Source organism: Bdellovibrio bacteriovorus, from assembly GCF_041888015.1.
Taxonomy (GTDB): Bacteria; Bdellovibrionota; Bdellovibrionia; order Bdellovibrionales; family Bdellovibrionaceae; genus Bdellovibrio.
On sequence record NZ_CP168968.1, the window covers coordinates 3548809 to 3605137 of the forward strand.

Consider the following 56329-nt stretch of genomic DNA (forward strand, 5'->3'; position numbering starts at 1 on the left):
CCAACTTGCGTTTTACCGATATCGCCGGAGGCTATGACCATACCTGCGCAATCCAGACTGATGGGCAAGCCCTGTGCTTCGGTGTATCCAACAATCCCGCTTGCGGAACAGGTGATAGTCCTAATGACTGCGAAACACCAACTCTGGTTCAGGGGGGTCATCTTTTTAGTGAGATCGATGCGGGCTCACAAACCAATTGCGCCATTGAGCAGGGTACAAATCTTCTTTATTGCTGGGGTAATAACAACAACAATATCGCTTCTCAAACCGCAGTTACCACAATCGAAGTTCCGACACTTTACGATGCGGGAATTCAATTTAAGAAAATCAAGGTGGGCGACAAACACGCCTGTGGAATTGATTCCAATAATAAAATACTTTGCTGGGGAGCCAATACCTATGGCCAATTGGGCACCGGCAACACGACGGCCCAAAATACGCCAAACTATGTAGTCCCAGGAATCAGCTTCAAAGAAATTGCCAGCGGATCTGACTTTACCTGCGCCATTTCCAATGACAATGAACTTTATTGCTGGGGTCTTTACTTCCATGAAAACCCCTCTGATGCAACGGATGCGAACTTACAAAGCACCTCGGCCGTGCAAATTCACGCTGGAACTTCTTATGACAAGATTTTTGCTGGCAAGAACCATTTCTGCGCCCGCAATCTCAACGATCAGGCATTGTATTGTATGGGGGACAACTCTTTTGCGGAGCTCGGTACTGGAAGTGGTGTCTATCACTTTACGCCAACTAAAATGCTTGGAGACCATCAATTCACAAAATATGATTTTGGTATCGGTCACGGATGCGGAGTCAATGCCGCACAAGAGCTTTTGTGCTCTGGAAATTTCGCCAACGGTCAAACCGGGCAAGCAAGGTCCGGGGATCAGATTTTAATTACGCCGAATATCCTTTTACCAACTCTTAAGAAGGTCACTGTCGGCGGATTCTCAAGCTGTGCTATTGATAGCAATGACAATGCTCTTTGCTCTGGCCCCAACGACCGAGGCCGAATCGGAACCGGATCTCAACACTGGCGTCCCACGTTCTTCCCGATTGTTTCACCATTAAAGTTCAAGGATCTTACCAGCGGGGAATCCTTCCATTGTGGACTTTCTGTCGACGGGACCGCTTACTGTTGGGGACGCAATCTAGAAGGTCAGGTCGGCGACGGCACCAAAGATGTACGACTGATTCCCACCGCCGCCGTAACCTCTGAGAAGTTTACGTCCATCGTTGCAAATAGGCGCAGTGTTTGCGCACTCTCGACAAATCAGGATGTCTATTGTTGGGGTTCAAATGCCTGGGGACAGCTCGGCACCGGGGACTTTACAGAGAAACTGCTTCCCACAAAAGTCAGCGGCAGCGATAAGTTTAAATTCCTGACGGCTTCCTATTCAGCCACTTGTGGCATCAAGACTGACGATACTATTCGCTGCTGGGGGAATAACTCCGGAGCCCTGGGGTTGGGGGCTGATACTACAAACAAAGCTGTTCCTACTGCTCCCGGCTGGGCCACACAATATGATCAAGTTGCTATTGCAAACAGTAACAGTTGTGCGATCCGCAAATCTGATAAGCGTATCGAGTGCTGGGGGCTAAATACCCAATACGAACACGGCAATGGCTCGACTACGGCCAGCACCACTCCCACCGCTATCAACAGCAGCGAAACCTTTGCAAAGATCTATGGTGGAACTAGTAACTTCTGCGCACTGACCACGAGCCAAAGACTGTTCTGCTGGGGATACAGTTACTATCACGATATCGGCAAAGGTGTTTTAGATTCAGGATCCACTTTTTCCAGCTATCAAACAAACCCGACCGAGCTCTTGCCAGCGGAGCGCTTTGTGGATGCGTCTGTCCAAAAAGGACATACCTGTGCGGTCACCACGTCGGGCAATTTGAAATGCTGGGGAGGAAACGTCTATTCACAAATGGGCGATGGCTACTTCCAAGCTTCAGCCAGAGCGCCCGTCTACATCCTGCGTGATGACTAGTGTTGGCCGTCGGCTGCGTGCATTTTCTTAAGAACCATCGCCAAAGTCTCGGAGTCCACCCCGGCTCGCTTCATCAGGGATTTGGCACAATCAAAATCATCGGAATCAATGGCTTCAAAAAAAGCATCCAGCTTGTTGATTTCGGCTAGCTTCTCTAAAACCAGTGTTCCTTCAAAATCGCTTTCATCCATGGTCGCATCCTTTCTATCGTGACACTTTCCCACTGGGGGCTTTGTTAGCTTCTTGGATAGACGTCAATTCTTCTTCGGACAAATTATACTGTGAAATAACTTTCAGAATAAACTGAGTTTTTCCTTCAACATAATCATCAATTGATTCTGGATATTCCGCCGCAAGCTTCTTTTTCAGTGCCGAATATTCACTTCTGGCAGATTCGGAGCTTCTTAAATGATCTCGCAGAGCGAGGTGATTTCGTAAAGCCATACAGTCATTTATGCATACGTACAGATTATGCTTGTAAGCATGTCCTGGCGAACGAAATGCTTCTCGGCCCTCAATACCAAGATTCCCCCGGTGTACATAGCCAAGTTTGCTTAAAGCCTGAATCACAAAGGGCAACTTTTCGGGGGATTCAACAATGATATCCATGTCGATGATCGGCTTTGCCGCCAAACCGGCAACGGAGGTGCTGCCGACATGCTCTACCGACAAGGCATGCTCTTTCACCGATGGCCAAATCTCGGAATGAATTTGCTGAAACCAAAAGGGCCATTGGGAGTTGTAGTCTTCAACACGAATCATTCCTATACAATGCTACCGGAACCCGTGTGAATCAACTGCTCGCTCGAAAATAAACGAGGGATTTTCTGGTTATCAGCATTCAGACCCCAGTCCAAAGTGTTATTAAAACTAAGTGTTATCAGTAGGTTATATCCAGCTATGGAAAATAAATTGACCAATTACGTAACTGGTTACATAATTTGCTTATTACTAATACCTATCCACAAAGTAGGTGCCCTTTGATCGAATATAAACTCAGCCCCCGCTTCAATGATACAGACTGTCTCGGACATATTAACAACGCCTCCATCGCGACTTGGTTTGAAGAAGGCCGCAAAGAAATCTTCAAATTCTTCGTTCCGGATCTTTCTCCGAAAGAATGGAATTTGATTGTTGCCCGCACGGAAATTGACTATCTGGCTCAAGGCCATTACCAGCATGATGTTGTCATAAAATCAGCTATTGAGAAAATCGGGAATTCATCTTTCACGGTCGCTCAGGAGTGCCATCAAAACGGAACCATAGTCGCCAAAGGCAAAGCCATCCTTGTGTATTTTGACTATGGCCTGAATAAAGCAAATCCCATCCCGACGGAAGTCAAGGATAAGTTAGCAAAACATCTTTTATCAGATGGAGCCGCCCTATGAGCAAAGGAATCAGCTTTTATAATGAAATCGGAAAACTGGCTATCGGCACACGAGTTCGATTGCTGGGCGAAATCATCACTCGGGATGCCGCGATCATTTATAAAACCTATGACACCAATCTTCATCCCAAGTGGTTCCCCGTCTTTTATGTTCTGTCAGAAAGAACCGAAGACACTGTCACATCAATCGCTGATTGCATTGGCCATTCTCATGTCTCGGTAAGCAAGATTGTCGCCGAGATGGCAAAAGCAGGACTTGTCTCGGATAAAAAAGACGCCACAGATCGCAGAAGATCCAAGATTAAGCTAACCAAAAAAGGTCAAGAGATCGCCAACAGAATCAAACTGCAATACGACGACGTCACATCCGCCATTGACGAAATTTCATCACAGACAAAAAACAATCTTTGGGCTGCGCTGGATGAGTGGGAATATCTTCTGTCTCAAAAGCCTCTTTTGGATCGCGTGATCGAAAGACGCAAGCAGAGAGAATCCATGGCTGTAAAGGTCGTCCCCTACCAAGACAAATACAAAGACGCTTTCTATAAGCTTAATGAAGAGTGGATCACCAAGTATTTTAAGATGGAAAAGCCGGACCGCGATGCTCTTGATAATCCGAAAGGCTATATCCTTGATAAAGGTGGTTTTATTTTTGTCGCCACCCTCAACGATGACGCCGTCGGGGTCTGCGCCCTTATCAAGCGCGAAGATCTAGGCTGTTATGAACTTGCCAAGATGGCGGTGTCCCCTAAAGCGCAAGGAAAAAACATTGGCTATCTGCTGGGCAAGGCAGTCATAGAAAAAGCCATCGAGCTTAAGGCATCACGAGTATTCCTGGAGAGCAATACAACACTTAAGCCCGCGATAAGACTTTATGAAAAATTAGGCTTCAAAAAGGTGGCTGGATATGCCACGCCTTATGAACGCGCTAATATTCAAATGGAATTAGAACTGACGAAATAAAGTTCGGCAACTATTTGAGTCCGGTGTCCGAATCAACATTCAAAGAAACTTTTCCCAAAGAGACGATCTGCCCCTGTTGATCAAGAATAGGGAAGATCGTTGAAAGATGTCTTACCGCCACACCCCGGTTTACAAGAACTTCTTCAAAGGTCAGGGGTTTTAGAGAGCTTTGGACTGCCTGCTCTTTTTCCAGAACAGAAGAGATGGATTCCGGTGCGATAAAGTTTCTTTCATTTTGCCCCACCAACAGATCTCGTCGAACCCCGACAGAGCTGGCAAAAGCGGAGTTGCAGTTAGTAATGGTGCCGTTGTTATCCTTGACCACCAGCAAAAACGGAGACGAATCCAAGATCTGCTGCATGCGATTTCTGAAATTGCGTTCATCCGTCACATCACGTGCAGAAGCGAATCGCACACCGAGCTCGGCATCAGCGGCGGCGCTCCAGCTTAAGGTTCGATAAGTGCCATCGGCTGCACGGTAGCGGTTCTCAAACCCCACCGAGCGCACACCCAGATTCAGGGTTTTAATATTCTCACGCGTCGACTCTTTATCGTCAGGATGGATAAATTCAAAGAAAGGCGTGCTTAGCAAAGCCGCTTCACTGTATCCCAAGGTGTTCACCAGGGATTTACTGACTTTCTTTAAGTGACCATCTTTTCCCGCCACGGCCATCAAGTCGCTGGAGATAGAGAAAAAACGATCTAAAGTAATTTGAGAATCTTCTGTTTCTGATAGACGTGACAAGAGTCTTTCGTATTCTCGTTGGGCTTTGACAACTTCAAGATTGGACAAGTGAGAAGCGGCAATCCCAAAACAGGCCAAGGCCGGGATCATAACGATAAAGGCGACAATTTGAAGAGTGCTGATATTTGGAAGCGCAACACTTCCAATGACAAAAAGAGCCGACAAAAGAAGAATGGCAATTAAAGAGATCAGAGTAATTTTATTCTGCAGCTTCCAGAAACTAAAATACTCGATTGTTTTTTTCTTTTCATTCAGATCCAAACAGAGCCTCACAACCGATATGTCGGATCATACCCAACCTGGATGGATCATTCAAGTTACTCATCTCTCATGCATGCTAGTCTGGTCTGGAACAGTCTGAGATGGATGAACTGATCATCAGCTCCGGTGATATACATATAATCCACATCGGCGGTCCGAACGATTTCGATTTTCCCCAAGGCCTCTTGAGCTTCCTTGTCCACACAAAGCGCTGTCACACTTTCGGGCCTGAGCCAAGCCCTTCTAGGGGCTATTCAAATATAAGTAATTTCGTATATTTATGAAAGGTCCCCAAACGCATCGCCTGCCGAAGCAATTTACAGCAAGCTCGAATTGGGCGCCTGGTTTAGGTGCTTATGGCATTATCTCAGCCACTTTTCTCCGAACTTTTCCATCGAATCAAAGACGACGGAAAGGCCTTTTCCTTTTTCTGTCAGAGAATATTCAACTCGGGGCGGGACCTCGGCATACACCTTCCTGTTGATAAGTCCGTGCCCTTCGAGATCCGTCAAACGCTCGGTCAAAGTTTTCGGGCTGATAGATCCCAGCGATCTGCGAAGTTCATTGAACCGCACGACCTTTTTTGCAAGTAGGTCTCTAAAAATGAGAATGGTCCACTTACCATCCAGAATCATCGCCGTTCTATACACGGGGCAGGCTTCCAATGATTTACTTTTTGCCATTAGTTCACTCCAGGTAACTAGTTTCAGAAATAACCCTACTTTACTAAATATACTATCTGACCCAGAATAGCATAAGGAGCCATAAAGAATGAGAAAAAGATTCGTTGTCCTGGCTGGCATCAGTGCCCTTCTTGTCTTGGCTTTGTTTCACTTTGCGATTTTAGGAGACAGCTCTATGAATTCAAAACTTTCCGAAATACAGGTAAGGCCTTATTCCCAGTTACCGGAAATGAACTTGGGCTGGCTGTCTTTGAAAGATCACTTTATCGCGACGGTGGGACCTTATTCCGGCCGCGGAGAACAACTGAAGAATCTGCTGGTTCTGGCGGATGCGAAAATCCAACCCAAATCCCGCTTCCCCGATCATCCCCATAATGACATGGAGATCCTGACGTGGGTGGTTCACGGCAAGCTTCAGCATTTGGATAATAAAGGGACCAACCAGGAAGTTCCGGCAGAGCATCTGCAACTGATGAGTGCGCGTGATGGGATCTTTCATGCGGAAGGCAATCTAAGCAATGAGCCTTTGCGTCTGCTTCAGATCTGGATCCATCCCAATGCGAAGTCCGGAACGCCGGTGGTACAGCAAGCTGGATTAAATCAACAAGGCTTCAACTTACTGGCGGGACCTAGTGCTGCGCCACTGATTATCAGGCAAGATGTTTGGTTGTATGCTGCGAAGATCGAAAGTGATGAACAGGTCTTTGAAATTCCTGAAGACAAATTTGCCTATGCGGTTTCCATTGGAAATCTTAGCTGGAACGGCAAAGAGCTGAAAGATGGCGACGGCCTTCTCGCCCAAAGCGGAAAGCTTGCCATCAAAGGCACCGGGCAAGTCATCGTGATTTTGCAGAACAGATAGTAACCCGCATCTTACAGGGCTTATTTCTTTCTTACGAACCTGAGCCGGCGGAATACCAGCATGCGATTATTCGCTGGCATTTCGTAGTCTTTTAAGAACTCAAATCCGTTCTTAAACATCGCCGCCAGCACATCTTCAAAATTGCGGATGCCACTTTGAGGATCTCTTTCACGCAAAGACTTGTCGAACTCTTCATTGCTGGGGGTTGTGAACTTGCCGTTGTAATTAAATGGCCCGTAGATCAGAACCTTCCCGCCTTCTTCCAAGCGACCCGCGATCAGTTTGATGAAGGTCTTACACTCTTTCCAAGACATGATGTGGAAAGTATTGATCGTCAGAATCACGTCGAAAGTGCGAATCGGAAAATCATCCTCCCCAACAACCATACGGAATGGGGTTTTGATATTAGGAATCCCGCTTTGTTGGATACGCTCACGAAGCATTGGCAGATTTTCTGCCACTTCGGTCGGAGTCCATTCCATCTTGGGGAAGAAGGGCGCAAGATAAACCGCGTGTTGTCCCGTGCCCGCGCCAACCTCGAGCAGGTTGTGGTCTTCGTGACGGATAACTTTCTTAAGAACTTCCAGAATGGGTTCTTTGTTACGATCGGCAGCGGCAGAGAATGGTAGTTCCATGGTTTTCCTTTGGAAAGTTCAGCCTAATTGAGGTTGCTGAAAAGAGTCTGTTTAAAACAATAAAAAACCCCCACAAGGGAGGTTCTCTATTTTTCTAAATTGGTGGAGGCGGGGGGAATTGAACCCCCGTCCGCAAATGATCCACGATAAGGCGCTACATACTTAGTCAGTGTTTTAGATTGGTCCTCGGGCTTCCACAGACAAAATCCCTAAGACCTCTCCCCCAGTAAATTTAAGCATGTCTGCTGGAGAAAACCCAACTCACCGAGGTCCCTAAATGACGATCAATCCAAGAGCGGAACCACCTCAAGGTTGATCGTGCGGCTAATTAAGCTGCAAGTGCGTAATCGTTGCCAATTACAAAATGCACGTTTTTAACGAGGTCCTCATCCGCCCCGGTATGCTCCTTATGCTTCAGCACCCACGTCGAAGCCAGTACGCCCCCATAGTGTGTGAACACATCGTCTTCATTGTCCCTTAGTTTTGAACAAATGAAAACCGGTTATCCTTCCCATTTGCACCCCTGTTTTCAACGATTAAATTTTTCGTGACGCAGGACTTTTGTCTTGCTTAGGTGGTGTCATCCTAACGAGATCCTAACGTTAGCAGGGGACAATTTACGCCAAATGGTTGAGATATCCACCATTTATGGGGCTATTCCACAGAGTTATCCACATTGCTGCCCAAAAAATGGGGCAAAACTGACACCGAAATTTAAGATTCTTAAATTTATACGAGGGACCGTCACGTTAGATGACGGTCCTTAGATTATCCAGAATTAACGGAAAAGGTCGGCAGCGGACGCTGCTGTTGCGGCCAAAGAGCTTACATTCGAACGTTCATTTTTCTGATCTTTAGGCGCTGCCGGAGTCACCGGAGCGGCTGCAACCGGAACAGCAGGGACTTGCTCAGCCACTACCGCCACAGGAGTCTCTACAATCGGCGTCTCGGTCACGATATCCAAAGCGGACTTCACTACCGGGGCTTTCACCGCAGATTCCACCGCGTTGGTCACAGGGAACAATTGGATATTGAGCTGATAGACTCTTTCCCCTTTGTCCTTCATGCGCGCAATCGAGTTGTCCTTGTGCAGGGCTTTTCTCATCTGACGAAGCTTGAATTTGATTTCTTCAAACTCTGTTTTGGTCAAAGACAAAGTCAAAGTGCCGAACTCACGCTCAGTCGGTTGATCCTGGTACAGGGATTCAAGGCCCAAGTACATCAACTGGGACTGAAGCTTACGAACCAGCGCCACCGGGATTTCTTCCGGAGACTCTGTCAGGCTGCGAGCTTTCTTAAGTTCCCCCGTCCCCTCATCACGGCGAAGATCGCCAGAGTTGATCAAAGTGGACAATGCATTGTCGATTTCATCTTCAGAAGCTTTGCCACGCAGAAGGTTCTTCAAAGTCGCCGTGTCGAAGGAAACACCGTCCTGATCGATCATCGCATAGATAATCCAAGCCACCCAGTTAGGAACCTTTTCCCAGGTCTTGCGATCAATTTCACCGGACTTCAGCTTCCCAGCCACACGGTGTTCACTCAATTTTTTGAGGTACATGTTGCGTTCTGCAGGGTCCATGGCTTGAGTGAATTGCACCAGAAGACGGAATTCTTCTGTTTGGTCTTTCATGAAGCCCAGGGCTTTACCGAACTTGCCGATCATATCGTCGGAAAGATTTCTTTTCCCTTCGATGATCATTTTCAGGTAATTCGGAGACTTGATATTGGCCGCTGCAGAGAAAACTGCATACGTATAAGCACGCAAAGAACCCTTGGAGGCTTTACGTTTATACAGATAAAAATCACCCAAGAACTGGCGATAGTTCATATAATCAGATAATACGGGCGGAACGAGCGAACCCTTTGAAATTTCTTTGCCTTTGCTAAACTCTGGCTGGTGGTTTTGCATAGAAACGGTTCTCCTTTGCACCCAACTAGTTCACCTGATTTGAATCCCCAAAACAAGCGGATTTGTGCACGAAGATCGTTACGTTATCGCAAAGCATAAAAAAAGCCCTCGAAACCGAGGGCCTTTCTAAGTCGATTGAGTTTTGAAAACAAAAATCCTAGCGACGAGTCAGCTTCAAAGTCACCGCGCGCACATCCAAGTCTCCGCGAGTGTAAAGAACGATGCTGGAAGCTGTCTGACCAATCACAGCATTTTGTGGGAATACAGACTGGCGACGTCCGTAGCGATCCACCTGCAGTGTTTGACCTTGGTTGAATCCGTTGATCAAAAGATCCATCATAGCCACGTTGTAAACCGCGTTGGCTTCGATTTCGACCGCCTGGATTCTGTAACCACGATAGCGGTTCATATCCAAGTACATGCCCAGATCCAAACGATCATTGCCGTACAAACGACGGTTTACATACAACGGAACGTCGATAGTGCGGCCCGGATTTGTCGGAGGCTGGTAAGAGCGCTCACGCAAATTCACAGTCACAGATTCAAGCTGGGCATTTCCACGAATTTCCAGTTGCAACGTGCGGATGTCTTCACCCAAAACAGCACGGTACTGAGGACGAAGCAACACCGCCCCTTGTGGAGAATAAACAGATTCGTTCATACGTCCGTCAGTCAACAAAGCCACTTCCGTATTGTAACCGCTGCTGCGGAACTGAGCTTCGACGGATTCCACTTCATAACCACGATAGTTTTCACCGATACCTGCCAACTGACGAAGCTGCAAAGTTTCGTTGTTCACACGACGGTTCAAATAGATAACCTTACGCTCCTGACGACCATAGCCGCCGCCGTTACCGAAATCATCCTGACCAGGATAACCAGGACCGAAATCGCCACCTGGGCCGAAATCACCTGGGAAGCCCGGGCCGACATCTGGAGTTGGGTATGGAGCATCGGGACGAGGCGCCCCTGGTACAATATAAGCCTCTGCTGCGGCTGCAAACAGAGTGATAGCTGCAAATGAAAGTAAAAGGCTGCGTTTTAGAGTCATTATGTCCCCCAAGTGGTTAAGAAGTTCCCCCACCTCCACATAAAGCAACCAGCGTACCAACTATTAAAGAGACAAAATGACCCCGAAAAAACGAAAAAAGGCCACTGATCTTGGAGGAAATCAGTGACCTAACATAAGAAACATACCCACCAAAGGGTCTTTTAGGGCTATTTCAAGTTTTCGTCGTTGATCTCAACCAGAGGTTTGATCTTACGCATGAACGTCACAGCAAACTGATCTTGAGCATAAGAAGCACGCTTTCTCATTTTCAAAGCGATGCGGATTTGGCCCAAACCGTTGTTGGCTACCAAGCGAGCCTCACCGATCCAGTTTGCATAAGTCAGTTTAGAGTTGCTCAAAGAAACCAGATCCAAAGAGTCTTCCTGATCTTTCGCAATACGAGAAAGAGGAATGTTCACACCCGTACCCGCTTCAGGAGCCAGCAAAGGACCCGCGAAAGCCAGAAGTTCGTTGTTCGCACCTTTGGTCACAACCGTGAAGCCAGAACGACCGTTCACAACTTCAAAGGAAGACAAGCCCACGGACTTGATTCTATCCACGGTGTTTTCTTTTCTGATCGTGTTTTTAACGTAATCACGCAGGATCAGATACTCTGGATTGTCAGAGAACTGCTCTGGAAGATTGAAGTACAAATCAGCAGAAGAATTTCTGAACACCACATTGATGATTGCAGAAGAAGGGCTGGAACCGATTTTCAAACGTGCAAACACGTTTTCACAACCGCCATCCAGATCCAGACACTTCACAGAGCCTTCCAAAGCGCGCGTGCCCGTTGTTCTTTCGCCGTTACCAGCGCGAACAGATCTGACTGGAGAAGCAGCACCTTCACCTTGAGATCCAGCAACGTTATAAACTTTGATATCGTTACCTTCTCTGACTTTCAAAGTGATGATCACATCACCGGACATGCTGTCCACTGAAAGCTTTGCCGACTGAACAGAAGCTGCTGCTTCCAGGTTCAAGCGACGAGTGTCATGACTGACCTTTTCGTTACGAGCTCTCAGGAAATTCAAAAGATCATCAGTGCCAGAAGAAGTGTAAACCAAGCCATCAGCCGTCACACCACCCGTCATACGCTTCGTCAAATTATCACGAGTCACGTTGGCAGGATCGTTGTAGCGATAGTCACCCGGAAGCACATGCGTGCCCGGAGCTGGAGCCGGACGAGTGTCCACAACTGGTGGAGGTGTCGTCGGATTCACAGGGTTTTGTGGAGCCTGCGGATGAGTCGGAGTTGGAGGAGGTGGTGGCGGAGGAGTGGATGGTTTCCCCTGACCTTGACCTTTGTTTGGAATCGGAGAAGGTTGAGTCGTGTCCTTACCATTACTGCCCGGAGCCGGAAGACCGCCGCCGATTTCGCCGTTGGTATTATCTGTCTGACTAGAGTCCGTCGGCTTAGCTTGTTTAGTGGGCTCTGAGAAAACGTCTTTTTTCTTACCGCAAGCAGTAAGGGACAACGACGCCAACAAGGCCGCCGTGATCAGGGTATGCTTTTGAAGCATTGGCAACATGAGAAACCTCCAAGGATTCTTTATTCGAAGGGACCTTTAGCAAGGGCCGGGCCAGATTTCGTCACCCCTCAGCAGGCCTTGTATTTCAATACAGATAGGTTTTAGACTGAGCTTTGGAAGGAATTACATGCCTGTACAACAATTCGGCGAGCTCTTGAGCGACCCTAAAAAACTGACCCAACATCTATTTAAAGTTATTCTTGTCAGCTTCGTGCTGGCGCTGCTGGCGATGTACTTCGTGGATCAGCAAGCATCCCTGTATTTCGCGGAAAAAGAAGTCACCGCGATGTGGAGAAAACCCGCACGCATTCTGACCGACGTGGCTTTGTCTGAATACTATTTTGCCGCGGCTTTGATCATTTGGTCATTCTGCAAATGGGCAGCCCCGCACATCGGTGCGTTGAAGTCCCATCTATCCCGCGTGGATTATTATCGCCGCTGGGGTTTGAATCTTCTGGTGTCTTTGCTGGTGGCCGGAGCCATCACGCATATTATCAAATTCACCGCCGGACGTCAGAGGCCTCACAAAACGCCGGATTTTGATCCGCACATCTTCACACCGTTTACGACTCACTGGCATTGGCATTCGTTTTCTTCAGGCCATTCTCAGGTGATCTTCACTGTTGCCACAATGATGAGTGTCGCCTTCCCGCGCTTTCGCTGGTTCTGGATTCCGTTTGCGATGCTGGTGTGCCTGACCCGCGTGGTGGTGCATGATCACTTTGTCAGCGATATTATCTTTGGCGCTTGTGTGGGCTATGTAGGCACCTTGCTGGCATTGCAGTTGATGCGCAAAAAGACTCAAAACGGCCTTTATTAGGATTTTTCAGAGAGGAATTCCACCAGATACTGGGATTCCCTCATGGTTCTAACGATGTCCTTGTAATTTGCGACATATGTTTCGACCAATCCCCAGAAACGATCTGAATGGTTCATGTGCTGCAAATGCGCCAGCTCATGAACGATCACATAATCAATCACCTCTTCAGCAAAGACGATCAGACGCCAGTTCAGATTGATGATCTTTTTCGACGAACAACTGCCCCAGCGGGTCTTTTGTTCGCGGAATTTGACTTGTGACGGGCGCAGATGCATCTGCTCAGACCAATAGGCCACACGCTGACTTAAAAAATCCACGGCTTCGCGCTTATAGAAATGACGAATTTCCTTCAGGGCCGTTGGATGCTCTTCGATCAGGGAATCCGCACTCCAGTCGTTGCGTGGGATATGCAAAAGCAGATGTTCATCCGTGACAGAGACAAAGGTTTTTTTATGTAAAGTGATGACCACTTTGAGCTTTCGCTCCACGCCCTTAAACGGAAAATTCTCGTAAGCTTTGATGCGCTTTTCCGGAAACTTTTCGGTGATCTCGGAAAATTTCACGAAAGTTTTTTCGATCCAGTCCTTTTTGGCCATCAAAAAATCGACGATGACTTTCTGACTGGTGCTTTTCGCCGCCACGACCTTGATGGGCTTGTTCGGGTACAGATAAATAGAAACCGAGCGACGAAAATTCCGTCGATGCACCTCTACAGGCCATTTTGCGAAGAGAAAGGTTTCTTTGCCGCTCATCAGTCAGAGAATGACTTAAGCCTTAAAAACTGGCAAGATCAGATAATGGATAAAAGCTCTTCTTTCTATAGTTTAGACCCTGAAAAAGTGCTTCTGGCGACAGAACACGCCGGCCTTTATCCGACGGGCGAGTTTACGCAGCTGAATTCCTATGAAAACCGCGTTTTTGATATCAAGCTGGAAGAACCCTGCATGCCCGGGGCTTTGAATAAAAACGTCATCGCCAAGTTCTATCGCCCCAACCGCTGGAGCAAAGAAGCCATCCTGGAAGAGCATGAGTTTTTGCTGTCACTGAAGGCCGAAGGCATTCCCGCCGTCGCCCCCTTGCTGCAAGGCCATGATTCGACTTTGTTAGAGGTGGACGGCATGTACGTCGCCTTCTTCCCGAAAGTTCTGGGCCGCATGCCGCAAGAGTTCCTGCAAGGCGAGCTTCATAAAGTAGGCCGCTTGATGGCGCAAGTTCACAATGTGGGCGCGAAGAAAACCGCCCCGCACCGCCCTGTTCTGGATACCAGTTATTATGGCGGCTGGGATACCTTGGATTTCCTGCAAGACTGGATCACACCGGAATTGCGCGAACGCTACAATATCGCTGCCGAAGATATTCTGTATGCCATTGATGACCACTTTGATCCTTCTGAATTCATCCGCATTCATGGCGACTGCCATAAAGGCAATTTACTGAACAACGGCCAAGAGTTCTTCCTGGTGGATTTTGATGATTTCGTCAATGGACCGGTTATACAAGACTTCTGGATGCTGCTTTCCGGGGACGAAGACAGTTTGGATGATGAAAAGATGCAGATCATTCAAGGCTACGAAGAGCTGCGTGAATTCCCTGATCATCAATGGTCGTGGATTCCGATGCTGCGAGGCCTGAGAATCGTGTCCTATGCCGGCTGGATCGCCAAACGCTGGGAGGACCCGAGCTTCCCCCGCCTGTTCCCGGAGTTTAACAAATACACCTATTGGGCCGAAGAAGTTGAGGCCTTGGAAAAAATCGCCTGGAAGATTGGATAAAGAAAGACCCGCTGACAAACAAGCGGGTCTTTTTGTTTTAGCGTATTCTTGAAGAAGGATTCACCTGGCTTGATGATCCACTTTCCCTGCGCTGCCTTTCCCGGAACTGCGCTGAACTCTTTTTGCCGCCCCGACGGGACAGTCGCATTTTCGGCTGCGACGTCAGAGTGTGAGAAACCTCTTCGGTCTTTGATTCTGGCAAATCCGGATATTTTGGCTGCCGCTTCATCTTGGTCGATGTGTGCGAGGCAGACACTCGACGACTGCCGCTATTTATAGGATGGGATTTTTTACTACTTGCAGAAAGTCTTTTCGTTGTTCCGGTGCGGCTGGACTTCATTGAAGAACTGCCTGATTTCATTTTTGCACTTGTCGATCTTTTAGCCTTTATCGAACGCGTTTCCAAAGTTCTTTTTCGTGGGGCCGTTGCCTTCGCCCGGCGAGCCGGAGCTGCGGAGGTTTTAAGCTCAGCTTTGAACTTTCGCAGACTTATATTCAGGTGATTCATGCGATAGCGAATCAGACGGCCGCTGCTTAACTTCGTGGACCCACGCCACACATGTTCCCGACTTTCTTTATCGCGCAACCGAGTTTTATAGCTGGCTATCAGGCGCTCGCAGCGGGCAATGTGTTCATTCAATCGATTTTTCGAAAGATGATGAAGGGTTTCTGGAAAGCTGTCTTTCACAAGTTGGTATTCAGCCCGCGGGAAGTTTCGGCGAGCGGTTTGCAATTCGTCTCTCATACCTGGCTCCTTTTGTTGAGGGTCTGTTGAATCAGCTTCATTTTAGAGAAGTCTGACTTGATGACCTTCAATTTCATGAGCTACCTGTTACAAAACAAGGGCCACTTTCGCGGCCCCTGTGGAATTCTGCCTGATTACTTAAGACTTACTGGCCCAAAGTCACCGTACTGAGTTCCATGGTTTTTACTTTTCCAGAATCACCATCGGTCTTCATCACTTTTACAAGACCGAATGGAACATCACCCCACCACATGGTCACAGAGTCTCCATCGTGATGACCGCCCTTATCCCAGGTCTTCATCATCTTGCAAGTGTTGTAGGTTCCCGCTGGGACTGTGATTTCTTCCATGACACCGCCATGAACCACACAGTTCGTCATGATCATTTGCCACTTCTCTGAGCTGTACAGATTCGTCTTTTCTTTGGTTTCGCAGCGTTCCCATTTTCCCATCTGCATCCACGATTTCACCAGCCACTTCATGGTGGTTGGGTCCTGACTGAGCACTTCTTTGGAGCCTTTTATTTCGGCGCTGCTTCCATCCGTGCCGACAACAGTTCCTGTCCACTCGACCTTATCCCCCACCATTGGATATGCCATCGCATAGGTGGATGCAAAGAAGACGATACCTGCAAATAATTTTGCTGCTTTCACAAAGACCTCCTAGTCTTGTTGGTTTGGTTTAATTTTGGAAGCCTAGGTTGGACTGAAGATTTTTTTTCGTCTGCGATTTTTTACGGGACCTGCAACCTTACACCTGACTGATAAAAGTGGCTGAAAGAAAACAAAAAACCGAAGGGGTTTCCTTCGGTTCCGTGTGAAATAAATGTGTTGAATCTATTTAGGGGTGCTTTAAAAACCATTCTGTAATCAGCTCTGGAGCTTCTTCCAGCCATTCGTGTCGCGCCCAGGGACTGACAAATGCCGTTGTCTCAATGCCCAGCGCCTGCAGACTTTCATAATAAGGATACATCGTGCGCACAGGAACCACAGGATCTAAGCGACCATGCAGGAAAATTGTCGGTGGATGATTGTCGGCAATTGTTTCAGGCACAAAACACATCGGGCCACCGCAAGTGGCGTAGGACGCCGAATTTACCGCGAGGGCTTTAAACACCCCCGGGAAGGCCACTGCCATACGGCTGGAATGATATCCACCGCTGGAGATCCCTGTGGCATACAGACGATCCATGTTCAACTTCCCGAACTCCCCATTCCCCATGGCTTTTAAAAGCTCTTCAACGAAGAAGAAGTCTTCAGAAGTGTTGTAGTCAACACCTACAATGTTCGTCATCCATGCAATGCCCTCGATGGCCGGTGGTGCAATTACCGCAAAACCGTGATCCAACAAAGACTGAATCAAGCGGATCTCATTGTATCCGCCCGCGATCATCAGACTGCTTCTGGAAAATTCCACCGGAAACAGACTTCCCTGATACAAAACAACCGTAGGCCAACCCGCTTTGGGAGTACGCCCTTTCGGCAAGGTGTACTTTACCTGACGAGTGAGGTGAGGCCCCGCAACATCCTTAACCAAATAAGGACAAGTCAGACGATCCACAAATCCGCTGACCTCACAGATTGAGCGCGCCTGTGCCGACATTCCCAGGGACAGGACACTCAAAATTCCAAGAGCCAGCGTTTTCATCGGATCTCCTTCAGCGGACCTCAGGTCCGGGGACAATATAATCGCAAACAAAGCGTTTTGTCCCCTGGAACAGTTGACGGTTTTCCGAAGCTTTTGTCAAAAAAACCGTTTAAGCCGCGACTCTGAAGCCCCAAAATACCACTTTTGCAGGGGAATAGCTCGATCCGTCTGTTACTGGCAGTACCAATCAGTGCCGTTTCCGGTCACATACAAATCCTGCACCTGCATAGCCTGCAGTTTCATGGGAATTCGAGCTTTCAATCCGGTGGGAATAGGGTGATTCAGGACCATCAAGAACTCCAGACCATCAGTGCCTGCCAAGCTGGCGACCAGTTGGTGATCATTGTAGTTTTTCACACTGCCAGTCTTACCGGCCTCTTCACTGGATCCTTCATAGGTGTATTCAACATCAGCGCCGCAGTTTCGGCTTGGGCACTTGCCTGGCACCCAGGCTGAATAACTGTATTGGACCTTGCCATGATCATCATATTTCAGCTTCAGGATTTTTTGCCCGATACCTCTTACGGGATCAGCATTGAGAGAACATGTAATCTCTTGAGGAAAGTGGCACTGATAAGAGCTGGCGCGATCCAGGAAACAATCTGCCTGAGCTGCCGCCGCCGAAAGAATCAAACCCGAAAGAACAATCAAAGAATTTATTTTCATTACAACCTCCTACGTTGTTGGAGGCGAAATTATTTCCAAAGAAAGTATTTGTATAATTCATATATATCACTTTATTATCATTTTTAATGAGTTTACTAAGCCCTTCCCTTGAAGCTTTCTGGGCCGTTGTTCAAAAAGGCACGGTCCTGGAAGCTGCTAAAATAGTAAATCTCACCCAGACAGGGGTGACCCAACGTATCCGGAGCTTGGAAAAGCAACTGGGTGTGACGTTGTTCACCCGCTCCCGTAAAGGCATGCGTCTTACCCAGGAAGGGGAATCCCTTCTGCGCTATGTCCAGGCGGCCCGCGATCTCGAAGGGGACACCCTGTCTAAAATTTCCGGAAAAAAAGAATCGGCCTTCTTTGAGGTCTGCCTCAGTGGCACATCCACCCTGATGCGCTCGCGAATCATTCCCAAAGTCAGCACGGTTGTTAAAAAGAATCCGAAGCTGCGCGTGCGCTTTGATATCACAGACACAGACAGCGTTTTGGGAAAACTAAAAACAGGCTTTGCTCAAATCGGGGCCCTTCCTGCAAATCAAGTGGGCTTGGAGCTGGATTCCAAGGTGATGGCGCCGGAACGATATTACCTAGTCGGCCCCACGGCATGGAAAAAACGAAAGCTCGAAGATATTCTTTCCAATGAACCCATTATTGATTTCGACCCGCAAGACACTGTCACTCTGGATTTGCTGAAAAAATATAAACTGGCGGGAAAAGCACAGAAGCTGCGCCACTATGCCAACAACATCGATGCCCTCACCTATATGCTGCAACAAGGGTTGGGCTATTCATCACTGACAGAAGAATTTGCCCGTCCGTTTATCAAAGATGGCAGCCTTTGTTATCTCGCCAGTGAATTGCATTTGGATTATTCCGTCGCATTGGCATGGTATCCCCGCTCTGAAATGCCTGCGTACTTCAAGCAGCTCGTCGAAGTTCTGACAAAAAAGAATTAAATTTCCTCTAGCAAAAAATGAAGGTTCCATCTTGGAACTGGCCGCCACAAAGGATTTCAAAAAAATCAGTTTACTTTTTTTGAACTATCCTCGATATTGGATTTATCTCTAATGAAAGGAGGCCATCATGATTATTATGATGATTCAAAATACAAATATTTGCGGATCTACAAACGTGGACGTGGCCTCTGGAATTCAATCGTAGGTCACAACCCAATCCCGCGACAATTGAAACGAACTGCATCTCTGGACACGTAAAGTGTTTGTCACTTTTCGTCTTTAGATCTTAACCCAAAATTTAATTTTAGCTCTGGCGACGCTTTGGTCTCATTTTACAGAAATGAGGTCCCCAACACCTGTGTTCTGTATTTAGATTCCGAAGTGGTGTCATAGCTGAACTTTCAAACAACCCTTGCGCATTTATCTGTCAAAACGGCCTTTTGAACAGAACTGTCGCAAGCATTATCAATCCTGAGGAGGAAGCTATGAACGCATTAATGCGTAGAAAAAAACAATGGGAATTCCAAAACGAGCGATACTTATTGAAACTCGTTGAAACCTCAACTGATGTGTCTATTGAAAGCGTAAAAAAGGCCGGTCAACTCACAAGCTTCCTTCTGTATCTTACTTATAAGAGTACAAGGATCATGCTTGCGTTAGCGTCTGCTACATTAAGAGGACCGAAACTGGTACGCTATTCAACTCCAGAGCAAAATCACGAAGTTCTGGAAGTACAGCTTCAGCAGTTGGAAGCCCGCCTGCAAAATCCAACAATTTTGCAAAGATAATCGCAAGGGGAGCATCACGCTCCCCTTTTTCCTAACTCATGAACTTTTTTGAGGTAGGATTCAATCACATCCTTGGAACGATCTTTGATCTGATCCAATTGTGTGACCTTGACAGGTTTGATCCCGCAAAATTCCAAAACTGAACTTTTCATCATACGAATCACCGGATCTCGCAGAATAAACTTATTCCACCATGAAGGCGCATCCGTGGTCACAATCAACCTTCCCGTGCGGCCTTTCAATAAGCGAGCCCACCAGGGGTTGCCTTTGTGATACTTAAAAGCAAAGCCCGGCAAAAGAACCCGATCTAAGAATCCCTTTAGCAAAGCCGGAACAGAGCCCCACCAGATTGGATGAACAATGACTATATGTTCGGCCCATAGCAGGTCCTTCTGCGCCTGAACTAGATCAGGCTCAAGTTCCTGAATTTTCAAGTAGCCCTTATGCAAGATGGGATCAAACTTCAGATCCGACAAGTGCACCAAACGCGTGTCAAATCCCGCCGTCTTCGCACCGGCAACATATTCTTGCGCCAAAGCGGCACACAAGGACTGATCATTGGGATGCCCGTTGATCACCAGGATCTTTTTCATAAAATAGCCCCCCTAATGTTTACAATGTTAACATTAATGTGACCGTTGTAAACATAGATTGACCATGCTAGACTTTTTTACATGGCAAAGATGTATCATCACGGCGATCTTAAACAAGCCGCAATCAAACGAACTGTTGAAATCATTCAGAAAAAGGGCGAGGCCGACTTTACCCTGCGTGAAATTGCCCAAAGCCTCAAAGTGAGCCACACGGCCGTCTATCGTCATTTCAAATCCAAGCAGGATCTTCTGTCTCATATCGCGGAAGAAGGCTTCAATAAACTCTGCCAGGACTTTGTCGAAGAGCTACAAAAACATCGCACCCCCCGTCAACGCCTGCACACAATCGGGAAGGTCTATATAGAATTCGCCCTAAAACATGCCGGACATTATCGCAGTATGTTTCATCAGGAGCTTCGCTGTGCCGAGTACCAGCGCCCAGAATTAGAGGCTGCGGGCTATCAGGCCTTCAACATCCTGGTGGATTGCCTGAACGAGGGCATGAAAACGCAGGTTTTCCGCAAAACCGACCCCACTACTACTGGGCGATTTATCTGGTCAGGCATCCATGGTTTTTCCATCCTGCTGATCGACGGGCAATTTCAAAGCGTGCAAAGCAAGGCGGCTATCGAAGACGCCATTGAGACCCACCTGTCCTTCTTAGAGCGGGCCCTTCTGAAGTAAGCGAAGAGATCTCACAGCTCAACCCGTGAGTTTAAAGTATCTGCCCTATTTTCAATACCTTGCGTTATCATAAAAGGCCGATCTGTTTTTCCGCAGAACGAGCCCTCCCTTGGTTTTGATGCCCTGTTTTCCTTTGTCATCGCGGCGGCGCCATTCTATATTTTCAGGGCGCTTTTACAATCCATCACAAAGGACACGACTTATGAAAAAAATCAAAGTTGCAAATCCCGTCGTTGAGCTCGACGGCGACGAAATGACAAGAATCATCTGGAAATTCATCAAAGAAAAATTGATTCTTCCTTACCTAGAAATCGACATTAAGTACTTCGACTTGGGCATGGAGCATCGTGATGCTACCAACGACCAAGTGACTGTTGACGCTGCGGAAGCGATCAAAAAGTACAATGTGGGTATCAAATGCGCGACAATCACTCCTGACGAAGCTCGCGTAACTGAATTCAACCTAAAACAAATGTGGAAGTCCCCGAACGGCACTATCCGTAACATTTTGGATGGCACTGTATTCCGTGAACCGATCATCTGCAAAAACGTTCCTCGCTTGGTTCCTAACTGGACAGCACCAATCTGCATCGGTCGTCACGCTTTCGGTGACCAATACCGTGCAACTGATTTCGTGACTAAAGGCAAAGGCAAGCTGACTGTGACTTTCCAACCTGAAAACGGTGGCGAAACGATCACTCACGAAGTTTACAACTTCAAAGGCGATGGCGTTGCTTTAACTATGTACAACACTGACGAATCCATCACTGGTTTCGCACGTTCTTGCTTCAACCAGGCGTTGACTAAGAAATGGCCTTTGTACCTTTCTACTAAGAACACAATCTTGAAAAAATACGATGGTCGCTTCAAAGACATCTTCGAAGAGATCTATCAAAAAGAATTCAAAGCGAAGTTCGATGCTGCTGGCATCACTTACGAACACCGTTTGATTGACGACATGGTTGCGTCTGCTTTGAAATGGAATGGTAACTTCGTATGGGCTTGTAAGAACTACGACGGCGACGTTCAGTCTGATACTGTAGCTCAAGGTTTCGGTTCTTTGGGTCTTATGACTTCAGTTCTTGTAACTCCAGACGGAAAGACAATGGAATCTGAAGCGGCTCACGGAACAGTGACTCGTCACTACCGTCAGCACCAACAAGGCAAACCGACTTCAACAAATCCAATCGCTTCTATCTTTGCATGGACTCGTGGTCTTGAGCACCGTGGAAACTTGGATGGCAACACAGATCTTGTGAAGTTCGCTCAAACTTTGGAAAAAGTTTGTGTTGAAACAGTTGAAGCTGGCTTCATGACAAAAGATCTTGCAGTTTGCATCTATGGCGACAAAGTTCCAGCTGACAAGTACATGAACACTGAGCCGTTCCTGGCGAAGCTGGATGAGAACTTGAAAAAAGCTCTTTCCATGTAATTGATTTGTCCTAAAAGACGAAATGAAAGAGGAGCCCGCGAAGGCTCCTCTTTTTTTTCCAATACGTGCCTTAATTTAAAATCTAAGACCCACAGCTTTTACCCCAGGTATTCGCCGTTTTATCCCCCACACCGATATGCAAAGAGGCGCTGCCATAGTGACCGATGGCTCTTAGGCGCTTGGCCTTACGCATTTTGCAGAGTTCTTTAAAGGCACGGTCCGCTTCGCTGTTGCTCGCAAATCTGACGTCGATGGATGTTCCATAAGGATGTCGACCAGCGGCCCCGCCCACGTTTTTATTATAAGGTTCAGGTCTCCACCAGTTATAGATCTGACTGATCTTGATCCCCTTGGCAGAAAGATCCTGCAAGATACGCACTCCTTCAATCGGATACTTCCACGTGCCTTGATCCGGATGAATCAGATTGTGCGCCTGACTGGAACCATAGGTACAGCGGAAGGTATTCACACTGCGAGGATTCGGGCGAACCACTTGGTCACACCAGAACGAACCATTGGTTTCCTTGGAACACTTCTGCAGGAACTCTTCTTTTTTAGACAACCCCAAATTGACCTGATTTTTTTGTGAGGACGACGCCTTCATACACCCCAGTGCCTGAATCTCTTCGGAAATGCCAAAGTCATCATGAACGTGATCGGCAATATCCTCGCCATCGGTAGCAGCTGTGTCTGTCGTATCAGTGATATTTTGATTTTCATTTTGCATGGAAGCGTGTTCAACGAAATCGTCGGCTCCCCCTTGGCATCCCAGCAAACCCATACCCAGAGCAAGAACCAAAGTAGCAGTATTCTGTTTCAATGTCATCTGCGAACCCTTTCACTGCCTATTGGCAGGTGGGTGTCAGACTACATTGCTTACATTTTTTTCATCTACAAGACCGGACAAGATCAGGAACAAAGGACAGCACAAAACGAGGGATCTTTTGGTAAACCTCACGACTCAAGGTACATTAGTCAGGGAAAATAAGTTTAAACTCAGGAAAAGGCGGGACCAATGGCAAAGCTGAGTGTTTTCAATCTGATTACTCTGGATGGCTACTTCAAGGGGCCGAACAACGATATTAGCTGGCACAACTTCGGTGAAGATGAATTGGCTTTATCCATCGAGGCCGCCAACAGCGGAAACACGCTGCTTTTTGGAAGAGTCACCTATGACATGATGAAGAGCTATTGGACCTCCGATGATGCCAAGAATGAAGATCCCAAAACCACTCAAGGCATGAACAGCTCAAAGAAGATCGTGTTTTCCAAAACCCTGAACGAAGCCACGTGGGAAAACACCCGTCTGATCAAGGGCGATCTGATAAGTGAAATCAAAAAACTAAAAGCTGAAGAGAAAGCAAATATAACTATCCTGGGTAGTGGCCAAATCGTCGCACAACTGGCCGAGGCAAATCTGATTGATGACTATTCAATTCTATTAAATCCCTTGGCACTGGGCGATGGAACAACCATGTTCAAAGGGTTGTCCCATCCACTAAAACTGAATCTTGTGTCCGTAAAATCCATGAAAAGCGGGAATGTCCTGCTGAAATATACAGGGACAGGTTCCGAATAAGCTCTTCATTCGCCGACAAATAATCTGTCGGCTCCTGCTGAATGATATCATGTCCTAATGTCCGAAGGACTTCCTGGGCAATTAAGTTCGCAAAACGCGAAACCTGAGTGGCATCTTGCGGCCAAAGGTTCTTGCCGACATAGGATCTGGCATAGGCTAATTTGGCGTGATCTTCATAAAGAAGATGTTCCCATTGCACACTGACTTCCGAATCAAAATCCCGCATGCGCACATACTGATACTGAAAGTCCGTCATCGCACCATAGTAAAGAGCTTTGAACATCGCACTTTTATCATTGAAGTAAAACACAGTCACCGTATCGGCATAAAACTCAGCATAGGCCGTTAAGTGACGCATGAAACTCTGGTAGGATTCATTTTCCATCAACTCTGAATAGCGAGCCCGAAGAGATTCCACACTCTGTTCCGCGCGCCACTTTAGGTCCGAAATCTCAGCCAGCCCCGCAAACAAATCTTTATACTGAGGAAAATGACGCCGTACCTTTTCATGAAAGATCGCATGCCCATATTCGTGAGCGGCTGCTGCATAAAGGCTGGCAGCAGGCACAGAATGCTCCCGGCCGTATGTTCCGGAAAAGACCAACTGCACCGGCACCTGAACAACAGACCCATTGTCAAAACTGGCATTGTCCGAAGACACCCCAACCAACAAACGCACAGACGGCGCTTCACCAAACCGTTGAGCCATGCCATTGAAGATCTCCGAAAGCTCACGAGCCAGATCACAGTTGAGATCAGCCTGAAAACGAACTTCTGTGACAACACCACCCACTCCGCTACAAGCAGAGGTCGGAGCCGCAAAGGCCGGTGCTAGAATCAGGGCAAAAAGAAAGCTCAACATGCCTTAGAGTTATAGACAGGTTGAGCTTATTTCGAAATAGGTTGGAAATTTTTACTACTTAATGCGCGTCTTAATCTTCACTTTACTTTGAGAACGGCAAGTGGACTCCATAGAAACTGTGGCGCAGACCATCTTCCCACAGTTCAAGGTCAGAACCTGATTTTCTTTGTTCAGCTCTTTGGTTTCAGTCTTCCACTCGGCACAAGCTTTTTTCCAGTTCACACGGGCATCTTTCAAAAGCGGAGCCGCATCCCCTTCGATTTCATCTTCGCTAGTGACAACTTCATATTCATTCTTAGCTTTGGAGCCTTTTTAAATTTCAATCGTCGTCTCGCCATCCGCGGGATTGTCTTTCACCCCCATCGTCTGAGCAAAAGCAAAAGAACCCATCAAACAAAAAGCCAATACCATTTTCAACATACGAATCACCTCACATTCCCAAATGCTCCCCCACCCCCACCTAAACAGCAAGCAACGACCCACCCTCCCAAAAACTCTCCCCACCTGCCCCAGCGGCGCCCCAAAGGGGCCAGCCTGCCAAAAAACACCACCGCCCCCAAATTCCACGCTTAAACCAGAGATAACGTCGGCATAGAAGTAAATCTGGGTGCTAGCTCTCCGGAAAGCGACCTCTGGCGGGGCCCGGACGGCCCGAACCGGGGCTTGCCCCGGCGCCAGCAGAGCCCGGATGGCGTGTCGCCTGGAGAGGGAGCTAGCACCCAGATTTACTTCAATGCCGCACCCAGTTATCGAATGTAATCCCCCTCCCAATGGGATACATCCAGCGGTGGCCGGGTCCCATACAATAGCTCTCTTGACGAATCCCGCTAGGTCCGGAAGGAAGCAACGGCACTCGAGGGACTATGTGATATGGGGTGCTCGGCCACTTTTTTATCTTTCGCACGAACCGAGAAAACGAACTAGTAGGGGTGGGTTTTGTCTTATCAGGTGATTGCACGCAAATGGCGTCCCCAATCATTTACCGACGTTGTCGGACAAAATCATATTACCCAAACACTTTCCAATGCGTTGAAAAACGGTCGTCTTCCGCATGCCCTGCTTTTCACAGGACCTCGTGGAACCGGTAAAACTTCTTCTGCTCGTATTCTTGCCAAAGCTCTTCGCTGCCCCAATGCTCAAAATTTTGTCCCGTGTAACGAATGTGATTCCTGCAAAGAAATCGCAGGCGGTTCCAGCATTGACGTGATCGAGATTGACGGTGCCTCCAACAACGGTGTGGATGCGATCCGTGAGCTGCGCGACACTGTGGCTTTCATGCCTTCCAGTGGTAAATACAAAATCTATATCATCGACGAAGTTCACATGCTTTCCACAAGTGCCTTCAACGCTTTGTTGAAGACTTTGGAAGAGCCGCCTTCACACGTTGTTTTCATTATGGCGACAACCGAGGTCCACAAGATCCCCCAAACGATCTTGTCCCGTTGTCAGCGTTTTGATTTCCGTCGTATCTCCACCCGTTCTATCACTGAACGCCTGCAGTTGATCTGTGATCGCGAAGGCGTGACCGCAGACGATGAAGCGCTGTGGGTGATTGCTCGTCAGGGTGACGGATCCATGCGTGACTCGCAAAGTTTGCTGGATCAGGTGATCACCTTTGCCAATGGTCCATTGACTCGCGCCAGTGTTGTGGAAATTCTGGGTCTGACAGACCGTGCGCTGCTGTTTGAAACTTTGAATGCTTTGATTGATCGCAATTCTCAGGCGATTTTGAAAGTTATTGAAAAGATCGCGGCCGCGGGCTTTGAGCCCCATTTGTTCTCGCAAGATCTTCTGGAAATGATTCGCAACCTGCTTTTGATCAAAGTGTCCGAAGCACAAGCGTCTCAGATTCTGGAAATGCCCGATTCTGAACTTCAAGCGTTGAGCGAGATGGCTGGACGTCTTCCTGAAGAAGACATCCACATGCTCTTCGACATGGCATTGAAGGGTGGCAATGATATCCCTCGCGCCCAAGATCCTCGTATTGTTCTGGAAGTGACTTTGCTTCGTATGGCTTCAGCTCCCAAACTTGTGGACCTGAAGACGTTGTTGCAAGGCGGAGCTATCACCCCTCAAAGCGCAGGTGGGGCCCGGCCCTACGTTCCGCCGGTAGCACCTGCCGTTAAAGGTCACGATCGCATTGAAGAATCCCAAAAAGTTTTAGATGGCCCCACAGGCCTTGAAGCCATGAAGGCGGCTTTGAATAAAGCCAAACCTGCGGCTTCTGCTGCCAGTACTACTCCTGCGGCGACAGCGGCGGCCCCCGCTCCTCAAGCTGCTCCTGCACCTGTTCCGGAAAAACCGAAACTGGCCACAGGGTCTTCTTCCAAAGAGCGCTGGGTGAACTTTGTGGAGCTGCTTCGCCAGGACGATGCCTTGTTTGCTGCCAAAGTGGAAAATCTTCTTTTTGTAAAAGAAGAAGGAAAGCTGATCAGCCTGGGTGTTCCCATGAAGTTGGCCTTCCTGAAAGACCAAATGGCCGACGCCCAAGTGCGCAAAAAACTACAGGGATTTATTGATTCATACTGGGGTGCTGGGTATTCTTTTGAGGTATTAATGAGTCGTGATCAGGTCGGAGAATCCGCCCAGGCCATTCAGCAGAAAAAAGTGCAGTTGGCCGAGGAAGAGCTTCGCAACAAGATCAACGAAAACCCCATGGTCAAGGCTGCACAGACCGTGTTCAAGGGACAGATCAAGTCCATCGTTGAACTAAATAAACGCGGCCACTAAAAAGGAGATTTCTATGAAGGGTATGCCCGGCGGAATGGCTCAGTTGATGAAACAAGCCAACCAAATGCAAATGAAGATGAAAAAAGCCCAGGATGATCTTGCCTTGGCTGAGTACGAAGCAACTTCTGGCGGTGGCGCTGTAAAAGTAAAAGTGAACGGCGACCACATGATCACTGCTTTGGCCATCGACGCTGAAGTTTTGAAAGCGGGCGACGTTGAAATGCTTCAGGACATGATCTTGTCTGCAGTGAACGAAGCCGTAAAAACAGCTCGTGATACTTCCGCAAAAGAAATGGAAAAAATCACTGGCGGCTTGAATATCCCAGGAATGTTCTAAGGCCTGTGGCCACAGTGCTGAGGGCGCCGACAGGTGTCCGAAGCTGGAGTAGTTAGTGTTACATATTTCTGCCCTTGAAAAATTAGTCCACGAGTTGAGCCGTCTGCCTGGTATCGGGCCGAAGACTGCTCAACGTCTGGCTTATTTCATCTTGCGCACTGGGAACGAATATCCAGAGCGTTTAAGTGAGGCGCTTTTGCGTGTTAAGGCCGAAGTGCATGATTGCCCTCGCTGCTTTAATTACACGGACACGGACATTTGCCGTTATTGCGAAGATGCTCATCGTGCGGATGAATCCATCTGCGTGGTGGAAGAACCCGCAGACATCATGCGCATTGAATCTTCTGGCGCCTTCCGTGGCCGTTACCATGTCTTGCACGGGGCGATTTCCCCGCTGGAAGGCATCGGTCCTAAAGAATTGAAAATCAAAGAGCTGATCGACCGTGTTGATGACGGCCTGAACGGCACCGGCCCGGTTATCAAGGAAATCATCCTCGCATTGGATGCCGACCTTGAGGGCGACACCACGATTTTATACCTGGCGAAGCAGCTTCAAGGCAAAGGTTTGAAACTTTCTCGCATTGCCCATGGAGTTCCTATTGGCAGCGACATCGATTTCATAGATGATAGAACTATGGGTCGTGCCCTGCAAAATAGAGTGGAGCTGTAATGTCCTTTATTAACTACAATGCCAAAGAGATTCACTGCAAAGTCGTGTATTACGGTCCTTCCTTGGGCGGTAAAACAACGAACATTCAGTGGGTTTATCAAAAAACGGCGGAGGATCAAAAATCCAAGCTCGTGGCATTGAATACGGACATTGAGCGCACTCTGTTCTTTGACTTCCTGCCTTTGAACGTCGGCGACATCCGTGGCTTTAAGACCCGCTTCCACCTTTACACCGTTCCTGGTCAGGTGGTTTACGATGCTTCCCGCAAACTGATCCTAAAAGGTTTGGATGGCGTGATCTTCGTAGCGGACTCTCAAATCGAACGTATGGATGAAAACCTGGAATCCCTGCGCAATCTTGAGAGAAACTTGGAACAACAAGGCTACGACATCCGCGAAATCCCTTTGATCATGCAATACAACAAGCGTGATTTGCCGAATGTGGCTTCCTTGGCCGAGCTAAGAAGCGCACTGAACCCTTATAATGCTCCTGAAATCGAAGGCTGCGCCTCTGAAGGCCGTGGCGTCTTTGAATCCCTGAAAACCGTTTCCAAATCCATTATCAACGTATTAAAAGGTGGAACGACTCTGTAAGGTTGGCCATCATGGCTGGGCCTTTGTGGGGTTGCTTTTTGCGCTTATCGTGCTATATGAGCTTTTTCTGGGTTCATCTGGGTTACAATAAGGCCCGAGGTTGATTATGGCTTATGATATTGCTGCTGATATTCAGCGACTTAAAAAAGAGAAAAACGCGGTCATTCTGGCTCACTACTATGAAGATGGTGATATTCAGGATATCGCGGACTATGTCGGTGACAGCTTCTATCTGGCCAAGATGGGCCAACAGGTTCAACAAGACACCATCTTGCTTGCGGGTGTGGTCTTCATGGCTGAAAGCGTGAAGATTCTAAATCCGACTAAAACAGTTCTGGTTCCGGATATGGAAGCCAGCTGTTCGTTGGTGAAAGGCGCGCCTTACGACAAGTATCTGGCTTGGCGTCGTCAGCATCCTGACGGTATTGCAGTGACTTACATCAACTCCAGCGCGGAAGTTAAATCCATCTCTGATGTAATCATCACTTCTTCCAACGCTCAACAGATCGTCGAATCCATTCCCAAAGATCGCAAGATCCTGTTTGGGCCAGATCAACATTTGGGCCGTTGGCTTTCTAAAAAACTCAATCGTGAATTCGTGTTGTGGCCAGGCGCTTGCGAAGTGCACGTTCTGTTTAACGCAAAGAAATTGTATGAGCTGATTGCCCAGCATCCCGATGCTGTGGTGATTGCGCATCCTGAATGCGACGAATCCGTATTGCAATATGCTTCTGTGATCGGCTCCACGTCCCGCTTGCTGGAAGAAGTTCAGAAAAATCCGGCAAAGAAATTCATCGTCGCAACGGAAACTGGGATCTTCCACCAGATGCAAAAGCTGCGTCCTGATGTGGAACTGATCCAAGCGCCGGTTTTGGATTCGGGTTGTTCTTGCAACAACTGTCCTTACATGAAGATGAATTCCATGGAGAAAATCAAATACGCGCTTGAGACCGCAAAACCTCAAGTGGGTCTTGATGAATCCCTGCGCCTGAAGGCCAAAGTGTCTTTGGATCGCATGATGGACATCACCAGCGGCAAGCCAGTGACTTGGCCTTCGGAATTCACTGTTTAATTTTCACCCCAAGGACTCAATGCCGATGATATTCTCTGACAGCACCCTTGAGTCCTTCCGCAAGATTCTTCACTCTCCCAGTTTACAGATATTCGCACATCCCGACTGGGGTAGCCACAATCCCGCTCATCGCGAACTATTGCGCGCGGAAATTCAGAAACACACTGAAGGCAAAAATCTTTATCATTCCGTATCTCACACCCAGGACTTGGGCATGTTTGCTCTTTGTGAGTCCCCGATTGGCGTGGATTTGGAGATCATTTCCCGCGTGCAGGACAAGGTCGTGGCACGTGTGTCTTCTAATGAAGAGCTGAGTGTAGCCCCAAGTGCTTTCGCCTTGTGGTGCGCGAAGGAAGCGTGTTTTAAGGCGCTCAAAACCTTCGAGCAACCGTCGGTGGTTTCTAAAATTTCTATAGGGGACTGGCAAAATATTGATTCTCAGACTGAGACATTCACCCTTTTGAACTCCACAGAGTTCAAATCCTCCTCTGAGGGACGGGGAATTGTCAGGCAAATTTCACAGTGGAGCTTCTGCTTTTTTGTAATTCCCTCTTAACTTTGGTCGAGTCCTGCCGAAGAGTCTTATAACCGACACTAATGTAGTTTGTTTTAAGGTAGGTAACAGATGGGAAGTACAAAATACAATCGCAGAGTGGCTCCAAGGACCGAAGTCTCTCCCATTCATATTTCATATCTCACTTCACTGGATGACTTTGCAAAGATCGCAAAGAACAGTGAGATCATCGAGGCGTCCTCGACAGGGCTTTTGCTCCTGATTAAACGGGAAGATCTGATTCCCTCAGCGCTTCGCAAAAATCTGAATTTGGATTGCCTGATTGGTGACCGTGTCTTTATGCACTTGGAAGAAATGAACCTGGAGATCTCCGGCGTGATCACACGCACGCAGCTTCTGGGGAAAAAAGGTTTCCATGTCGCGATTGACTACTCGGAGGAAGCGCCGGAGTACTGGCGCGAATGCCTGATGGACCTTCTGCCTCGTCCGGGTGAACTGGATTAGAGCTTTATAGCTGCAAAACCACTTGTCGCGGGGTCTTTCGATCCCGCGATTTTTATTTTTGATTTCTGTTTTTACAAATCCGTGAATTCCGGAAGGCCGATTTCAGAAACCAGCACCACAGAATAGTGTGGAGGCAGGAACCAGCTCAAAGCCTCTGCAATACCCTGATGTTCTTTGGTTGGAGGATTCCCCAAAGACTCCAAAGAAAATGCCAGATCATAGTGCTTGCGATCCTGACTCATCACCAGAATGCGCGGGCGAAGAACGCCCTGATCACGGAAGAATTCTTTTAAGATATTGCGAACATACTGCGGAAGATATTGTGGGGACGGCGGTCCTGCATGCAGGCCCTGACCTTTTTCCATTTCCACACTGCCCACCGGAGACTGCGCAGCCTCTTGATAGAAACGGCCGGTTTCTTTGAAGTTCCAAAGCATGCCGTAAGTGAATACATAATCTGGATAAGACTTGCGTGGATTCACAACCAGGCCCACGCCCTTCATAGCCGCCCATTGCATGACTTTGTTGGCAGGCTCTGTCGCGTCTTCACCTGTTTCCACCAAAATATATGGCCAACCATCCGGACCCTGCTGAGGAGCTTCCACCAAAAGCTTGATGTTGCCCTGAGTGACGGACATGAAGAAATCAATCTCCCACTGGTGGTCGCGTTTTTCATCAGGCACGTTCACTATTTCAATCAGGTTCATGGAAGTCTCCTAAAAACAAAAAGGCCGGGATAACCCAGCCTTTTTATGTCCGTTTAAGGGGCAGGTCAAGCCACGCTCCCCTGTGGCGCAATACTAGTATTCCTCAACAATAACGATTGTTTCGTAACCTTGCGCATAGCGAACTTTGCCGTACTCATCATACTTGGGCTGACCTGTGCGAGTATCCAATACCGGAACAGAACCCTTGCCCGCCGCAGTGACCGCACGGTGAATCGTTTGGATTTGACCCTTGTGAACACGAACGCAACCCGAGGAAGCGCGCTGACCCAACATCGCCTCGCCCGCCGCCTCGCCGCCGGAAAGATCTGGTGGCACCTGGTGAACAGCCAAACCACGAGTTTCATTGAAGAACATCGCAAATGGCATCTGGAACTTGGATTCGCCAGAACGGTAGGTGTGATCGTGAACGCGCTTGATCGTGTAGAAGCCACGAGTTGTGTGTCTCCAGTGGGAAGATGTGGTTCCTTTGAAGATCTTATTTACCACACCACGCATTTTGCTGATGTATTCTACGTCCTCACGACCTGTGGAAACATAAGTGGAAAGCTGAAGCTGACGGTTTGTATAAAGACGCAAGGTCTGAGCTTGAGGCCCTTTCGCCGCTTTATTGATAACGATCACATTAGTGTACTGGCTCAGGTAAGTTTCGCCGCGCAGATAAGCTTGCTCATTAAACAGACGACCACGAGGAGCTTCGTAAGAGTCCTCAACCATCAGTTTACGCTCAAGAGCAGAAGATTGAGCAAAGGCATTGAAGGACACCAAAGTGGCAACCAAAAGCAGGCCGAAGATAGCCATCATACGATTCATGAGATCTCCCCATTTGAAAATATTGCCGTTAGCGAGGCAAAATTCGTCTTTTTAAAGATGGGTCTATCTAGCAGAAAGATTACACAGATCGAATCTATATTGTGCGTTGTGTAACATTTGTGCATTTTGGAAAATTCTACATACAGCCACTACTCCCGTTGATTCGTCTCAAACTCGAACATCAACCCCCTGGGACTGTAAAGGACTGCGGGCGATAGGACTCACACACTGACCGTAAGACGTTAATATTATTGTGAAAGTTTTCATCTGAACTCTCTTTATACAATGTAAATAAAGACTACGCCCATCTTCATCAGATTGCTCATAAGGTGGCATCCCGGTTGCTTTGAAGACATTGCGGGGGGAACGATGTCATTTAGAAGTGGTGTTCTTATTTTAGGCTCAGTCACTCTTGTAACGACTTTTCAGAACTGCGCACCACAACAGGTTCAGTTTGCCGACCTGGCTTCCATGGAGTCTGCAGGAATCCCCGAGGCTCCCGTTTGTCGTGAGATGATCACAGAAGAGGTCAAGCCGGTCCTTGATTATGCCTGGGTTCCTGAATCCAGCGTGCTTCCCGAATACAAACAAGTGATGGCGGCTCCTGTAGTTGGTGACCTGGACAATGACGGCATTCCTGAAATCTTATTTGTGACATTTAAAAATCACGCTTATGAAAGCGACGGCATCTTGCGTGTTATCAATGGCCGCACGGGCGAAACCAAGTGGAGCGCTTCTGAAGACAGCATTCGTCCTTATGGTTCAACGTCGCCTTTGCTATTAGATATTGATCGCGATGGCCGTCCGGAGATCTTCTATCTTCAACAGAAGAAAAATGCAGTCGTTGCTCTTAATAATGATGGATCCCTTCGCTGGACGCTGACACTTCCAACTTCCTTGGGTGGATGTAAGGGTGGCTTCGCTGGGGCTCAACTGTTGAATCAGACGGGATCTTCCATTTTGGCTGGGAACTATGTCATCAATGAAAATGCCTCTAAAAAACCATCCATCGCATTTCAGCTGGACGAACAAACCACGTCCTGTGACACCTACGCCACCAGCTTAAGTACACTCAAAGGCAGTGCTTCTCATATCGTCAGCACATCTGGTGTTTATAATGAAACCGGAGCCAAGCTGTGGTCTTTCAAGCGCACAGGCACGCCGGCTTCTGCTGACCTGATTCCAGAAACCGCAGAGCTTGAGATCGTCGTTACAGGTGGTGGTTACCTGACTATCTACAACGGCCTTACTGGCGAAGTTATTGCCGATAAAACTTTGGCCGAGCACTCGGATCTGATCTGTAAACTAGATGCTCAGAAACGCCCGGTGGTGGGCGGTGGTCAAGCGTCCATTGGTGACTTTGATGGCAAGGCCGACACTTTGGAAATCGCCATTGCCACCGGCAAATCCCTGACTATCTTTGATAGCCACGGGAATAAAATTGCAGGCAGCGTGACTCAGGATTGCAGTTCCTTGGTGACAGGCATTACGTCTTTCGATTTCAACGGCGATGGCAAACCTGAAATCATCTATGGTGACGAACAATTCCTGCGCATCTATGAGATGGATAAATCCGGCGAGCTGAAAATTGTCTGGTCCACTATCAACCCCTCAGGCACATTGCGTGAATATCCAGTGGTGGCCGACGTCAATGGTGATGGATATGCAGAGCTGGTGGTTGTCGCCAATAACTATGCGGTCAGTGGCCTTTATAAAGTTGAGGCGGACAAAGCAGTTGCACAGAACATCACGGGTCTTCGTGTATTCAAACCCAGCACCGCAGGTTCATGGATGCCAAGCCGTAAAGTTTGGAATCAGCACGCGTACTTCAGTTCCCATATCAACGACGACCTGACTGCCAACGCCTCAACAATGTTGAACTCGGTCAGCGGCAAGTCGTTCAAAGTAAATCTGCAAGGCCGCAGTACTACGATCTCTTGTCGGGAACAGTAACCATTGAATAAGTAGAGAATTGGATTTTGCTGTCAGCAGAAACAAAAAAACCGCCTGAGGGGCGGTTGTTTTTCGATAGAGCCAATTTTCTGGTGAAAATTGGTAGGGAGTACAGGATTCGAACCTGCGACATCCACCTTGTAAGGGTGGCGCTCTACCAACTGAGCTAACTCCCTATTGGCTTAAGAGAGACCATTTCTAGCAATGGTCTGTTCCTTAAGCAATATCTTTTTTAATAAAAGTCTATTTTTTTATGTCTTCCATGCAGATTCGTTGGCTCAATGTCGCTGAAATCTTCACAGTTTGCATATGAACCATTTCATCTGTCCCGCCACGCTCCAAAGTACCGATAGAAAGGACCATAACCTCGTCCATTGGCATCCCTTGAAGTGGTGGTACCGGAGAATCCTTCTGGCTGATCGCCGTCATCTGGACACGGTAAATAGCCCCACCCTTGCTGGTCATCTGAGCCAACACTTTTAAGTGGTTCTCATGACCTACGCCCGTTGCCAGGACTTTGCAGGTTTCGCCGTCAAACTGCTTCACCTGAAGCTGACGAACGCCCGTGGATTTTTGACGAACCACTTTCAATGCAAAGTAGGAAACGTACTCCCCTTGCTCGACTTTCCAGATACCCTGGATGTCTTGCCATGGGAATGGCTGCGCCAAGTGGAATGGCCATGGAACCCAACGGTCATCACTGGCTGGCATTATATGTTCTTCGACCTTAGCATGAGCCCCTACAGAGTATGCCATGCTGGATAAAGTCACCAAAGTTGCGATTAAAATTTTGCTCAACATGAATCCCCCCTAGTGCTCGAAAGAAACTCGAGCCGCTTTATTCATGTAATATCCATTTTTGGCTCTAAAGATATACTTAGGCTTCTCATAATCCGGTTCAATCAGTTTACGCAGACGTTTGATCGTCACGTAAATCTTATTGTCGTGGATGGCAGGATCATACGGCTGCTTCCACACATTCTCAACCAAGAATTCCTTGGAATAGATCTGACCCTGATTTTGTACAAACAAACGCAGCAGATCCAAAAGGATAAACTGATTTTTGAAGTCAATGCGACCCAGTTTCTTCTCGATAACCGAGTGATTGGCTTCATCAAATATGAGGTCGAAATTAGATTGAGTCTCGCCGCCGATTTTTTCAGCAAGATGGCGCACCATACGCGCCAGACGTTTATGGTTTTCACCATCAACAGATCTTTGCGCCAAAGTGATATAAGTGCGAGCCATGTCCTTGTCGCCGATTTCAAAGTACGTGTCGGCCAAAGCACCCATCAGATAGTTGGACATAACCACATTGCGGGTCTCACGAACGATGTCGTAAGCCTTCCACAAAACCTCGATGGCTTCGTCATACTTTTTCATCTGTTTCAGAATGTCAGCATTCAGGAACAAGGAAGACGCCTGCAGATCCGGCATCTGGTAAACCTGGAAGAAGACCTGAAGATTGTAGATCTCTTTCAAAGCATCGGAATAGCGCGCGGAAGACGGATGTGAATAGCACATCGCCAAACCAAAAATCGCGTGACAGATATCTTCTTTGTTATCGGATGCAAGAGCGATCGCCAGGGCCTTTTGGAGATAGTCCATAGCGGTATCGATCTGGCCTTTGTAGGAAGCACAAACTGCGAGTGTGTAGTACGTTTTGGAATTAAGCTCAAAGCCCTCTTTAAGAACCAGATCCTGAAGCTTTTCTTTAGCCAGGTTGATTTCTTCAAATTGCTCGCGCTCAGCAAAGATGCGCAGAAGCAGGTTGATGCACTTCAAGTATTGAGAGAAGTTCTTCTCGGCAAAGAAAGCCTTTGTTGCTTCCTGAAGATTGTCCACGGCAGGCGTGAACTCTCCTCGGTCGTAATAAAGCTTGCCGAGCTCGAAAGCACGATCAGTTGGGTTCATAAGTTCCTAAAACTCCAAAACAAAAAACAAATTACTCGCAGGGGACAGGTTTTTACAGATTGTCAGGAATACGTCAATGTAAGACGCGGACAGTTGCTCACAAATTAGGCATACTGAGAATTGATTTCAGGAATGTAATGCGCGATCGAAACACAAAGTGCATATTCTGCGGCGTGAGAGACGAAAAAAACGCTAGGAGAGCGGGTTTCCAGCCTTTTGGAAGCGTTTCCATTCTTGCTCGGTCATCAGCGTGACAGATTCTGTATTGGGATCAAAAACAATGCGGACATGACCTTTTTCAATCTGCTTTTGCAGTTGTTGCACTTTCGTTTCGTGGGCCACTTCACTCACACCGTAGTCGGTGCCTTCCCGCTGAATAAAATTTTCAATCACTCCACGAAGAGCGGCCTCGCTCAAATCATCTTTGGAAACTTCAATCGGCGGAACTGGTGCTTGCGAATTATCTCTCATACTTTCTTCCTAGATAGTGCTCGTCCTATGACTGGCTCGTGAAACAAATCAGAGGGCCAAAAGCCGAGTTCTTACTTTTAACATAAGGAATTTTTCAAAATACATCAAAAATCAGTGAAGATTATTGAAACGACACTCTAGTGAGGACCCCGAAATGTCGAATCTACGTCTATTCCTGCTCTGCCTGACCCTGACGACGTTCTTGGCTTCCTGCTCTCAATCTTCTTCAGGTAAGAAATCCTCGGATAATCAATCCACGGAAACTCCTCCGCAGACAACGCCACCGCAAACTCAACCAACTCCAGCGCCTGCGCCTACACCAACACCGACTCCAACTCCACCCGAGGAGCCAGCGCCAGTTCCTGCGCCTTCACCGACTCCAGAAGAGCCGACCCCAGCACCAGTACCACAGCCAATTCCAACACCGCAACCTCCAATGCCCGCGCCTACTCCAGAGGAACCCGAACCTGCGCCGCAACCAAACCCAGCACCACAACCTCCAACTCCACCTACACCTGCGCCGGAGGAACCTACACCTGCGCCAGCTCCAGAGCCTGCACCGGCCCCCGAGGAGCCAGTGCCTGCCCCTAGTCCAACACCGGCTCCAACTCCGACTCCGGAACCCGCGCCGACCCCTGCGCCCGCGCCTGAGCCTGCGCCAACACCTGTTCCACCGCCTGTGGCCACTACTTGCCCTGAAGGTTATGAGAAGGTTGCGGCGAATGCCATTGTGAAAACAGATGCCTACTGTATCGCGAAGTTTGAGATGAAAAAGGTTTCCAACAAGGCCACCTCCATCGCCACAGGCAAACCTTGGTTGGCCAACAAAGCGACAGCGCAAGATGCCTGCGCGGCTTTGGGCGCGGACTATCGCCTGCCGACAAATGCCGAGTGGACCGCAGCGGCTTTAGAGATCTATAGCAACGAAGAAAACTGGGTGGATCGCAAAAAGAATGACACACTTTACACAGGTTTCTATTCCGGATGGACCGAACCTATCGAGATCAAAGATGTCACGAACCCTTATGATGGCACCGGCAAAAAGAAGGGCGAAGAGCGAAGAACATTTGTTCTGAACAGCGGAGCCGTAATCTGGGACTTCGGTGGCAATGCCTGGGAATGGGTCAGCGACACCATTTACGGAAACTCCTACACACCGGACCTTTCCAGTCACTATGGCCGCACTTATCACAACAACAATTGGGATGTGAAACCGGGCTCCAAACAGCTCTTTGATTTCACTGGCATGACGGACGCCGGAAAGAAAGACACTTACATGGGAAGTCTGTTTGGTGGAAGCACCGGAAAAGTCATTCGTGGGGGCGCCGTTTGCATTCACTCTAAAGGCGTGACAGGCATCTTCGCCGCCAACATTGGTGACATCACCGCCGATGATCTGCAAGCTCCGGCCTCGTGGAGCCTGAAGATGAATAACATCGGCTTCCGCTGCGTGACCAAGCCTAAATAGTCCCTGTCCAGAATATCGACAGCTTTTCAAAGCCCTCCTCGAAATGAGCGAGGGCTTTTTCTTTTTTCCGGCGGCACCTGAATTGCTCCCTCAAAGCCGAATTGAAAAAGTAAGGAGCGTTCCATGAGATTACAGAATGTCGCACGTATCGCATCTGCCGTTCTCACCGTTTCGAGTCTTTGGATTTCCCAAGCGGAAGCCAAACAAGCCCCCACTAACAAAGCAGAGTTCTGTGCCATGACTGCACAGGACTATAAAGACCTGTTGATGAAGTCAGAGAATCATTTGGCCTTTGTGAATGAAGGAGGCATCGGCAATCAAGGCGTGTGCTGGTGGCACTCCATGTTCACCAGAAACGCGACTTATCTGGCGATCTATCGCCCGGAACTGCCCCGCCCGACTCGCTCCGAAGCCCGCCAGATCATCGAAGACATTTCCGCCAACCGCGGCGTGGTTGACATTCCCGGCTTTAAAAATCTGGAAGAGTTTTCCGCCGCACACCGCAGTCAGATCCAGACCGCGTTGGACGCCGGGCAGATCGTCGATGGTGGCATTATGTTTGGCTGGATTCGCGGCGTGACCGGAAATCATTTTGTGTCCGCAAAAAAACTGGAAAAGATGATGAATGATCTTTACAGCGAAGTGCGCAGCGGGCGCGTGGCTTATCAGATGCTGCAAATCGAAGGCATCATGGCCCACGCCTGGCTGGTGGTTGATATGGAACGCAACGGAGACGGCTATATCCTGAAAGTTCTAGATAGCAATGATCGCGATGTTTACAAGGTTTACTACCGACGCGGTATGGAGCAATTGGTGGATTATAATTCTGTCCCCTACACCAGCCGCAATGCAGTTGATTATCAGGGCTACAAGAATGCCAAGTCTTACTATTGCAAGCGCAATATGAACGCCAAAGACATTCGCGAACAAAACAGCAACCGCTAAATCATCATACATTAAAAAAGAAAAAGGCCGGTATTTCTACCGGCCTTTTTTGTTTGTTGTTAATCAGACAAGTCTTAGTGGTGATGAACCGACTGACCCGTGTACTGAGCTTTGATTCCGAACTCGCGCTCCTTTTGAATCTTGAACAATTCTTTCGGAGACTTGATATCCAGAGCATTGATCAGAACCTGATCCACATGGTCCACCAGGATCACTTTCAGATCCTTCATCACATCCTTAGGGATGTCCTTAAGATCTTTTTCGTTCTCCTTAGGGCAGATGATCAGCTTGATGCCACCGCGGTGAGCAGCAAGGATCTTCTCTTTCAGACCACCGATCGCCATCACACGTCCACGCAATGAAACTTCACCAGTCATCGCCACTGTGCGCTTCACAGGGACTTTCATGATCGCTGATACGATGGAAGTCGTCAGTGCGATACCTGCAGAAGGACCGTCCTTAGGAACTGCACCCTCTGGCAAGTGGATGTGCACGTCGATGTTAGAGAAGTATTCTTTGTCCAAACCGAACAAAGGACCTCTTGAACGAACGTAGCTCATCGCCGCCGCACAGGATTCTTTCATCACATCACCCAGCTGACCGGTCACAGTGAACTTGCCTTTGCCAGGCACCACGCTCACCTCGACTGCCAGAAGGTCACCGCCCACTTCCGTCCAAGCCATACCGTTCGTCAGACCGATTTCGTTTTCAGTCTCGATCATACCGAACTTGTACTTGTGCGGCCCCAGAAGCTCGACAAGTTTCTGTGGAGTAACCACATAACCTTCGTTCTTCTTCGTGGATGTCTTCGCTCCTTTAGCGCCTTTTTTGGCTGCCACAGCTTTTTTCTCTGTTTTAGCTTCGGCTTTGAAAGTTTCCAAAGTTTCGTTCATCACGATGTCTTTGGCGACCTTACGAGCCACGTTGGCAAACTGTCTTTCCAGGTTACGAACGCCCGCTTCACGAGTGTAGTAGCGGATCACATCGCGGATGGTGTCATCCTTGATGGTGACTTTATAGTCTTTCAAGCCGTGGTTTTCCAACTGCTTCGGAACCAGGTAGTTCTTCGCAATGTGGAATTTTTCCTGCTCAATGTAACCTTCAAGATTGATGATCTCCATACGATCCAACAGAGGTCTTGGAATCGTATGCAATGAGTTCGCTGTCGCGATAAACATCACTTTAGAAAGGTCATATTCAAGCTCCAGGTAGTGATCCTGGAAATTGCTGTTCTGCTCAGGGTCCAAAACCTCAAGCATCGCAGCAGCCGGGTCACCTCTGAAGTCATTGGCCATTTTGTCGATTTCATCCAGAAGAACCAATGGATTGCCTTTATCCACTTTACGAAGCGCCTGCAGGATTTTACCTGGCATCGCACCCACGTAGGTTTTTCTGTGACCGCGAATTTCTGCTTCGTCACGCACGCCACCCAAAGAGATACGCGCAAATGGACGATTCAAAGATTCCGCGATGGATCTAGCCAAGGAAGTTTTACCCACCCCTGGAGGACCTGCCAAACAAAGGATCGGCCCCTTCATATCTTTGGAGATCGACAAGACTGCCAGGTATTCCAAGATACGGTCTTTGACTTTTTCCAGACCCCAGTGGTCTTCGTCAAGAATGCGCTGGGCATTTTTGATGTCATGTTTTTCTTCTGTGTAATCAGCCCATGGCAAAGACAGAACCCAGTCGATGTAGTTGCGAACCACAGTCGCTTCCGCAGACATCGGTGACATCATTTTGAGCTTTTTAATCTCTTTCATGACCTTGTCTTTGGCTTCCTGGCTCATCTTCTTGTTCTTGGTTTTGATCTCAAGATCTTGAAGCTCTGCCTGGTAGTCGTCTTTTTCGCCAAGTTCCTTCTGGATCGCCTGCATTTGTTCATTCAGATAGTACTCTTTCTGAGAGCGCTCCATCTGTTTCTTCACGCGCGTGCGGATCTTCTTTTCCACTTCAAGGATTTCGATCTCGCCCGTCATCAGGTTCAGAAGGTGTTCCAGACGTTTGGAAGGATCTATGATCTCCAATACAGTTTGCTTGTCTTCCAGTTTCAGATTCAATTGAGCTACGATGATATCCGCAAGCTCACCCGGATTTTCGATGGTGGAAACACGCATCAAAATCTCTGGCGGGATACGCTTGTTCAGTTTCACGTAGGTCTCGAACGTTCCTTTGACGGAGCGAACCAGGGCCTGCGCTTCAACGATATTCGTAGGATCTTCATCCAGGGCTTCAACAGCCACCGTGAAGAAGTTGTCGTTGTTTACGAAATTCTTAATCTTTACGCGACGTTTACCTTCCACCAGAACTTTCACAGTTCCGTCTGGCAAACGAAGCAACTGGATGATTGTTCCAACAGTACCGATAGCAAAGATGTCTTTGGGTTCGGGATTGTTGGTTTTGGCGTCTTTTTGAGCCGCCAAAACGATATCGGTTTGTTTGCTCATCGCTTCTTCAAGAGCGTTGATGCTCTTTTCACGACCTACAAACAAAGGCATCATCATATGTGGAAAAATGATGAGGTCTCTTAGGGGCAAAAGTGGTAGTTGTTGTACTTTTCCCTCGCTCATATCCTCTCCCTCCCTGTGGGTTAACGAGCAGGCTCGCTCCTACTTAGAACCGAACCAAATCTGCTTCGGTTAAAAGATCCATCTCAAACCATGAGCAAATTCTTATACTCAGTCTAACGATGTGTATGATTGCTGGGAAGTAAATATATTGCAGAAAAAATGACTTCTGGTCCTGGCAGCGAGTCCAATTTGCCCTTAAAATAGGCATCATAAGCACACCTAATGCTAACCGATAATTATTCTAATAAGTGTTGGAAATTGAGAATCTTTCCTAATTGTAATTCCAGGGCCCAACATTTTGATACCCTTTTAGTCCATTTGGTTCGATAAGTGCTATGTGACACCCAGAGACAGCAAAAGATGGTTAAGCACCAACTCGCTTTCCCTCAAGCTCCTTATAGCGACTTGGGCGGTCAGCTCGTTTGCGACACTGATTCTTACCGCATTCCAACTTATCATGGACTATCAAAGAGATTTTGATAAGTTGCAGAACAATTTTACCATCATCAAGAACTCTTACCTTGATTCCATGGCCGAGCATCTGTGGTCATATGACACTAGACTTCTCGAAATTCAGCTCGATGGTCTGGGGCGTTTGCAGGGCGTAAGCTATCTGCGCCTGGTGGCTGACAATAAAACAATCTATGAAACTGGGAAATCTGATCCGACCGAAGAAAGTCACAAACGCTTTGATATCTATCACAAAAACACCAACGAGGTTCTGGGTGCGTTGGATGTCGAGTTGGACGTCAAAAGCCTGCGTGAAAAATACTTCCAGGAAGCGATTTGGATCTTCGTTCGTCAGGCTGCTAAAACCGCGGTCGTGGTATTGTTCCTGTACTTCATCTTCAACCGCATTCTGGTCGTTCATATCCAGCATATTGCCGGATACTTGAGTGAGAATCGTGGGCGTGACGCCAAAGATCTGGAGCTGAAACGCCGACCGCACAAAGGACAGGACGAGCTGGATGTTTTGGTCGAATCCATCAATCTGTTCCGATCTGAGCTATTAGAGGCCAATCAAAAACTTGAAAGTTTGAATCAGGCCTTGGAACAAAAAGTGGCGGAAAGAACCCGCCAGTTGACGACCAAGAATGAAAGCCTTGAAAAGGCCATGCTGCAGATCAAGCGCATGCAGGCCACTTTGGTCGCCCAGGAGCGCCTGGCCTCGTTGGGAAGCCTGACGGCCAGCGTGGCCCACGAGATTCGCAATCCACTGAACTTTGTTCTGAACTTTTCAGAGCTCCTGACCGATTCCGAAAATCTGGAAGAAATTCGCGAAATCAGCCGTGTGATCCTGAAACACAGTCAACGCATTGATCAGATCGTGCGCTCCATGCAGATTCTTTCCGGCTATGACAGCGATGTCCTGGAAAATGCGGACCTGAACGAAATCGTTAAAAAAGCGTATCAGGACACGATCACCACACGCTCTCTGGGGTCCAGCTATGTGCCACCAAAGGTGACCTACCGCTTGGGTGAATCCATGCAGGTGCCGGTTTATACGGCGTCTCTGTTGCGTGCTCTTTCCAACATCATCGACAATTCGATTCATGCCTTGGAAAAGAAAGTTCGCAGCAATAAAAACTTCGAGCCAGAACTCGTATTGTCCACAGTCGTCCGCGGTGACTCGGTGGAGGTCACCATCCGCGACAATGGTGTAGGTATTCCAACAATTTTAGGCGAAAAAATCTTCGATCCTTTCCTAACGACGAAATCGGCAGGTGAAGGGGCTGGACTCGGACTCACGGTTGCATTTAATATTGCCCAGAAACACGGTGGCACTTTAAAATACAACAGCGAGTTCGGGCAATGGACTGAATTTATCATGTCCCTGCCCCTTACAGACGAGAGACCGAATTCATGATCCATATTGTGATAGTTGATGATGAAGCGGATACACATCTGCTTTACAAACTGAAGTTCAAGAAGCTGTTTGCACACTGGGGCGAACTGAATCTGGTGTCTTTTTTGAACGCTCAGGAATGTCTGGATTACCTCAAAGACCCGCAAAACCGACCCGTGGATCTGATCCTGTCAGATATCAATATGCCCGGCATGGATGGCTTTGAGCTGCTTAGAGAAGTTCAGGACATGAAGCTGCACATGCCATTTTACATGGTCAGTGCCTATGAATCCTCAGAGTTCCGCACCAAAGCGGAAACTTTGGGCGCCACTCGTTTCCTGAGCAAGCCCGTTGACTTCCACAGACTGGGAGAGGCTGTCCGTCAGGATTTAAATCTTTCCGAATAAAAAAAGCCCCAGGTTTCCCCGGGGCTTCTGGATTTCTCTTATGAAAGCTCTGCACTATGCAGAGCTTTTCTTTTTCGCTTCTTCTTCCTCAGCGCGGATCTCTTCGTCTGTTTTATAGACCAGCATCGGCTGAGCACCATCGTTGATAACATTTTCGTCGATGATCACTTCCTTAACATTGTTCTTGGAAGGAATCTCATACATCACATCCAGCATCGCTGTCTCGATCACACCACGCAAGCCGCGGGCACCGGTTTTACGCTTCAAAGCCATCTGGGCAACTGCACGCAGGGCTTTTTCCGTAAACTTCAGCTCCACACCCTCGAAGCTGAACAGCTTCTGGTACTGCTTGATAATCGCATTCTTCGGACGAACCAGGATGTCGAGCAAAGCTTCTTCATCCAACTGCCCCAGAACCGCAATTGCTGGCAAACGACCAATAAATTCTGGAATCAAACCGAATTTGGAAAGGTCATCCGGCTCTACTTTCGCAAGCAGATTAGCGCTCTTTTCCACTTCTTCGGATGTGCGGATGTCCGCAGCGATCCCCATTGTTTTATTCGTCGTTCTTTGTTCAATGATTTTATCCAAACCTACGAACGCACCACCCACGATGAAGAGGATGTTCGTCGTATCAACCTGGATGAATTCCTGCTGAGGATGTTTACGACCGCCTTTTGGAGGCAGATTCGCCACTGTACCCTCAAGGATTTTCAACAAGGCCTGCTGCACACCCTCACCACTCACGTCGCGTGTGATGGATGGGTTTTCAGACTTACGTGAAATCTTATCGATCTCATCCACGTAGATAACGCCTTTTTGCGCTTTTTCCACGTCGTAGTCGGAAGCTTGAAGCAAGTTCAAAACCACATTTTCAACGTCTTCACCGACATAACCGGCTTCCGTCAAAGTCGTCGCATCCGCCATCGCAAATGGAACATTCAGAACCTTCGCGATAGTTTGCGCCAACAACGTCTTACCGGAACCTGTCGGACCGATCAGAAGAATATTGGATTTTTGCATTTCAACGTCTGCAGATTTTTTACCCTGAGACATTGCGTTCACACGCTTGTAGTGATTGTGAACTGCGACGGCCAAAGTTTTCTTGGCCTGAGTCTGCCCGATCACGTAATCATCAAGGTAAGTTTTGATGTCAGCTGGTTTTGGAACTTTAAAGGTCCCTTTGACCGCCGTCTCTCTCTCTTTTTCCTCGTCGATAATGTCGTTGCAAAGATCAATACACTCATCGCAGATATAGACACCAGGACCGGCGATCAATTTCTTGACCTCTTTTTGGCCCTTGCCACAGAAACTGCATCTCAAAGCACCGTTCGTATCTTTAGTCGTCATCTGCTCTTATCCTTTTTTTGCCTTACGGGATTCAACCACATGGTCAAGCAAGCCGAACTCTTTTGCCTGATATGGATCCATGAAGTTATCGCGTTCCATAGCAGCTCTCAAGGTGTCGTAGTCTTTGCCAGTGTGTGTCTCGTAGATACGAGTCAATTTCTCTTTTGTTTTCACAAGTTCTTTGGCGTGGATTTCGATATCCGTAACCTGACCAGACAAGCCGCCACCAGAAAGAAGCGGTTGATGGATCATAATACGAGTGTTCGGCAGGCTGTAACGCATGCCCTTTGTCCCTGCTGTCAGCAACAAAGAACCCATACTTGCGGCCATACCCATGCAATAGGTCGCCACGTCACACTTTACAAACTGCATAATATCGTAGATCGCCAGGCCCGCAGACACACTGCCCCCCGGAGAGTTGATATACAGATGGATCGGTTTTTCAGGGTTGTCCACTTCCAGGAACAGGAACTGCGCGATGATAGCGTTGGCCACCTCGTCTGTCACTGCCGTACCCAGAATCACGATACGGTCTTTAAGTAGGCGGGAGTAAATATCGTATGATCTTTCACCCTTTGAGGTTTGCTCGATGACGTAAGGAATGAGTGCCACTGCTGTCTCCTGTGGTTGTGATTGAGGTGTCATTCTGTGCTACCTATCGGAATACTGGCGCAGGACTTTATCAAAAAGCCTTTGACCCGTAAAACTGCTGTGCTACATCTAGTAACGCTTAACAAAACCGAATCATTTTAAGGGGTTCATATGGCTTTCAACTTGCTCAACAAAGACATCGACACACTGACCTGCCCGGCTTTGGTCGTGTTTTCCAAGTCTTCTTCTCAAAAAGACAAACTCGCAAAAGTGACTCATTCTGAGCTTCACAAAGCTTTGCTGCCTTCTTTGGAAGAAAAAACAATCACAGGCAAACACCAGGAATGCGTTGTTTTCCGTGAATTCAGCTTCAAAGGTTTCCGCCACATCATCGTGGTTGGCCTTGGCAAAGAAAACGAAATCACTCACGAATCCGTTCGCCAATCCATGGCGTCCGCGTACGAAGCTATCAAATCTTTGAACGTGACTGAAGCAGCCGTTCACTTCGACGGCATCACTTCCGGCAAAAAAGACGCTGCTGACTTTGCAAAAGCAGCTGCTGAAGGTTTGATCCTGACTTCTTACGTATTCAATGAATTGATGTCCGGCAAAAAAGACGCCAAAGAAATCAACGTTCACGTTGTTTCCAAACTGGGTAACGACAAGGCTGTCAAAGCAGCTTTCAACGAAGGCGCGATCCTGGGTTCTGTAGTGAACTTCTCCCGCCGCTTGGGCGATCTGCCAGGCAACTTGATGACTCCGACAATCCTTGCAGACTCTGCAGTTGAAGGTGCCAAAGGCATCGCGAACCTGAAAGTGACTGTTTGGGACAAAGCTCGTATCAAAAAAGAAAAAATGGGCGGCCTTCTGGGCGTTTCCAATGGTTCTGATCAAGAGCCACGTTTCATCATCATGGAATACAAAGGCGCAGCGGCTTCCAAAAAGCCAGTGTGCTTCGTAGGTAAAGGTTTGACCTTTGACTGCGGTGGTATCTCCATCAAGCCAGGCGCTGGCATGGAAGAGATGAAATACGACATGTGCGGTGGCGCGAACGTTATCGGCACATTGCTGGCAATCGCAAAATTGAAATTGAAAGTAAACGCTGTCGGTCTTGTGGCTTCTACTGAAAATCTGATCAACGGTTCTGCGACAAAACCAGGTGATGTTCACACCGCTCGCAATGGTAAAACATTCGAAGTGAACAACACAGATGCCGAAGGTCGTTTGATCCTGGCTGACGCTCTTTCTTATGCAACTGAACTTGAGCCACAAATGATCGTGGACGCTGCAACTTTGACTGGCGCCATGGTTATTGCTTTGGGCAACACTCATACAGGTTACTTCACTCGCAACTCTGCTTTGAAAAACAAAGTTGAAAAAGCGGCTGGTGAGTCTGGTGAATGGGTTTGGAACATGCCTTTGACGGACTTCCACGTTAAAGACATGAAAGGCACTTATGCGGACCTTTCCAATATCTCTTCCGGCAAGGGTGCAGGTTCTGCAACAGCAGCAGCCTTCCTTGAGCAGTTCGTGGGCGAAGGCATCCCTTGGGCGCACTTCGATATCGCGGGCACTGGCTGGGCTGTCGGCAATCGTTTGCCTTATTGCCCTAAGAAAGGTGCTTCCGGCGCGATGATCCGTACCTTCGTTGAAATCGCGAAGCAGTACGCATAGTTTCTGGCTAACTTAAAAGCAAAAAATCCCCCACACCGAAATGGTTGGGGGATTTTTTTTGCCTGAATGAATTTCAGTTTTTTATTGCCAGCTAAAGACGACGGGATGACCCAAGGTTTGTGCGACTTCGGGACCCTCTACCACCAAGGCCTCTGAAGCGCTTTCGTTCACCAGCTTCACTGACTTCAGCAGCCATGTGCGTGGCCAGTCTTCCGGCAGGTTGGTGAAACGAACTGTGACTTTAGGACCTTCGTTGAACTGGAACTCGCCATCTCCGGGTCTTTCTCCCAGAATACGAGCTACAGGAACATACAAAGCATTAATACGGGACATGTCTTCAGAGAAATCGCAGCGACCTTCGACTTCCATCTGTGGCTTATCACCACCGACGGAAACACCTTCGGCTTCAAAGTTCAGAAAGACTTTTTGAAATTCCTGGCAGGCCAATTTCTTTGTGCCACGTTCATCAAGGTAAACAAAATGCCCCAAGGCAATCCCCGCACCCTGACTGTTTTTTTTGATTTCCAATCCCGTCAGCAATCTCTGCTTCACAGCTTCCTGAAGCTTCTCGCCACTTAAGTGAGAGAAATCAAAACTGTTTCTAACAGCAGCCGGATCACGGTTGATTTGATATTCATCTGTGTTGGACTTCAGCAGGCCATAGCCTGTCAGAAAACAAAACGCGAAAAGCCCCGCCCCACCTAAGATTTTTCTCATATTTAAAGTGTCCTTTGCTTTAGAATATCACGGTGATTTCTGGGCACATTCTATTTTGTTTTTTGCTGGATTTTAGTCGCGCAAAACTGCTTCTAACTCCTTCTTTTAGACCGACTTCCCCTACCAAAATCCAGAGGTAAACCTCCCCCTCCTCTATGAAATATTTTCGCCCTTTTCCCCTTGGTAAGGCTTTTCGCCGTGAAAAGTTGGTAATTACCAATGCGATTCCCACTCTGGTTTAAGGGCGCCCATTTGGGCTTTGACACCCCCCGACGGCTTGGGCCATATACCGACAAATGAACAAAACATCCGAGTTCTTATTGAACGAATACCAGAGACGGCGCAACTCTGCGCCGGAACTCACCAATGCACAATTTGCCAAGGTCCTGGGCATCCCTTCCAGCCGCCTCAGCGACTATATCAATGGCCGTCGCATCATGACCCAGGCTATCGGCAAACAAGTCATCAAAGGACTGGGATTGCCTGAATCAGAATTTGAACACCTTCGAGGTCTGATCGAATTCGACAAACGAAAAATTAAAACCTTGCAGCCAGAAGTTCAGCTAAAAGAAGATGAGTTCGCCGTCATCAGTGACTGGTACCACTTCGCAATTCTGGCGTTAGTACCGGTAAAAACATTCCAGCCTAATCCTAACTGGATCGCGGATCGCCTGAATATTCCTGCCGAAATAGCCCAGGCAGCTATCGAAAGATTGTGCCGGGTGGGGTTGCTGGAAGTCAGTGGCGGAAAGTTCAACGTCACACAAAAACAACTGGAAACCACCAACAATATCCCTTCCGAATCCTTGCGTCGCTCTCACAAACAAACACTGGTGCAAGTGCTGGATACAATGGATCGCATTCCGCTGGAATACCGGGACATCACTTCCATCACGTTCCCGATGAATCGCAAAAAGATGCCCGAAGCAAAACGTCTGATCAAAAACTTCCGCAGAAAAATGGCGACGCTTTTGACCCAAGGACCCAAGACGGACGTTTACAACCTGAATGTACAACTCGTACCCGTAACGAAGGTAAGCAAATGAAACTTTTAAGCTTATTTCTTGTTTTCGCCGCAACCTTAAGCTCCATCGGCGCCCAAGCCAACAATTGGTATGACCGTGGCAACGGTGGCTTTATCCTGGTCTGCACAGGTAAAAAATCTGCGGTTTTGGATCTGCATGAAAATGCAACCCGCCAGATCGGGGAAGTTCAATTTTCTTCCTCAACAGCGGTCACCGCAAAAGTTTTGGATCTTATTTCCCGCCTGGAAGCACACGATAAGGGGCGCGCCACTCAGTACAAAGCCTGGGCTTTGAGCTTCTTTAATGAAGTCCAATGGATTCGCGAGGCCTCTTTCAACCAGACACCGGATCTGGGCATGGTGATCATTCCCAATGACTGCCGCCTGGAGCAGGTTGTTTTCCAAAGAAATCCCTCCATCCTGAACAAGACCCGCTACATGGTGGATGAAAATCTTTGGAACCATATGGACACGGACAATCAGGCAGCTCTGATCATGCATGAGATCATCTATCGTGAGTTCATGAACAGTGTAACCAAAGAGATCGCCTCTGAACGCATCCGAATATTCAACCTGGTGCTTCACACGAATATTCTTAAGAATCTGACACAGCCTGAATACATTTCCTTGATTCAGGAGCTTCACTTTACAAGCTACACCAGCCAGAATCTGAAGTTTACAATTGGCTATGAATCCAATGACAAAGGCTGGCTGAACCTTCCGGTGACTTTCAATAGTGCCGGCAACGTCGTGGAAGGCACGCTGGCAGCAGAGCAGACCTTCATTCGCAAACACCTCAGCTATACCTGCAGTGCCACGGAGATTCCGTCTTTGGGTAACGCAAAGCTGGATGACAACGGAACTTTACGCCTGCTGAACATTCAGGACGGTTTTGATACTAAAATCTGCGGACTGCCCTTCGCCACCATTCAGGGCGATGAGGGGACCATCACAATTTCAGGCACACAGTGGAGCTTTGATGAAAATGAGCAGCCGAACTATATCAGTGGCATTCTGCCTCAGGCACGTCACAGCTTCAAATACAAAGGCACCACTTACGAAGTACAAACCAGCGTTCTTCAGAAAGACTCTTATTCCAGCACTTACTACTTTGACAGTGCCATGAATTTGATCGCTCTGGATCTTGGGGGCAGCGCCTGCCGGGATACGAAGACTCAGAACATTATTTTCTCTCGAGCAGCAAATCCGGCATCGGCTCTTTTACTGTCCTTGGATGCCGAAGGAAAGTTGAAGTCCCCGCTTCCGGCTTGTTACTAAATCTGAAAATAAAAAGGCCCGACCTTAAAAAGACGGGCCTTTTGTTTATTCTGTCTAAAAATCTATTTGCCGCAACCTACAGGGGTATATCCTTTGAAAAAGGCTCCCATCTCTTGCGCTTCCATGGCAATCGCCAGCAGACCCAATTTGGCTGTCCAACCGTAAACGTTTTCCTGAGGACAGCCCGGCGTATTGATCGCCAGATCTGACACACACAAACGCTTATAGACCGCACCAGGACTGTTCAAGCTCTCGGTGGAACTCTTCTCGGCATGGGTGCGCAAGAATCCACCGGCCAATTCACAGCCCAGCATGTAGATCACCGGCTCGGCACTGGCGCCATCAGCTTCCACGATCGACGGAATGCCTTCCTGAATAATCACTTCTTCGACATCACGACCACCTTTGGCCGCTTTCATCTTTTTGCGGGACTTGTAAGACCAGGCCTTCACTTCTTCACCCGAACCCACACGAATCACTGCCAGACCATAGGTTCCGGCATTGTTTTTAACAAAAACAAAGGGCTCCTGATTGATGCCGCGTTTTTTGTATTCTTCACGCAGACGATTTAACATCTGATCGACTTTGTCAGCCAAGGCATTGCGGCTGCCTTCGTCACCGATATCAAAGTGTTCAAACAGTTCCGTTTCCACACGCAGCAAGAAAGGATCAATCTTCGCGACTTCTGAAAACTCACTGGCTAATTGATTGTAGTACTTAAAGTACGTGCTTTTCTTTCTTTGATACCAACCCAACTCGCGGGGCGGATTCATGGGGAATTCGCTCATTGTCGGAGCCCACTCTTCGTAAGCTTCCGAGAAGTCGTTATTGCTGATGATCAAGTCCGGCGTGAAGGACTTCAAAAGCTCACCGTCTTTCAACGCGGAATGAACAATCACTTCGTTGCCTGCAGAACTGGTTAATTTTAAAGGCTCCGGCAGTTCGCGAGGGATGGCCACCTTGACCGTGCGGTCTGTGGATTCGATCAGATTGCGAATTGTGTGTACATTTTCCCAGTAAAACGCATTGTTGGTGTGTTCTTCGGTCACCAGCATGATGTTCTTAATCGCAGAACCATAGTGCTTGGTGATGTACTTATCCATCAAAGCCACTGCAGATTCTTTGTCTGTCGGGCAGATGTTATTAAAGCCTGCCGGAAAGATATTCGCATCGACATTGGAAATCTTATATCCAGAATCACGGATGTCATAACTGGAATAGATCGGATAGGACATGTTTGCTGTCTTGGACGCAAACCAAGCACAGATTTCGTTCATGTTGGCGAGTGTTTGTTTGTGCAGAATCAGTTTCGCCATAGTATCTCCTTCGTACAGCAATAACAGAAATTATAAATTCGGATCTTCCGAGGGAACCACTTTTGGGGGAAGAGGTATAGTGATTTCTTTGACTCGCCCGGCCCTTTTCAGACTGTGCAGGCGCTGAGATTCCTCAGTCAGCCCCATCGTTTCACCCGCGTTATAGATAAGCAACTCGGTTTTCTTTCGGACCTCTAAGAGATATGCAAAGAACTCAGTTTCGTAGGAGTTCATATTTTGCCCGCTTAAGGGCTTATAAAGCTCGGCCCGCTCAATCAACCCCAACAGCTCCGCACCGAAACTGGACTGCAGGTGGCGCACCTCCCGTTGCGCTTCTACTTGCGTATAAAGATCACGGTAGGTCTCAAGAAGAGTTGTTAAGGCGCGTTTCGACCAGACGCCGTCCCCCAAACGAAGAGCCCGAAGCAAATACACCTGTACCAGCTTTTGCCCACGAACAAATGCGGCAAAGCTACCCGCCGACAGCTGGTTGGTGGAAACTCCGCCCATTTGCACATACGTTTTAACCAGCCAGTCTTGTGGAAGTTCTGTGCCTTTTTCAGCCTGAACTTTTTCAATTCCACGCTCGGCTTCATTCAAATACGCGATCGCCTCGCGTTCACGATCCTGTCGGCCATAAACAATCGCCAGGCGTGCAGGAATTTCTGCCAGCGCAATTTCCAAAGGCAGATATTGTCCCAGAGTTTTCGCATCCAGCAAAGATGCCACAGTTTTTAGATCATCCCCCAACGCCTCATACGCAAACGACATTCGGTATAAAGCCAAGGCTGCAATTTCCGGTTGATACACGCGGGTTTTGACAGAAATATCCCGATATAGATCCAAAGCCTCCTGCCACTTCCCCTGACCTGCGAAGGACTGAGCTTCCCCTAAACGAGACGCCTGCAAATACTGGGATTGAGGATGCAGTCCCTGGAATTCCTTAAACAGGATCACCGACTGATCAAAGCTGCCTGCCGCCAACGCTTTTTCCGCATTAACCAGTTGAGCCCGCTCCTGAGCTTGCTCCTGTCCGGTATTTTCCGGTTGGCGCTGAAACAACGAACAGCCTGAAAGCAGAATCACCGCCATTGGCAAAATATACTTCATGCTTTCTTTTCTCCTTCGACAATCAAGGCCCCCAGCTCTTCAAGGCCGGAAAGATCCGAAATATCCTTAATCAGATCGGGAATACGGAACACACGGGCATCGGCCTTCATACCGGCTTCAAACTGCTGGTAAAGCTGATCCCTTTGATTGTAGTAGGAGCGCATCTGGGAATACAACTTTACAAGATCTTCGTGCTCTTTTCCCAGATCTTGAGCCGAACGGAGGTCCAGCCAGTAAGGGAAGATACGATTTAGGACGACCGTCCCCAAATGGTATCCGCCCTTTTTGATTTCCTTGGAAAAATATTCGGCTTCCTTCAGTTTCGCCTGATCAAAGGACGTCACCAGGCAAAACTGCGTGGTCGGAGCCACCAGCATGCGATGCACATCCACGGTGCGCCCCAAAAGTTTTTCCTGCCACTGCTCGATGTTCACGAAGAAGTCTCCGAGTTCTCGAATGAAATTAGAGCCCGTCAATGACTCAAGAACTTTTAAAACCTGGCGAGTCCCGGTCTGCAAAAGATGACCGAAGAATCCACTTTTTTTTCCTTCAGGATCTCGGAACCATTTTGCCACGCCCTCGTGAAACAATGCAGAGAGCTTTTGTGGAGCATTCAGAAAATCAATGGCGTGCTTCGTTGGTGGAGTGTCGAGAATAATCAAATCAAATTCGCCGGATTCATAACATGAATACAATTTTTCCAGAGCGGTGAATTCCTGCGAGCCACTCAAATTGGTGGAAAGCTGCTTGTACAGACTGTTATTAAAAATCTTCTGGGCTGCATCGGTTTTCCGGGCCGCCCGGGCCACAAAGTCATCGAAGGTTTTTTTGTGATCAATGACGGAAGCAAACAGCTCACCCTTGAAGTTTTGCCCCGGCACACGAGTGATGTCTTTCGTTCCCTCAATGCCCAAGGTCTGCGCCAGACGCTTGGCAGGATCGATTGTCAGTACCAGAACACGTTTTCCTTCCTGAGCCGCCAGCACCGCCAAAGAGGCGGCCACGGTGGTTTTACCTACGCCACCGCTTCCCACACACACCAAAACTTTTGTGTTTTCAAAAAGTGATATCATCGAAGATTCCCCGCCACTTTTTCCACCAAGGCCCAAGGCTGACTTTCAAAATACAAAGGCACCTTGGTCAAACGGACTCCCATTTTTTCCGCCTCAGACCACATCTGTTTCTGACGCTGAATGTGACTTTCCAAGTATTCAGCAAACTTGGCCAGATCACCGCTTTCTTTTTGTGCGGCTTGCAGTTCACCCTCAGAAACCGGCGCTTCCATCATCTTGTTCAAAATCAATTCCGGTGTGACAGAAAACTCAGATCTCAATCGAGAAATCAATTCGTCCGCTTCTTTCAAAGGAAGGTCTTCTGGCAAGGTCACAACGTGATATTTACAAATCTCTGGATTGCGCAGATGAGCGTCGATACTGCGACTTTGCTCGCCCATCGGTCCAAATTGCACGGCCTCGGCCATGCCCTTTGGAGCTTCAAGCAGGGCTATAAAGTGTCCTGTGGCAAAGGCATCAACCACAACACAGTCAAATGGCAACGGTGGTCCGTGTTTGCGCGGACCACTGGTGACTTTTCCCAAAATCGCCAGCTCCGGCAGGGCCGGGGCTACGTTGATGAAGGCCCGCATGACGGCGTTTTCAAAAAAGAGTTTTGCCAGACTTTCGACTTTGATGAAGTGCCTTGCGTATTCGTGCAAACAGGCTTCGCCCGTCCAAAGAGCTAAAGACAGATTGGGGCGAATCGAAGTCGGCTGAAAACCCACATGGGGAACACTGAAAAAGTCCTTGAAAAAGCTCTGGTCGCCCAGCTCGACAAGAAGGGTCTTTTTCCCCTCCTGACTGAGTTTTAAGGCCAGGGCCGCCGCCAAAATGGACTTCCCCACGCCCCCTTTTCCTGTCACAAAGTGAATCTCTTGCTTCATAGGTTCTAAGAGTGTCTCTGACCTCTGATTTATAGGCATTACGCATAGCATTACGGTTGCCTAAAGTCGGCCCGTCTTCTAATATCCACCAGTTTATAACGCGTTGGCGTAATTTAGGAGAAATAGACATGAAATCAAACGTAGAAAAGGTCTCTAATCTTTCTAGAAAGTTGAACATCGAAGTTCCTGCAGCTTCTGTTCAAACTGCTTTCCAAAAGATCTTCAATGGCATCCAAAAAGAAGTAACAATCAAAGGATTCCGTAAAGGCAAAGCTCCTTTGGCGACAATCAAAAGTCTTTACGGTGACCGCGTAAAACAAGACGTTGTTCAAGACTTGATCCAAAAGCACTACTCTGAAGCTTTGAATGAGCACAAACTTGAGCCGATCAGCTATCCTGAGTTTGAATTTGCAGATCCAACAGAGAACAAAGACTTCTCTTTCTCTGCAGCTTTCGATGTTCGTCCAGAGATCGCTCTGAAGAAATACGAAGGTTTGGAAGTTGAGAAAGAAAAAATCGAATTCGATTCCAAAAAAGTGGATCAAGTTCTTGAAAACATCCGCGCTTCCCGCGCAACTTTCGAAGCTGTTGCTGATGATCGCGCTGCTAACAAAGGTGATGTTGCAGTTATTAACTTTGAAGGCTTCATGGGTGGTGCGCCACTTGAAAACGGTTCCGGCACAGATCACAACCTTGAGTTGGGTGCAAAACAATTCATCGAAGGTTTCGAAGACGGCATCGTGGGCATGAAAAAGGGTGAAACAAAAACTCTTTCTTTGAAATTCCCAGATCCATACCACTCTGCAGACCTTGCTGGTAAACCAGTTGAGTTCAAAGTGACTTTGAATCAGATCAAAACAAAAGTTTTGCCTGAACTGACGAACGAATTCATCGCTACCTTGGGTGGCCCATCTGACCTTGATGCTTTGAAAAAATCCATCCAGGAAGATTTGGAACAAACTGAAACTAAACGCGTTGAAGACGCTTTCAAAAACCGTCTGTTGAAAGTTCTTGTTAAAGAAAACCCAGTTGAAGTTCCACCTTCTTTGATGAAAGAACAAAAAGCTTCTTTGGTTGAAGACTTCAAAAAACGCATGACTGAACAAGGCATGGGTCCAAATGATTTCGCTTCTTACGTTGAAAAATGGGATGGCGATTTCGAAAAGACTGCGGCTGAAATGATCCAGTCTTCTTTCCTAGTTGATGCTATCGCGAAGAAAC

At 48.0% G+C, this 56329-nt stretch carries 59 protein-coding genes, 1 tRNA gene and 2 other RNA genes (2 of these 62 running past the window's edge); 28 read left to right on the forward strand and 34 right to left on the reverse strand.

The features are described from left to right. A protein-coding gene (locus ACES2G_RS16920; protein ID WP_374000818.1) for a hypothetical protein crosses the window boundary here: on the forward strand, window positions 1-2003 show its 3' portion. It extends 904 nt beyond the left edge of the window; only the last 2003 of its 2907 coding nucleotides appear in the window; the start codon falls outside the window, past its left edge; the stop codon is at window positions 2001-2003. Here the strand turns inward: ACES2G_RS16920 and ACES2G_RS16925 are convergent. Both ACES2G_RS16925 and ACES2G_RS16930 read right to left on the reverse strand, forming a co-directional pair. Then, entirely contained in the window at window positions 2000-2194 is a 195-nt protein-coding gene (locus ACES2G_RS16925; RefSeq protein WP_374000819.1) for a hypothetical protein, read from the reverse strand. The genes ACES2G_RS16920 and ACES2G_RS16925 overlap by 4 nt on opposite strands. Window positions 2195-2207: 13 nt before the next feature. Continuing rightward, the gene (locus tag ACES2G_RS16930) at window positions 2208-2765 is read right to left on the reverse strand and encodes a GrpB family protein (protein ID WP_374000820.1); all 558 of its coding nucleotides are present in this window, start codon (window positions 2763-2765) and stop codon (window positions 2208-2210) included. A 218-nt stretch (window positions 2766-2983) separates the two neighbouring features. Between ACES2G_RS16930 and ACES2G_RS16935 the strand changes: the two genes are divergently transcribed. Both ACES2G_RS16935 and ACES2G_RS16940 read left to right on the forward strand, forming a co-directional pair. Then, on the forward strand, window positions 2984-3391 hold the full coding sequence (locus ACES2G_RS16935) for an acyl-CoA thioesterase (RefSeq protein ID WP_374000821.1): 408 nt from the start codon (window positions 2984-2986) through the stop codon (window positions 3389-3391). Further along, the gene (locus ACES2G_RS16940) at window positions 3388-4353 is read left to right on the forward strand and encodes a GNAT family N-acetyltransferase (RefSeq protein WP_374000822.1); all 966 of its coding nucleotides are present in this window, start codon (window positions 3388-3390) and stop codon (window positions 4351-4353) included. Before ACES2G_RS16935 ends, ACES2G_RS16940 begins: the two co-directional genes overlap by 4 nt. Window positions 4354-4363: 10 nt before the next feature. On the opposite strand, the gene ACES2G_RS16945 is transcribed toward ACES2G_RS16940, so the two are convergent. From ACES2G_RS16945 to ACES2G_RS16955, 3 genes are all read right to left on the reverse strand, one after another. Further along, the gene (locus ACES2G_RS16945) at window positions 4364-5359 is read right to left on the reverse strand and encodes a PAS domain-containing protein (protein WP_374000823.1); all 996 of its coding nucleotides are present in this window, start codon (window positions 5357-5359) and stop codon (window positions 4364-4366) included. A gap of 56 nt (window positions 5360-5415) precedes the next feature. Beyond that, window positions 5416-5577: a hypothetical protein gene (locus ACES2G_RS16950; protein WP_374000824.1), complete on the reverse strand. Its 162-nt coding sequence runs from the start codon at window positions 5575-5577 to the stop codon at window positions 5416-5418. Between the two features lie 144 nt (window positions 5578-5721). After that, window positions 5722-6042, reverse strand: a complete 321-nt coding sequence (locus tag ACES2G_RS16955) for a winged helix-turn-helix transcriptional regulator (RefSeq protein ID WP_374000825.1) — start codon at window positions 6040-6042, stop codon at window positions 5722-5724. 88 nt (window positions 6043-6130) lie between these two features. Here ACES2G_RS16955 and ACES2G_RS16960 point away from each other — a divergent pair, with 88 nt between their 5' ends. Continuing rightward, window positions 6131-6904, forward strand: a complete 774-nt coding sequence (locus tag ACES2G_RS16960) for a pirin family protein (RefSeq protein ID WP_374000827.1) — start codon at window positions 6131-6133, stop codon at window positions 6902-6904. Window positions 6905-6924: 20 nt separating this feature from the next. Here ACES2G_RS16960 and ACES2G_RS16965 read toward each other — a convergent pair whose 3' ends face one another. The 5 genes from ACES2G_RS16965 to ACES2G_RS16985 all read right to left on the reverse strand — a co-directional run bounded on the left by ACES2G_RS16965 (window position 6925) and on the right by ACES2G_RS16985 (window position 12031). Beyond that, window positions 6925-7539, reverse strand: coding sequence for a DUF938 domain-containing protein (locus ACES2G_RS16965; RefSeq protein WP_374000828.1), 615 nt, complete (start codon window positions 7537-7539; stop codon window positions 6925-6927). 100 nt (window positions 7540-7639) lie between these two features. Further along, window positions 7640-7984: a transfer-messenger RNA gene (gene ssrA, locus ACES2G_RS16970) on the reverse strand. A 333-nt stretch (window positions 7985-8317) separates the two neighbouring features. Then, entirely contained in the window at window positions 8318-9448 is a 1131-nt protein-coding gene (locus ACES2G_RS16975) for a TIGR02147 family protein (RefSeq protein ID WP_347358478.1), read from the reverse strand. A gap of 157 nt (window positions 9449-9605) precedes the next feature. Next, complete coding sequence (locus ACES2G_RS16980) at window positions 9606-10499, reverse strand: hypothetical protein (RefSeq protein WP_374000829.1); 894 nt, start codon at window positions 10497-10499, stop codon at window positions 9606-9608. A 167-nt stretch (window positions 10500-10666) separates the two neighbouring features. Further along, a complete protein-coding gene (locus ACES2G_RS16985) occupies window positions 10667-12031 on the reverse strand; it encodes a hypothetical protein (protein WP_347358480.1) in 1365 nt (454 codons plus the stop codon). Between the two features lie 127 nt (window positions 12032-12158). Here ACES2G_RS16985 and ACES2G_RS16990 point away from each other — a divergent pair, with 127 nt between their 5' ends. Continuing rightward, on the forward strand, window positions 12159-12851 hold the full coding sequence (locus ACES2G_RS16990; protein WP_347358481.1) for a phosphatase PAP2 family protein: 693 nt from the start codon (window positions 12159-12161) through the stop codon (window positions 12849-12851). On the opposite strand, the gene ACES2G_RS16995 is transcribed toward ACES2G_RS16990, so the two are convergent. After that, window positions 12848-13603 carry a M48 family metallopeptidase gene (locus tag ACES2G_RS16995; protein ID WP_374000830.1) on the reverse strand — a complete coding sequence of 252 codons (756 nt, stop codon included), beginning with the start codon at window positions 13601-13603 and terminating at the stop codon, window positions 12848-12850. The genes ACES2G_RS16990 and ACES2G_RS16995 overlap by 4 nt on opposite strands. Before the next feature lie 45 nt (window positions 13604-13648). Between ACES2G_RS16995 and ACES2G_RS17000 the strand changes: the two genes are divergently transcribed. After that, the gene (locus tag ACES2G_RS17000; protein ID WP_347358483.1) at window positions 13649-14623 is read left to right on the forward strand and encodes a serine/threonine protein kinase; all 975 of its coding nucleotides are present in this window, start codon (window positions 13649-13651) and stop codon (window positions 14621-14623) included. Between the two features lie 37 nt (window positions 14624-14660). Here the strand turns inward: ACES2G_RS17000 and ACES2G_RS17005 are convergent, their stop codons facing one another. The 4 genes from ACES2G_RS17005 to ACES2G_RS17020 form a co-directional block, all read right to left on the reverse strand. After that, window positions 14661-15368, reverse strand: a complete 708-nt coding sequence (locus tag ACES2G_RS17005; RefSeq protein WP_374000832.1) for a hypothetical protein — start codon at window positions 15366-15368, stop codon at window positions 14661-14663. A 145-nt stretch (window positions 15369-15513) separates the two neighbouring features. Beyond that, on the reverse strand, window positions 15514-16020 hold the full coding sequence (locus ACES2G_RS17010; protein WP_347358485.1) for a hypothetical protein: 507 nt from the start codon (window positions 16018-16020) through the stop codon (window positions 15514-15516). A gap of 187 nt (window positions 16021-16207) precedes the next feature. Then, window positions 16208-17014, reverse strand: coding sequence for a dipeptidyl aminopeptidase (locus ACES2G_RS17015; protein WP_347358486.1), 807 nt, complete (start codon window positions 17012-17014; stop codon window positions 16208-16210). Between the two features lie 171 nt (window positions 17015-17185). Beyond that, window positions 17186-17680, reverse strand: coding sequence for a hypothetical protein (locus ACES2G_RS17020; RefSeq protein ID WP_374000833.1), 495 nt, complete (start codon window positions 17678-17680; stop codon window positions 17186-17188). 86 nt (window positions 17681-17766) lie between these two features. Between ACES2G_RS17020 and ACES2G_RS17025 the strand changes: the two genes are divergently transcribed. Both ACES2G_RS17025 and ACES2G_RS17030 read left to right on the forward strand, forming a co-directional pair. Next, window positions 17767-18639 carry a LysR family transcriptional regulator gene (locus tag ACES2G_RS17025; RefSeq protein ID WP_347358488.1) on the forward strand — a complete coding sequence of 291 codons (873 nt, stop codon included), beginning with the start codon at window positions 17767-17769 and terminating at the stop codon, window positions 18637-18639. 485 nt (window positions 18640-19124) lie between these two features. Next, window positions 19125-19427: a hypothetical protein gene (locus ACES2G_RS17030; protein WP_374000834.1), complete on the forward strand. Its 303-nt coding sequence runs from the start codon at window positions 19125-19127 to the stop codon at window positions 19425-19427. A gap of 14 nt (window positions 19428-19441) precedes the next feature. Here ACES2G_RS17030 and ACES2G_RS17035 read toward each other — a convergent pair whose 3' ends face one another. Beyond that, window positions 19442-20020, reverse strand: coding sequence for an NAD(P)H-dependent oxidoreductase (locus ACES2G_RS17035; protein ID WP_374000835.1), 579 nt, complete (start codon window positions 20018-20020; stop codon window positions 19442-19444). An 81-nt stretch (window positions 20021-20101) separates the two neighbouring features. On the opposite strand from ACES2G_RS17035, the gene ACES2G_RS17040 reads away from it, so the two are divergent. Then, on the forward strand, window positions 20102-20704 hold the full coding sequence (locus tag ACES2G_RS17040; protein WP_347358491.1) for a TetR/AcrR family transcriptional regulator: 603 nt from the start codon (window positions 20102-20104) through the stop codon (window positions 20702-20704). A gap of 202 nt (window positions 20705-20906) precedes the next feature. Then, window positions 20907-22136 (forward strand): isocitrate dehydrogenase (NADP(+)), encoded by a 1230-nt coding sequence (locus ACES2G_RS17045; RefSeq protein WP_374000836.1) that lies wholly within the window; start codon window positions 20907-20909, stop codon window positions 22134-22136. An 82-nt stretch (window positions 22137-22218) separates the two neighbouring features. On the opposite strand, the gene ACES2G_RS17050 is transcribed toward ACES2G_RS17045, so the two are convergent. Further along, a complete protein-coding gene (locus ACES2G_RS17050; protein ID WP_374000837.1) occupies window positions 22219-22962 on the reverse strand; it encodes a hypothetical protein in 744 nt (247 codons plus the stop codon). Window positions 22963-23151: 189 nt separating this feature from the next. Between ACES2G_RS17050 and ACES2G_RS17055 the strand changes: the two genes are divergently transcribed. Beyond that, on the forward strand, window positions 23152-23715 hold the full coding sequence (locus ACES2G_RS17055; protein WP_374000838.1) for a dihydrofolate reductase family protein: 564 nt from the start codon (window positions 23152-23154) through the stop codon (window positions 23713-23715). Here ACES2G_RS17055 and ACES2G_RS17060 read toward each other — a convergent pair. Further along, window positions 23615-24577: a hypothetical protein gene (locus ACES2G_RS17060; protein ID WP_374000839.1), complete on the reverse strand. Its 963-nt coding sequence runs from the start codon at window positions 24575-24577 to the stop codon at window positions 23615-23617. The genes ACES2G_RS17055 and ACES2G_RS17060 overlap by 101 nt on opposite strands. A 54-nt stretch (window positions 24578-24631) precedes the next feature. Continuing rightward, a complete protein-coding gene (locus ACES2G_RS17065; RefSeq protein ID WP_374000840.1) occupies window positions 24632-24814 on the reverse strand; it encodes a hypothetical protein in 183 nt (60 codons plus the stop codon). Between the two features lie 552 nt (window positions 24815-25366). Here ACES2G_RS17065 and ffs point away from each other — a divergent pair. The 8 genes from ffs to ACES2G_RS17105 all read left to right on the forward strand — a co-directional run bounded on the left by ffs (window position 25367) and on the right by ACES2G_RS17105 (window position 30997). Next, window positions 25367-25465, forward strand: an RNA gene (gene ffs, locus ACES2G_RS17070) — signal recognition particle sRNA small type. A 48-nt stretch (window positions 25466-25513) separates the two neighbouring features. Then, the gene (gene dnaX, locus ACES2G_RS17075; RefSeq protein WP_374000841.1) at window positions 25514-27307 is read left to right on the forward strand and encodes a DNA polymerase III subunit gamma/tau; all 1794 of its coding nucleotides are present in this window, start codon (window positions 25514-25516) and stop codon (window positions 27305-27307) included. A gap of 13 nt (window positions 27308-27320) precedes the next feature. Beyond that, a complete protein-coding gene (locus ACES2G_RS17080; RefSeq protein ID WP_374000842.1) occupies window positions 27321-27644 on the forward strand; it encodes a YbaB/EbfC family nucleoid-associated protein in 324 nt (107 codons plus the stop codon). A gap of 55 nt (window positions 27645-27699) precedes the next feature. Next, window positions 27700-28314, forward strand: coding sequence for a recombination mediator RecR (recR, locus tag ACES2G_RS17085; RefSeq protein WP_374000843.1), 615 nt, complete (start codon window positions 27700-27702; stop codon window positions 28312-28314). Continuing rightward, window positions 28314-28907: an ATP/GTP-binding protein gene (locus ACES2G_RS17090; RefSeq protein WP_011166041.1), complete on the forward strand. Its 594-nt coding sequence runs from the start codon at window positions 28314-28316 to the stop codon at window positions 28905-28907. Before recR ends, ACES2G_RS17090 begins: the two co-directional genes overlap by 1 nt. Before the next feature lie 106 nt (window positions 28908-29013). Next, window positions 29014-29979 carry a quinolinate synthase NadA gene (gene nadA, locus ACES2G_RS17095; protein ID WP_347358500.1) on the forward strand — a complete coding sequence of 322 codons (966 nt, stop codon included), beginning with the start codon at window positions 29014-29016 and terminating at the stop codon, window positions 29977-29979. Between the two features lie 19 nt (window positions 29980-29998). Then, a complete protein-coding gene (locus ACES2G_RS17100) occupies window positions 29999-30535 on the forward strand; it encodes a 4'-phosphopantetheinyl transferase superfamily protein (protein WP_374000844.1) in 537 nt (178 codons plus the stop codon). Window positions 30536-30604: 69 nt separating this feature from the next. Further along, window positions 30605-30997, forward strand: coding sequence for a hypothetical protein (locus ACES2G_RS17105; RefSeq protein ID WP_347358502.1), 393 nt, complete (start codon window positions 30605-30607; stop codon window positions 30995-30997). Between the two features lie 71 nt (window positions 30998-31068). On the opposite strand, the gene ACES2G_RS17110 is transcribed toward ACES2G_RS17105, so the two are convergent. Both ACES2G_RS17110 and ACES2G_RS17115 read right to left on the reverse strand, forming a co-directional pair. Further along, window positions 31069-31704, reverse strand: coding sequence for a hypothetical protein (locus ACES2G_RS17110; protein ID WP_374000845.1), 636 nt, complete (start codon window positions 31702-31704; stop codon window positions 31069-31071). Between the two features lie 93 nt (window positions 31705-31797). Then, the gene (locus ACES2G_RS17115; RefSeq protein WP_347358504.1) at window positions 31798-32535 is read right to left on the reverse strand and encodes a L,D-transpeptidase; all 738 of its coding nucleotides are present in this window, start codon (window positions 32533-32535) and stop codon (window positions 31798-31800) included. Window positions 32536-32904: 369 nt separating this feature from the next. Between ACES2G_RS17115 and ACES2G_RS17120 the strand changes: the two genes are divergently transcribed. Continuing rightward, the gene (locus ACES2G_RS17120) at window positions 32905-34488 is read left to right on the forward strand and encodes an FG-GAP repeat domain-containing protein (RefSeq protein ID WP_374000846.1); all 1584 of its coding nucleotides are present in this window, start codon (window positions 32905-32907) and stop codon (window positions 34486-34488) included. A gap of 100 nt (window positions 34489-34588) precedes the next feature. Here the strand turns inward: ACES2G_RS17120 and ACES2G_RS17125 are convergent. From ACES2G_RS17125 to ACES2G_RS17145, 5 genes are all read right to left on the reverse strand, one after another. Next, window positions 34589-34664: transfer RNA gene (locus tag ACES2G_RS17125), tRNA-Val, on the reverse strand. Window positions 34665-34731: 67 nt separating this feature from the next. After that, a complete protein-coding gene (locus tag ACES2G_RS17130) occupies window positions 34732-35289 on the reverse strand; it encodes a hypothetical protein (RefSeq protein ID WP_347355946.1) in 558 nt (185 codons plus the stop codon). A 9-nt stretch (window positions 35290-35298) separates the two neighbouring features. Further along, complete coding sequence (locus ACES2G_RS17135; RefSeq protein ID WP_347355945.1) at window positions 35299-36402, reverse strand: helix-turn-helix domain-containing protein; 1104 nt, start codon at window positions 36400-36402, stop codon at window positions 35299-35301. Window positions 36403-36594: 192 nt separating this feature from the next. Beyond that, a complete protein-coding gene (locus ACES2G_RS17140) occupies window positions 36595-36873 on the reverse strand; it encodes a YheU family protein (RefSeq protein ID WP_347355944.1) in 279 nt (92 codons plus the stop codon). Between the two features lie 291 nt (window positions 36874-37164). Further along, window positions 37165-37560 carry a hypothetical protein gene (locus ACES2G_RS17145; RefSeq protein WP_374000847.1) on the reverse strand — a complete coding sequence of 132 codons (396 nt, stop codon included), beginning with the start codon at window positions 37558-37560 and terminating at the stop codon, window positions 37165-37167. A 43-nt stretch (window positions 37561-37603) separates the two neighbouring features. Between ACES2G_RS17145 and ACES2G_RS17150 the strand changes: the two genes are divergently transcribed. Continuing rightward, window positions 37604-38341 (forward strand): SUMF1/EgtB/PvdO family nonheme iron enzyme, encoded by a 738-nt coding sequence (locus ACES2G_RS17150; protein WP_374000848.1) that lies wholly within the window; start codon window positions 37604-37606, stop codon window positions 38339-38341. A gap of 123 nt (window positions 38342-38464) precedes the next feature. Then, window positions 38465-39286, forward strand: a complete 822-nt coding sequence (locus ACES2G_RS17155) for a hypothetical protein (RefSeq protein ID WP_374000850.1) — start codon at window positions 38465-38467, stop codon at window positions 39284-39286. A gap of 74 nt (window positions 39287-39360) precedes the next feature. On the opposite strand, the gene lon is transcribed toward ACES2G_RS17155, so the two are convergent. After that, window positions 39361-41856, reverse strand: a complete 2496-nt coding sequence (gene lon / locus ACES2G_RS17160; RefSeq protein ID WP_374000851.1) for an endopeptidase La — start codon at window positions 41854-41856, stop codon at window positions 39361-39363. A 337-nt stretch (window positions 41857-42193) separates the two neighbouring features. Between lon and ACES2G_RS17165 the strand changes: the two genes are divergently transcribed. Together ACES2G_RS17165 and ACES2G_RS17170 are read left to right on the forward strand one after the other, a co-directional pair. Beyond that, entirely contained in the window at window positions 42194-43723 is a 1530-nt protein-coding gene (locus tag ACES2G_RS17165; RefSeq protein WP_374000852.1) for an ATP-binding protein, read from the forward strand. Then, complete coding sequence (locus tag ACES2G_RS17170) at window positions 43720-44109, forward strand: response regulator (protein WP_347355937.1); 390 nt, start codon at window positions 43720-43722, stop codon at window positions 44107-44109. Before ACES2G_RS17165 ends, ACES2G_RS17170 begins: the two co-directional genes overlap by 4 nt. A gap of 54 nt (window positions 44110-44163) precedes the next feature. On the opposite strand, the gene clpX is transcribed toward ACES2G_RS17170, so the two are convergent. Both clpX and ACES2G_RS17180 read right to left on the reverse strand, forming a co-directional pair. Next, window positions 44164-45459, reverse strand: a complete 1296-nt coding sequence (clpX, locus tag ACES2G_RS17175) for an ATP-dependent Clp protease ATP-binding subunit ClpX (RefSeq protein WP_347355936.1) — start codon at window positions 45457-45459, stop codon at window positions 44164-44166. 6 nt (window positions 45460-45465) lie between these two features. Further along, the gene (locus ACES2G_RS17180; RefSeq protein WP_347355934.1) at window positions 45466-46104 is read right to left on the reverse strand and encodes an ATP-dependent Clp protease proteolytic subunit; all 639 of its coding nucleotides are present in this window, start codon (window positions 46102-46104) and stop codon (window positions 45466-45468) included. Window positions 46105-46221: 117 nt separating this feature from the next. On the opposite strand from ACES2G_RS17180, the gene ACES2G_RS17185 reads away from it, so the two are divergent. Next, window positions 46222-47724: a leucyl aminopeptidase gene (locus tag ACES2G_RS17185; protein WP_374000853.1), complete on the forward strand. Its 1503-nt coding sequence runs from the start codon at window positions 46222-46224 to the stop codon at window positions 47722-47724. Window positions 47725-47805: 81 nt separating this feature from the next. Here ACES2G_RS17185 and ACES2G_RS17190 read toward each other — a convergent pair whose 3' ends face one another. Next, complete coding sequence (locus tag ACES2G_RS17190) at window positions 47806-48441, reverse strand: hypothetical protein (protein ID WP_347355931.1); 636 nt, start codon at window positions 48439-48441, stop codon at window positions 47806-47808. A 296-nt stretch (window positions 48442-48737) separates the two neighbouring features. Here ACES2G_RS17190 and ACES2G_RS17195 point away from each other — a divergent pair, with 296 nt between their 5' ends. Beyond that, window positions 48738-49487, forward strand: coding sequence for a TIGR02147 family protein (locus ACES2G_RS17195; RefSeq protein ID WP_347355930.1), 750 nt, complete (start codon window positions 48738-48740; stop codon window positions 49485-49487). Further along, entirely contained in the window at window positions 49484-50743 is a 1260-nt protein-coding gene (locus ACES2G_RS17200; RefSeq protein ID WP_374000854.1) for a hypothetical protein, read from the forward strand. The genes ACES2G_RS17195 and ACES2G_RS17200 overlap by 4 nt, the downstream gene beginning before the upstream one ends. 62 nt (window positions 50744-50805) lie before the next feature. Here ACES2G_RS17200 and gshA read toward each other — a convergent pair whose 3' ends face one another. From gshA to ACES2G_RS17220, 4 genes are read right to left on the reverse strand one after another with little or no spacing between them, the layout of a single operon-like run. Next, window positions 50806-52059 (reverse strand): glutamate--cysteine ligase, encoded by a 1254-nt coding sequence (gene gshA, locus ACES2G_RS17205; RefSeq protein ID WP_374000855.1) that lies wholly within the window; start codon window positions 52057-52059, stop codon window positions 50806-50808. A gap of 30 nt (window positions 52060-52089) precedes the next feature. After that, window positions 52090-53169 (reverse strand): tol-pal system YbgF family protein, encoded by a 1080-nt coding sequence (locus ACES2G_RS17210; RefSeq protein WP_374000856.1) that lies wholly within the window; start codon window positions 53167-53169, stop codon window positions 52090-52092. Further along, a complete protein-coding gene (locus ACES2G_RS17215; RefSeq protein WP_374000858.1) occupies window positions 53166-54242 on the reverse strand; it encodes an ArsA family ATPase in 1077 nt (358 codons plus the stop codon). The genes ACES2G_RS17210 and ACES2G_RS17215 overlap by 4 nt, the downstream gene beginning before the upstream one ends. Continuing rightward, complete coding sequence (locus ACES2G_RS17220; protein ID WP_347355923.1) at window positions 54239-55108, reverse strand: ArsA-related P-loop ATPase; 870 nt, start codon at window positions 55106-55108, stop codon at window positions 54239-54241. Before ACES2G_RS17220 ends, ACES2G_RS17215 begins: the two co-directional genes overlap by 4 nt. 128 nt (window positions 55109-55236) lie before the next feature. Here ACES2G_RS17220 and tig point away from each other — a divergent pair, with 128 nt between their 5' ends. Next, on the forward strand, window positions 55237-56329 hold the 5' portion of the coding sequence (gene tig, locus ACES2G_RS17225) for a trigger factor (protein WP_374000859.1). It continues 221 nt past the right edge of the window; 1093 of the gene's 1314 nt are visible here — the first part of the coding sequence; its start codon is at window positions 55237-55239; its stop codon lies beyond the right edge, outside the window.

Bases quoted from the DNA above. Each gene is read 5' to 3' on its own strand.
- ACES2G_RS16925 (WP_374000819.1), bottom strand. From the start codon at position 2,194: ATGGATGAAAGCGATTTTGAAGGAACACTGGTTTTAGAGAAGCTAGCC.
- ACES2G_RS16930 (WP_374000820.1), bottom strand. From the start codon at position 2,765: ATGATTCGTGTTGAAGACTACAACTCCCAATGGCCCTTTTGGTTTCAG.
- ACES2G_RS16940 (WP_374000822.1), top strand. From the start codon at position 3,388: ATGAGCAAAGGAATCAGCTTTTATAATGAAATCGGAAAACTGGCTATC.
- ACES2G_RS16955 (WP_374000825.1), bottom strand. From the start codon at position 6,042: ATGGCAAAAAGTAAATCATTGGAAGCCTGCCCCGTGTATAGAACGGCG.
- ACES2G_RS16960 (WP_374000827.1), top strand. From the start codon at position 6,131: ATGAGAAAAAGATTCGTTGTCCTGGCTGGCATCAGTGCCCTTCTTGTC.
- ACES2G_RS16965 (WP_374000828.1), bottom strand. From the start codon at position 7,539: ATGGAACTACCATTCTCTGCCGCTGCCGATCGTAACAAAGAACCCATT.
- ACES2G_RS16975 (WP_347358478.1), bottom strand. From the start codon at position 9,448: ATGCAAAACCACCAGCCAGAGTTTAGCAAAGGCAAAGAAATTTCAAAG.
- ACES2G_RS16980 (WP_374000829.1), bottom strand. From the start codon at position 10,499: ATGACTCTAAAACGCAGCCTTTTACTTTCATTTGCAGCTATCACTCTG.
- ACES2G_RS16985 (WP_347358480.1), bottom strand. From the start codon at position 12,031: ATGTTGCCAATGCTTCAAAAGCATACCCTGATCACGGCGGCCTTGTTG.
- ACES2G_RS16990 (WP_347358481.1), top strand. From the start codon at position 12,159: ATGCCTGTACAACAATTCGGCGAGCTCTTGAGCGACCCTAAAAAACTG.
- ACES2G_RS16995 (WP_374000830.1), bottom strand. From the start codon at position 13,603: ATGAGCGGCAAAGAAACCTTTCTCTTCGCAAAATGGCCTGTAGAGGTG.
- ACES2G_RS17000 (WP_347358483.1), top strand. From the start codon at position 13,649: ATGGATAAAAGCTCTTCTTTCTATAGTTTAGACCCTGAAAAAGTGCTT.
- ACES2G_RS17005 (WP_374000832.1), bottom strand. From the start codon at position 15,368: ATGAGAGACGAATTGCAAACCGCTCGCCGAAACTTCCCGCGGGCTGAA.
- ACES2G_RS17015 (WP_347358486.1), bottom strand. From the start codon at position 17,014: ATGAAAACGCTGGCTCTTGGAATTTTGAGTGTCCTGTCCCTGGGAATG.
- ACES2G_RS17020 (WP_374000833.1), bottom strand. From the start codon at position 17,680: ATGAAAATAAATTCTTTGATTGTTCTTTCGGGTTTGATTCTTTCGGCG.
- ACES2G_RS17025 (WP_347358488.1), top strand. From the start codon at position 17,767: ATGAGTTTACTAAGCCCTTCCCTTGAAGCTTTCTGGGCCGTTGTTCAA.
- ACES2G_RS17030 (WP_374000834.1), top strand. From the start codon at position 19,125: ATGAACGCATTAATGCGTAGAAAAAAACAATGGGAATTCCAAAACGAG.
- ACES2G_RS17035 (WP_374000835.1), bottom strand. From the start codon at position 20,020: ATGAAAAAGATCCTGGTGATCAACGGGCATCCCAATGATCAGTCCTTG.
- ACES2G_RS17040 (WP_347358491.1), top strand. From the start codon at position 20,102: ATGGCAAAGATGTATCATCACGGCGATCTTAAACAAGCCGCAATCAAA.
- ACES2G_RS17045 (WP_374000836.1), top strand. From the start codon at position 20,907: ATGAAAAAAATCAAAGTTGCAAATCCCGTCGTTGAGCTCGACGGCGAC.
- ACES2G_RS17050 (WP_374000837.1), bottom strand. From the start codon at position 22,962: ATGACATTGAAACAGAATACTGCTACTTTGGTTCTTGCTCTGGGTATG.
- ACES2G_RS17055 (WP_374000838.1), top strand. From the start codon at position 23,152: ATGGCAAAGCTGAGTGTTTTCAATCTGATTACTCTGGATGGCTACTTC.
- ACES2G_RS17060 (WP_374000839.1), bottom strand. From the start codon at position 24,577: ATGTTGAGCTTTCTTTTTGCCCTGATTCTAGCACCGGCCTTTGCGGCT.
- ACES2G_RS17080 (WP_374000842.1), top strand. From the start codon at position 27,321: ATGAAGGGTATGCCCGGCGGAATGGCTCAGTTGATGAAACAAGCCAAC.
- ACES2G_RS17090 (WP_011166041.1), top strand. From the start codon at position 28,314: ATGTCCTTTATTAACTACAATGCCAAAGAGATTCACTGCAAAGTCGTG.
- nadA (WP_347358500.1), top strand. From the start codon at position 29,014: ATGGCTTATGATATTGCTGCTGATATTCAGCGACTTAAAAAAGAGAAA.
- ACES2G_RS17100 (WP_374000844.1), top strand. From the start codon at position 29,999: ATGCCGATGATATTCTCTGACAGCACCCTTGAGTCCTTCCGCAAGATT.
- ACES2G_RS17105 (WP_347358502.1), top strand. From the start codon at position 30,605: ATGGGAAGTACAAAATACAATCGCAGAGTGGCTCCAAGGACCGAAGTC.
- ACES2G_RS17110 (WP_374000845.1), bottom strand. From the start codon at position 31,704: ATGAACCTGATTGAAATAGTGAACGTGCCTGATGAAAAACGCGACCAC.
- ACES2G_RS17115 (WP_347358504.1), bottom strand. From the start codon at position 32,535: ATGAATCGTATGATGGCTATCTTCGGCCTGCTTTTGGTTGCCACTTTG.
- ACES2G_RS17120 (WP_374000846.1), top strand. From the start codon at position 32,905: ATGTCATTTAGAAGTGGTGTTCTTATTTTAGGCTCAGTCACTCTTGTA.
- ACES2G_RS17130 (WP_347355946.1), bottom strand. From the start codon at position 35,289: ATGTTGAGCAAAATTTTAATCGCAACTTTGGTGACTTTATCCAGCATG.
- ACES2G_RS17135 (WP_347355945.1), bottom strand. From the start codon at position 36,402: ATGAACCCAACTGATCGTGCTTTCGAGCTCGGCAAGCTTTATTACGAC.
- ACES2G_RS17140 (WP_347355944.1), bottom strand. From the start codon at position 36,873: ATGAGAGATAATTCGCAAGCACCAGTTCCGCCGATTGAAGTTTCCAAA.
- ACES2G_RS17155 (WP_374000850.1), top strand. From the start codon at position 38,465: ATGAGATTACAGAATGTCGCACGTATCGCATCTGCCGTTCTCACCGTT.
- lon (WP_374000851.1), bottom strand. From the start codon at position 41,856: ATGAGCGAGGGAAAAGTACAACAACTACCACTTTTGCCCCTAAGAGAC.
- ACES2G_RS17170 (WP_347355937.1), top strand. From the start codon at position 43,720: ATGATCCATATTGTGATAGTTGATGATGAAGCGGATACACATCTGCTT.
- clpX (WP_347355936.1), bottom strand. From the start codon at position 45,459: ATGACGACTAAAGATACGAACGGTGCTTTGAGATGCAGTTTCTGTGGC.
- ACES2G_RS17180 (WP_347355934.1), bottom strand. From the start codon at position 46,104: ATGACACCTCAATCACAACCACAGGAGACAGCAGTGGCACTCATTCCT.
- ACES2G_RS17185 (WP_374000853.1), top strand. From the start codon at position 46,222: ATGGCTTTCAACTTGCTCAACAAAGACATCGACACACTGACCTGCCCG.
- ACES2G_RS17190 (WP_347355931.1), bottom strand. From the start codon at position 48,441: ATGAGAAAAATCTTAGGTGGGGCGGGGCTTTTCGCGTTTTGTTTTCTG.
- ACES2G_RS17195 (WP_347355930.1), top strand. From the start codon at position 48,738: ATGAACAAAACATCCGAGTTCTTATTGAACGAATACCAGAGACGGCGC.
- ACES2G_RS17200 (WP_374000854.1), top strand. From the start codon at position 49,484: ATGAAACTTTTAAGCTTATTTCTTGTTTTCGCCGCAACCTTAAGCTCC.
- gshA (WP_374000855.1), bottom strand. From the start codon at position 52,059: ATGGCGAAACTGATTCTGCACAAACAAACACTCGCCAACATGAACGAA.
- ACES2G_RS17210 (WP_374000856.1), bottom strand. From the start codon at position 53,169: ATGAAGTATATTTTGCCAATGGCGGTGATTCTGCTTTCAGGCTGTTCG.
- ACES2G_RS17215 (WP_374000858.1), bottom strand. From the start codon at position 54,242: ATGATATCACTTTTTGAAAACACAAAAGTTTTGGTGTGTGTGGGAAGC.
- ACES2G_RS17220 (WP_347355923.1), bottom strand. From the start codon at position 55,108: ATGAAGCAAGAGATTCACTTTGTGACAGGAAAAGGGGGCGTGGGGAAG.